Source organism: Xylophilus sp. Leaf220 (assembly GCF_001421705.1).
Taxonomy (GTDB): domain Bacteria; phylum Pseudomonadota; class Gammaproteobacteria; order Burkholderiales; family Burkholderiaceae_C; genus Xylophilus.
In genome coordinates this window covers 1-57,671 of sequence record NZ_LMKO01000027.1, presented here as the reverse complement: position 1 = coordinate 57,671, position 57,671 = coordinate 1, and the positions used below count along the sequence as shown (strand labels likewise).

Annotated in this window: 41 protein-coding genes (1 of these 41 running past the window's edge); 27 read left to right on the top strand and 14 right to left on the bottom strand. The window is 68.9% G+C overall.

The annotated features are described in order from the left end of the window. From ASE76_RS18800 to mdoH, 3 genes are all read left to right on the top strand, one after another. Positions 1-402, top strand: the 3' portion of a protein-coding gene (locus ASE76_RS18800; protein ID WP_082448736.1) for a hypothetical protein. It extends 324 nt beyond the left edge of the window; only the last 402 of its 726 coding nucleotides appear in the window; its start codon lies off the left edge, out of view; it ends in the stop codon at positions 400-402. 13 nt (positions 403-415) lie between these two features. Continuing rightward, positions 416-1,834, top strand: a complete 1,419-nt coding sequence (locus ASE76_RS18795; RefSeq protein ID WP_055843181.1) for a sigma 54-interacting transcriptional regulator — start codon at positions 416-418, stop codon at positions 1,832-1,834. A 276-nt stretch (positions 1,835-2,110) separates the two neighbouring features. Continuing rightward, positions 2,111-4,171 carry a glucans biosynthesis glucosyltransferase MdoH gene (gene mdoH / locus ASE76_RS18790; protein ID WP_055843178.1) on the top strand — a complete coding sequence of 687 codons (2,061 nt, stop codon included), beginning with the start codon at positions 2,111-2,113 and terminating at the stop codon, positions 4,169-4,171. A 136-nt stretch (positions 4,172-4,307) separates the two neighbouring features. Here mdoH and ffh read toward each other — a convergent pair whose 3' ends face one another. Then, positions 4,308-5,684: a signal recognition particle protein gene (gene ffh, locus ASE76_RS18785; RefSeq protein ID WP_055843175.1), complete on the bottom strand. Its 1,377-nt coding sequence runs from the start codon at positions 5,682-5,684 to the stop codon at positions 4,308-4,310. Positions 5,685-5,817: 133 nt separating this feature from the next. Here ffh and ASE76_RS18780 point away from each other — a divergent pair, with 133 nt between their 5' ends. The 8 genes from ASE76_RS18780 to ASE76_RS18745 all read left to right on the top strand — a co-directional run bounded on the left by ASE76_RS18780 (position 5,818) and on the right by ASE76_RS18745 (position 16,211). Then, a complete protein-coding gene (locus ASE76_RS18780) occupies positions 5,818-6,618 on the top strand; it encodes an inner membrane protein YpjD (RefSeq protein WP_055843173.1) in 801 nt (266 codons plus the stop codon). Continuing rightward, positions 6,615-6,854, top strand: coding sequence for a PP0621 family protein (locus ASE76_RS18775; RefSeq protein ID WP_055843172.1), 240 nt, complete (start codon positions 6,615-6,617; stop codon positions 6,852-6,854). Before ASE76_RS18780 ends, ASE76_RS18775 begins: the two co-directional genes overlap by 4 nt. Then, a complete protein-coding gene (locus tag ASE76_RS18770; protein WP_055843169.1) occupies positions 6,851-8,545 on the top strand; it encodes a PAS domain-containing sensor histidine kinase in 1,695 nt (564 codons plus the stop codon). The genes ASE76_RS18775 and ASE76_RS18770 overlap by 4 nt, the downstream gene beginning before the upstream one ends. After that, complete coding sequence (locus tag ASE76_RS18765; RefSeq protein WP_055843167.1) at positions 8,542-10,077, top strand: sigma-54 dependent transcriptional regulator; 1,536 nt, start codon at positions 8,542-8,544, stop codon at positions 10,075-10,077. Before ASE76_RS18770 ends, ASE76_RS18765 begins: the two co-directional genes overlap by 4 nt. Continuing rightward, a complete protein-coding gene (gene ampD, locus ASE76_RS18760; RefSeq protein WP_055843165.1) occupies positions 10,064-10,663 on the top strand; it encodes a 1,6-anhydro-N-acetylmuramyl-L-alanine amidase AmpD in 600 nt (199 codons plus the stop codon). The genes ASE76_RS18765 and ampD overlap by 14 nt, the downstream gene beginning before the upstream one ends. A 386-nt stretch (positions 10,664-11,049) precedes the next feature. Then, positions 11,050-13,983, top strand: a complete 2,934-nt coding sequence (locus ASE76_RS18755) for a ribonucleoside-diphosphate reductase subunit alpha (protein WP_055843163.1) — start codon at positions 11,050-11,052, stop codon at positions 13,981-13,983. Positions 13,984-14,148: 165 nt separating this feature from the next. Continuing rightward, on the top strand, positions 14,149-15,315 hold the full coding sequence (locus ASE76_RS18750) for a ribonucleotide-diphosphate reductase subunit beta (protein ID WP_055843161.1): 1,167 nt from the start codon (positions 14,149-14,151) through the stop codon (positions 15,313-15,315). 179 nt (positions 15,316-15,494) lie between these two features. Then, complete coding sequence (locus ASE76_RS18745) at positions 15,495-16,211, top strand: hypothetical protein (RefSeq protein WP_055843325.1); 717 nt, start codon at positions 15,495-15,497, stop codon at positions 16,209-16,211. A gap of 85 nt (positions 16,212-16,296) precedes the next feature. On the opposite strand, the gene ASE76_RS18740 is transcribed toward ASE76_RS18745, so the two are convergent. The 7 genes from ASE76_RS18740 to ASE76_RS18710 form a co-directional block, all read right to left on the bottom strand. Next, positions 16,297-17,181 carry a carbohydrate kinase family protein gene (locus ASE76_RS18740; RefSeq protein ID WP_055843159.1) on the bottom strand — a complete coding sequence of 295 codons (885 nt, stop codon included), beginning with the start codon at positions 17,179-17,181 and terminating at the stop codon, positions 16,297-16,299. A 47-nt stretch (positions 17,182-17,228) separates the two neighbouring features. Continuing rightward, positions 17,229-18,530 (bottom strand): zinc-ribbon and DUF3426 domain-containing protein, encoded by a 1,302-nt coding sequence (locus ASE76_RS18735; protein WP_055843157.1) that lies wholly within the window; start codon positions 18,528-18,530, stop codon positions 17,229-17,231. Positions 18,531-18,588: 58 nt separating this feature from the next. Beyond that, the gene (gene prmA / locus ASE76_RS18730; protein WP_055843155.1) at positions 18,589-19,479 is read right to left on the bottom strand and encodes a 50S ribosomal protein L11 methyltransferase; all 891 of its coding nucleotides are present in this window, start codon (positions 19,477-19,479) and stop codon (positions 18,589-18,591) included. A gap of 45 nt (positions 19,480-19,524) precedes the next feature. Next, positions 19,525-20,874: an acetyl-CoA carboxylase biotin carboxylase subunit gene (gene accC / locus ASE76_RS18725; protein WP_055843153.1), complete on the bottom strand. Its 1,350-nt coding sequence runs from the start codon at positions 20,872-20,874 to the stop codon at positions 19,525-19,527. Positions 20,875-20,889: 15 nt separating this feature from the next. Continuing rightward, on the bottom strand, positions 20,890-21,339 hold the full coding sequence (gene accB / locus ASE76_RS18720; RefSeq protein WP_055843151.1) for an acetyl-CoA carboxylase biotin carboxyl carrier protein: 450 nt from the start codon (positions 21,337-21,339) through the stop codon (positions 20,890-20,892). A gap of 154 nt (positions 21,340-21,493) precedes the next feature. Then, complete coding sequence (locus ASE76_RS18715; protein WP_055843149.1) at positions 21,494-22,087, bottom strand: TlpA disulfide reductase family protein; 594 nt, start codon at positions 22,085-22,087, stop codon at positions 21,494-21,496. A 70-nt stretch (positions 22,088-22,157) separates the two neighbouring features. Further along, a complete protein-coding gene (locus ASE76_RS18710) occupies positions 22,158-22,748 on the bottom strand; it encodes a hypothetical protein (RefSeq protein ID WP_156362919.1) in 591 nt (196 codons plus the stop codon). A gap of 173 nt (positions 22,749-22,921) precedes the next feature. Here ASE76_RS18710 and mpl point away from each other — a divergent pair, with 173 nt between their 5' ends. Continuing rightward, on the top strand, positions 22,922-24,445 hold the full coding sequence (gene mpl / locus ASE76_RS18705) for a UDP-N-acetylmuramate:L-alanyl-gamma-D-glutamyl-meso-diaminopimelate ligase (RefSeq protein WP_055843146.1): 1,524 nt from the start codon (positions 22,922-22,924) through the stop codon (positions 24,443-24,445). Positions 24,446-24,587: 142 nt separating this feature from the next. Here the strand turns inward: mpl and ASE76_RS18700 are convergent, their stop codons facing one another. Further along, a complete protein-coding gene (locus ASE76_RS18700) occupies positions 24,588-25,736 on the bottom strand; it encodes a 3-deoxy-7-phosphoheptulonate synthase (RefSeq protein WP_055843144.1) in 1,149 nt (382 codons plus the stop codon). A 351-nt stretch (positions 25,737-26,087) separates the two neighbouring features. Here ASE76_RS18700 and ASE76_RS18695 point away from each other — a divergent pair, with 351 nt between their 5' ends. Beyond that, on the top strand, positions 26,088-27,932 hold the full coding sequence (locus tag ASE76_RS18695) for a phosphatase PAP2 family protein (RefSeq protein WP_055843142.1): 1,845 nt from the start codon (positions 26,088-26,090) through the stop codon (positions 27,930-27,932). A gap of 34 nt (positions 27,933-27,966) precedes the next feature. Here the strand turns inward: ASE76_RS18695 and ASE76_RS18690 are convergent, their stop codons facing one another. Genes ASE76_RS18690 through ASE76_RS18670 form a run of 5 tightly spaced genes read right to left on the bottom strand, consistent with a single transcriptional unit; the run spans position 27,967 to position 35,336 of the window. Further along, the gene (locus ASE76_RS18690) at positions 27,967-29,763 is read right to left on the bottom strand and encodes a hypothetical protein (RefSeq protein ID WP_055843140.1); all 1,797 of its coding nucleotides are present in this window, start codon (positions 29,761-29,763) and stop codon (positions 27,967-27,969) included. A 31-nt stretch (positions 29,764-29,794) separates the two neighbouring features. Next, complete coding sequence (gene tldD, locus ASE76_RS18685) at positions 29,795-31,255, bottom strand: metalloprotease TldD (protein WP_055843138.1); 1,461 nt, start codon at positions 31,253-31,255, stop codon at positions 29,795-29,797. Between the two features lie 9 nt (positions 31,256-31,264). Further along, positions 31,265-32,515: an MFS transporter gene (locus ASE76_RS18680; RefSeq protein WP_055843136.1), complete on the bottom strand. Its 1,251-nt coding sequence runs from the start codon at positions 32,513-32,515 to the stop codon at positions 31,265-31,267. Then, positions 32,515-33,669, bottom strand: a complete 1,155-nt coding sequence (gene rodA / locus ASE76_RS18675) for a rod shape-determining protein RodA (protein ID WP_055843134.1) — start codon at positions 33,667-33,669, stop codon at positions 32,515-32,517. Before rodA ends, ASE76_RS18680 begins: the two co-directional genes overlap by 1 nt. A 38-nt stretch (positions 33,670-33,707) precedes the next feature. Next, positions 33,708-35,336, bottom strand: coding sequence for an HDOD domain-containing protein (locus ASE76_RS18670; protein ID WP_055843132.1), 1,629 nt, complete (start codon positions 35,334-35,336; stop codon positions 33,708-33,710). Between the two features lie 216 nt (positions 35,337-35,552). Here ASE76_RS18670 and ASE76_RS18665 point away from each other — a divergent pair, with 216 nt between their 5' ends. The 14 genes from ASE76_RS18665 (at position 35,553) to ASE76_RS20765 (ending at position 57,499) form a co-directional block, all read left to right on the top strand. Beyond that, on the top strand, positions 35,553-36,143 hold the full coding sequence (locus ASE76_RS18665) for a YqiA/YcfP family alpha/beta fold hydrolase (protein WP_055843131.1): 591 nt from the start codon (positions 35,553-35,555) through the stop codon (positions 36,141-36,143). A 31-nt stretch (positions 36,144-36,174) separates the two neighbouring features. Next, on the top strand, positions 36,175-38,250 hold the full coding sequence (locus ASE76_RS18660; protein ID WP_055843129.1) for a ribonuclease catalytic domain-containing protein: 2,076 nt from the start codon (positions 36,175-36,177) through the stop codon (positions 38,248-38,250). A gap of 63 nt (positions 38,251-38,313) precedes the next feature. Continuing rightward, entirely contained in the window at positions 38,314-39,177 is an 864-nt protein-coding gene (locus tag ASE76_RS18655) for an energy transducer TonB (RefSeq protein WP_055843127.1), read from the top strand. Then, positions 39,167-40,048, top strand: a complete 882-nt coding sequence (aroE, locus tag ASE76_RS18650; protein ID WP_055843125.1) for a shikimate dehydrogenase — start codon at positions 39,167-39,169, stop codon at positions 40,046-40,048. Before ASE76_RS18655 ends, aroE begins: the two co-directional genes overlap by 11 nt. Before the next feature lie 70 nt (positions 40,049-40,118). Then, entirely contained in the window at positions 40,119-40,850 is a 732-nt protein-coding gene (gene mtgA, locus ASE76_RS18645; protein WP_055843123.1) for a monofunctional biosynthetic peptidoglycan transglycosylase, read from the top strand. Positions 40,851-40,863: 13 nt separating this feature from the next. Next, positions 40,864-41,718, top strand: coding sequence for a tetratricopeptide repeat protein (locus tag ASE76_RS20255; RefSeq protein WP_082448735.1), 855 nt, complete (start codon positions 40,864-40,866; stop codon positions 41,716-41,718). Between the two features lie 44 nt (positions 41,719-41,762). Next, complete coding sequence (locus ASE76_RS18635; RefSeq protein WP_055843121.1) at positions 41,763-43,085, top strand: sulfatase; 1,323 nt, start codon at positions 41,763-41,765, stop codon at positions 43,083-43,085. Between the two features lie 48 nt (positions 43,086-43,133). After that, positions 43,134-43,895 (top strand): lysophospholipid acyltransferase family protein, encoded by a 762-nt coding sequence (locus ASE76_RS18630; protein ID WP_055843118.1) that lies wholly within the window; start codon positions 43,134-43,136, stop codon positions 43,893-43,895. Positions 43,896-43,977: 82 nt separating this feature from the next. Beyond that, a complete protein-coding gene (locus tag ASE76_RS18625; protein ID WP_055843117.1) occupies positions 43,978-44,979 on the top strand; it encodes a phosphatidate cytidylyltransferase in 1,002 nt (333 codons plus the stop codon). 57 nt (positions 44,980-45,036) lie between these two features. Further along, entirely contained in the window at positions 45,037-45,591 is a 555-nt protein-coding gene (gene ruvC, locus ASE76_RS18620) for a crossover junction endodeoxyribonuclease RuvC (protein WP_055843115.1), read from the top strand. A gap of 338 nt (positions 45,592-45,929) precedes the next feature. Then, the gene (locus ASE76_RS18615) at positions 45,930-47,000 is read left to right on the top strand and encodes a porin (protein ID WP_055843323.1); all 1,071 of its coding nucleotides are present in this window, start codon (positions 45,930-45,932) and stop codon (positions 46,998-47,000) included. Positions 47,001-47,376: 376 nt separating this feature from the next. After that, positions 47,377-53,301, top strand: coding sequence for a carboxypeptidase regulatory-like domain-containing protein (locus ASE76_RS18610; RefSeq protein ID WP_168389275.1), 5,925 nt, complete (start codon positions 47,377-47,379; stop codon positions 53,299-53,301). Between the two features lie 14 nt (positions 53,302-53,315). Then, entirely contained in the window at positions 53,316-57,059 is a 3,744-nt protein-coding gene (locus tag ASE76_RS18605) for a transglutaminase family protein (protein WP_082448732.1), read from the top strand. A gap of 2 nt (positions 57,060-57,061) precedes the next feature. Then, on the top strand, positions 57,062-57,499 hold the full coding sequence (locus tag ASE76_RS20765) for a hypothetical protein (RefSeq protein ID WP_156362917.1): 438 nt from the start codon (positions 57,062-57,064) through the stop codon (positions 57,497-57,499). Positions 57,500-57,671 lie beyond the last annotated feature (172 nt).

The window sequence follows — 57,671 nt, the reverse complement described above, 5'->3', positions numbered from 1 at the left end:
ATCGCGCGCCTGGGCGATACCTCCGGCGAGGCGCAGCGCACGCCGTTCCAGGACCTGCAGCTGGCGGTGGCCCTGGCGCAGACCCGCAATCCGCAGGACACGATGCGCGCCCAGACGCTGCTGCAGCGCCTGCTGAACAACCAGGGCGAAGCCGCGCGCCGGCTGCACCCGCTGGCCCGGCTGCTCACCTCGCGCTACGGCGACCAGCGCCGGCTGGAGGACATGGTCGAGCGCCAATCCCAGCAACTGCGCGACAACCAGCGCCGCATCGACCAGCTGAGCGAACGGCTGGAGGCGGTGCGCGCCATCGAGCGCAGCCTGACCCGCTCCGGCGCCAACGGCGCGGCCGCCGCGAGCCCGCCCGCAGCGCCCGCCGCTCCGGCGGCCAAGCCGAACCCCTAGGAAACCCGATCCGATGAGCGCCTCCGCCCCCTCCCTGTCCGCCCACGCCCCCAGCCTGCTGGTGGTGGACGACGATGCCGACATGCTGCGCCTTCTGTCGATGCGGCTCAACGCGGCGGGCTACCGGGTCACGGCGGTCAGCTCTGCCGAGTCGGCGCTCACCCAGCTCGACATCGCCCACCCGCAACTGGTGCTGTCCGACGTACGCCTGCCCGGCAAGGACGGCCTGGCGCTGTTCGACATCATCCGGGCGCGCCATCCCTCGCTGCCGGTGATCCTGCTCACCGCCCACGGCACGATCCCCGACGCGGTGGAAGCCACCGCCCGCGGCGTGTTCACCTACCTGACCAAGCCGTTCGACGGCAAGGAACTGCTCGACAAGATCTCGCAGGCGCTGGCCCTGAGCGCCCCCACCGTCAGCGAGACCCATGCCGACGAATCCTGGCGCTCGGAGATCGTCAGCCGCTCCAGCCGCATGGCCGAGGTGCTGGCCGAGGCGCGGATGATCGCGCAATCGGACGCGTCGGTGCTGCTGCGCGGCGACAGCGGTGCCGGCAAGGAAATGCTGGCCCGCGCCATCCACCGCGCCAGCCCGCGCGCCCGGAAACCCTTCGTTGCCGTCAATTGCGGCGCGATTCCCGAAGCGCTGCTGGAATCGGAGTTGTTCGGCCACGTCAAGGGCGCCTTCACCGACGCCAGCGCCAACCACAAGGGGCTCTTCCAGGCGGCCGAGGGCGGAACATTGCTGCTCGACGAGATCGGCGACATGCCGCCGGCCCTGCAGGTCAAGCTGCTGCGGGTGCTGCAGGAGCGCGCGGTGCGGCCGGTCGGCTCCAGCCAGTCGATCCCGGTCGACGTGCGGATCATCTCCGCCACCCATCGCGATCTCGATGCGGCCATGCAGACCAGCCAGTTCCGGGAAGACCTTTACTACCGGCTGAACGTGGTGACGCTCACCCTGCCCACGCTGGGCGACCGGCGGGAGGACATCCCGCTCCTGGCCAACCATTTCCTGCTGAAGCTGGCCGGCAAGTACGGCAAGCGTCTGTCGGGCTTCGCGCCCGAAGCCCTCAAAGCCCTCACCACCGCGGCCTGGCCGGGCAACGTGCGGCAGCTCTTCAACGTGGTGGAGCAGGTCTGTGCGCTTTCCACGACACCGCTGGTGCCGCTGGCCCTGGTGCAGCGCGCCCTGCGCACGCCCTCGATCGAGGTGCTCAACTACGCCGATGCCAAGCAGAAATTCGAGCGCGACTACCTGGTCGGCCTGCTCAAGCTCACCGACGGCAACGTGGCCGACGCGTCGCGCCTGGCCGACCGGAACCGGACCGAGTTCTACCGGCTGCTGCAGAAGCATGCGCTGACGCCCGGTCAGTTCAAAGGGGACGGTGTCGTGGTTTCCACGGATGGTGTCGCAGAAGGACGACAAGGCTAAGCCGTTGATTCATAAGGATTCGACCAGGGCAGGCCGCTGTCCTGTCGCCGGGCGGCGACAAAAACAGGGGTTTTGCGAGGGTTAACACCGAAATTCTTCATAATATTTCGAGAAATTACTCGCAAGTCTTTGATATGAAATAACTTATTCATGATGGCACGGGGATTGCAATGCATAGCGCATGTGCAGCCCCGCCGCCCCTCGTGTCTACCGTCCTGCCGACGGCGCCGGGTTCGCTGCTTCCTGATGTTTAGGGACCGACCAGTGAGTGACACCATGAATCCTCTTCGACCCGTCGCCAGCCAGCGCGTCGTCGCATTGCCCACCCCGGCAACCGCGGCCGCGAACCCTGTCGCGTCTTCCCGCAGCGAACTGCGCGAAGAGCGCCACCCCAACTCCGTGACCGCTCCCCCGGTCAACCGCGGCTCGATGCCCGCCAAGCCATGGCGCGGCTTCTGGAACAGCCTCGGCACTTCCACCCTGATGACGCTTACCGGCCGTTCGCACGAAGTGCAGACCCCGCTGGAAGCCGAGCAGATGGCCCCGGAAGCATGGCAGCGTGCCGCGTCGCGTCGCCGCGCCGTGTTCCTGCTGATCACGCTGATCACCACCGCCATCGCCACCACGCTGTTCGCCGGCATCCAGCCGGTGTACGACAGCGCGGTGCTGCAGTACGGCCAGATCGCGCTGTTCGCTCTGCTGTCGGCCTGGGTCGTCACCGGTTTCACCACCGCGCTGATGGGCTTCTGGGTCAGCCTGCGCGGCGACAAGCACACCATTTCCGCCAAGGAAGTGCGCGACCATGCGATGAACGCCGATGCCCGCACCGCGATCATCATGCCGATCTGCAACGAAGACGTGGCCACCGTGTTCGCCGGCCTGCGCGCCACCTGCGAATCGGTCGCCGCCACCGGCAACGCCAAGGTGTTCGACGTGTTCGTGCTGTCCGACAGCTACGATCCCGCCATCGCCAAGGCCGAACTCGCCGCCTGGGAAGACCTGCGCGCCGCCCTGGCCGCCAACCCGGACCAGCCGCAGATCGAGGTGTACTACCGCCTGCGCACCCGCCGCACCCATCGCAAGGCCGGCAACGTGGCCGACTTCTGCCGCCGCTGGGGCAAGGACTACCGCTACATGGTGGTCCTCGACGCCGACAGCGTGATGAGCGGCGACTGCCTCTCGACCATGGTCAAGCTGATGGAAGCCCACCCCAAGGCCGGCATCATCCAGACCGCCACGCAGTCGATCGGCCACGTGACCCTGCATGCCCGTTCGCAGCAGTTCGCTTCCCGCATGACCGGCCGCCTGTTCACCCTCGGCATGCAGTTCTGGCAGCTGGGCGAGTCGCACTACTGGGGCCACAACGCCATCATCCGCGTCGAGCCTTTCATGCAGCATTGCGCCCTCGCCCCGATCGAAGGCAAGGGCGGCATGTCCGGCGGCATCATGTCGCACGACTTCGTCGAGGCCGCGCTGATGCGCCGTGCCGGCTTCCAGGTGTGGCTGGTGTCCGATCTGGTCGGCAGCTACGAGCAGCAACCGCCCGACCTGCTGTCGGAGCTGCAGCGCGACCGCCGCTGGTGCCAGGGCAACCTGCAGAACGCACGCCTGATGGCGGAGCCCGGCCTGCACCGCGTGCACCGCGCCATGTTCGTGACCGGCGCCCTGTCCTATGTGTCGGCTCCGCTGTGGCTGGCCTTCATGACCCTGGGCACCGCCCTGTGGCTGTCGGGCAGCAAGATCGCCACGACCAACTGGGACGTGCTCCCTGCCGAACTGATGGGCCTCTGGGCCTTCACGATCAGCGTGCTGTTCCTGCCGCGCATTCTGGGCATCGTTGCCGTGCTGATGAAGGGCGAGCAACGCATGTTCGGCGGCGCTTTCGCGCTGCTGAAGAGCTCGGCTCTCGAAAGCGTGCTGGCCCTGCTGCAGTCGCCGGTCCGCATGTTGGCCCACTCGCTGTTCGTTCTGGTCGCCATCACCGGCATGAAGCTCGACTGGAAGTCGCCTCCCCGCGAAGCGCTGGCCCTGTCGTGGAAGGGTGCCGCCGCAACGCTCGCACCGATGTCCCTGGTGGTCGCCGTGCTGGCCGTCGGCATCGCGATGATCGATCCGAGCGCCCTGGTCTGGCTGGTGCCGGTCGGCCTGCCGCTGCTGCTGGCGATCCCCGTCAGCGTCTGGACCAGCCACATCGAACTGGGTACCGCGATGCGCAGCCGGGCCTTCCTGCTGATCCCCGAAGAGCGCTGGTCGCCTTCGGTGCTGCGCCGGGCCCGCCTGCATGCCAACCGCCTGTCGCGTCCACGGCTGGCGACGCCCCTGGCGGCTGCCGCCTGAGACCGAGCGATGCCCCTGCCGGGGCCGCACATAAAAAAAGCCGACCTGCGAGTCGGCTTTTTCTTTTGCTATCTATTCAGTAGCTAGAAGCCGGCGCCATTCGCCGGCTACAGGCCTTTTTCGTATGTGAAACGCATTAGAACGGCAGCTTGGGCATGCCGCCGCCCATGCCCTTCATGCCGCCCATGCGTTTCATCATCTTCATCAGGCCGCCGCCCTTCATCTTCTTCATCATGGTCTGCATCTGCTCGAACTCGTTGAGCAGACGGTTGACTTCCTGCACCTGCACGCCCGCGCCGGCGGCGATGCGGCGCTTGCGGGTGGCCTTGATCAGTTCGGGCTTGCGGCGCTCCAGCGTGGTCATGCTCTGGATGATGCCTTCCTTGCGGCGCACGTCGCGCTCGGCCTTGTCCATGTCGACCTGGCCGGCCTTGGCCGACAGCTGGGCCGGCAGCTTGTCCATCAGGCTGGAGAGTCCGCCCATCTGCTTCATCTGCTGCAGCTGGCCGAGGAAGTCGTTGAGGTCGAAGCCCTCGCCGCTCTTCACCTTGGCGGCCAGCTTCTGCGCGGCTTCCACGTCGACACCGGCCGTGACCTGCTCCACCAGGGCCACGATGTCGCCCATGCCCAGGATGCGGCCGGCATGGCGTTCGGCGTCGAACACCTCCAGCCCGTCGATCTTCTCGGACACGCCGGCGAACTTGATCGGCGCGCCGGTGATCTGCCGCACCGACAGCGCCGCGCCGCCGCGCGAATCGCCGTCGAGCTTGGTCAGCACGATGCCGGTCAGCGGCAGCGCCTCCTTGAAGGCCTTGGCGGTGTTGATCGCGTCCTGGCCCTGCATCGCGTCCACCACGAACAGCGTCTCGGTGGGCTTGAGGAAGGCGTGCAGTTCGCGGATCTCGTTCATCAGCGCTTCGTCGATCGCCAGCCGGCCGGCGGTGTCGACCAGCAGCACGTCGAAGTAGTGGCGCTTGGCATGGTCGAGCGCGGCCTGCGCGATCGCCAGCGGCTTCTGGTCGGGCGTGCTGGGAAACCACTCGGCGCCGGCCTGCTTGGTCACCGTCTTCAACTGCTCGATGGCGGCGGGGCGGTACACGTCGCCGGAGACGGTCAGCACCTTCTTCTTGCGCTTCTCGATCAGGTGCTTGGCCAGCTTGGCGGTGGTGGTGGTCTTGCCCGCGCCCTGCAGGCCGGCCATCAGGATCACCACCGGCGGCTGGGCCGCCAGGTTGATGTCGGCGATGCCCTGGCCCATGGTGGCGGCCAGCTCGCGGTTGACGATGCCGACCAGCGCCTGGCCGGGCTTGAGCGAACCCAGCACTTCCTGGCCGAGCGCCTTTTCTTTCACCCGGGCGATGAAGTCGCGCACCACCGGCAGGGCCACGTCGGCCTCCAGCAGCGCCATGCGCACCTCGCGCAGCATGTCCTGCACATTGGATTCGGTGATGCGGGCCTGGCCGCGCATCTCCTTGACGAGCTTCGTGAGTTTGTCGGTAAGTGCGGATGCCATGGTGGGAATGGAGGAGAGATGAAGAGGCCGGAGCGGCGCCGGACGGCAGGCGGCCGCGGGGTGCGAAGAAAGCGCCCCGCGGTGTGCGCCGGCGGCGCGGGCAGCGGGCGGGAACGCCACTAAACTCGTCGGCATGATTTTACCCAGCGCGTCCCCGGCCAGCCTCGTGCTGGGTCTTGCTGCCGCCCTCGCCTACGCGCTGCCCGCCCTGTTCGCGGCGCGCCTCGCCCCGGGCGTGAGCCGCGCCGCACTGGCCGCCGCCTGGGTGCTGCACGGCGCGGCGCTCGTCTGGTCGCTGGCCTTCACGCCGCCGCACTTCGGCTTCGCGCCGGCGCTCTCGATCACCGCCTGGTTCGTGCTGACCGTCTACGCGGTGGAGAGCCGGCTCTACCCGCGGCTGCGGGCGCGCTGGGCGCTGTGCGGCCTGGGCGCGGTGGCGGTGCTGCTGGCGCTGGCCTTCCCCGGCACCGCGCTGCATGCGCAGAACTCGCCCTGGCTGCCGCTGCACCTCGCGCTGGGCGTCGCTTCCTACGGGCTCTTCGCCGCGGCGCTGGTCCACGCCTGGCTGATGACCCGGGCCGAGAAGCAGATGCGCCTGGCGGCCGACCCGCAGAGCGGCATGCCCCTGCTGATGCTGGAGCGGCTGACGTTCCGCTTCGTCAACGCCGGCTTCGTGCTGCTGACCGCCACCCTCGCGGCCGGCCTGCTGTTCGGCGAGACCCTCTACGGACGCGCCTGGCGCTGGGACCACAAGGCGGTGTTCTCGGTGCTGTCGTGGCTCACCTTCCTGGTACTGCTGCTGGGCCGTGCGCGCTTCGGCTGGCGCGGGCGCACCGCGCTGCGCTGGCTCTACATCGGCTCGGCCCTGCTGCTGCTGGCCTACGTGGGATCGCGCTTCGTGCTCGAGGTGGTCCTGCACCGGGCGCCGGCATGAAGCTGCTCGTCGTCCTGGCCGCGGTCGCCCTGTTCGTCTGGCTGTGGCGCAGCGGCCGCCGCACGCCGCCGGCCGCCCCGCCGCCCGCGTCCCGCCCGGCCCTGCCCGAGGCCATGGTGCGGTGCGAGCACTGCGGCCTGCACCTGCCGCGCGGCGATGCGCTGGTGTCGCGCGACGGCAGCTTCTGCAGCCCAGCCCACCAGCGGCTGGGCCGCAACCCCGACGCTGCGCCATGACGATGCGGCTCGGCTTCACCGACCGGCGGCGCCCGGCGCCGCCCGCCGGGCTGCTGCGCATCTGGAACGGCTTCGCCACCGCGCGGGTGGTGGTGGCGGTCGCCCTGCTGCTGCTGCAGGCGGTGATCCAGGCGCTGGGGCAACAACACAGCGCGGTGTTCCTGGCCGTCTGCCTGGCCTACCTCGCCGGCACCCTGGTTGCGCGCATCTACCTGCAGCCGCGCCGCAACGATGCCACGCTGGGATCCCTGTGGCTGCCCACCATCGGCGCGGACCTGCTCGCCTATTCGGCGATGCAGGTGCTGCAGTCGGGCGGCATGAACTACATGCCGCTGCTCGGCCTGCCGGTGCTGATGGCCTCGGTGCTGGGCAACCGGCGCATGGCGCTGGGCACCGCCGCCGGGGTGACGCTGCTGCTGCTGGCCGATGCCACCCTGCTCTGGCCGGATGCCACCGGCTTCTCGACGCCGCGGCTGCTGCAGGCGGGCCTGACCGGGCTGGGCTACTTCGTGATCGCGGTGCTGGTGCAGCCGCTGGCCACCCGGCTGGCCCGCGAGGAAGCCATCGCCCGCAGCAGCCAGCGCGCGGCGACCTTGCAGGCGCAGGTGAACGAGCTGGTGATCGAGACGCTGACCGACGGCGTCCTGGTGGTCGACGCGGCCGGCATGGTGCGCGCGACCAACCCCGCGGCGCGGGTCCTGCTGGACGCCGGCGCCTACACCCCGCCGTTCTCGCTGTCGGAGCAGCCCGTGTGGGAGCCGCTGGCCGAGCTGGCCCGCCGCACCGTCGCCGACGGTGGCCGCCAGATGGTCGACCTGGCCCTGGTGCACCCCGGCCACGGCCCGCGGCGCCTGCATGTGCGCACCCGGCTCACGCCGCTGCGCGAGCGCCCGTCGGAGACGCTCTGCGTGATGTTCCTGCAGGACCTGCGCGAGACCGAGGCCCGGCTGCGCACCGAGAAGCTGGCCGCGATGGGCCGCATGTCGGCCGCGGTGGCCCACGAGATCCGCAACCCGCTGGCGGCCATCGTGCAGGCCAACGCGCTGCTCGACGAGGACCTGCACGACCCGGCCCAGCGGCAACTCTCGGCCCTGGTGCGGCAGAACGCGCAGCGCCTGGCCAAGATCGCCGAGGAGGTGCTGGACGTCTCGCGCGCCCAGCGCCAGCTCGATTTCGACGGCACGCCGACGATCCCGCTCGACGAGACCGTCGGCGCGGTCTGCTCCGACTGGCATGGCCATGCCGGCCAGGGCTGCGGCCTGCAGGTCGCGACCGAGGCCGGCGCCGGCGTGCGGGTGGACTTCGACCCCGACCACCTGCGCCGGGTGCTGGTCAACCTGCTGGACAACGCGCTGCGCTACATCGGCCCCGACCGCGACGCGCTGCAGGTGCGCACCTGGGCGGCAGCCGGCGGCCAGGCGCTGCTGGAGGTCTGGAGCGACGGCGCGCCGCTGGAGCAGATGGTCGAGCAGCGGCTGTTCGAGCCCTTCTTCTCGTCGGAGAGCCGCTCCAGCGGCCTGGGCCTCTACATCTGCCGGGAGCTGTGCGAGCGGCACGGCGCGGGCATCGGCTACCGCCGGGTGGAGCGGGCCACAGCGCTCGGGCCGGTGGATGGCAATGCCTTCACCGTGGCCTTTCGACCCCCGCACGACGTGGCCGCCGACTCGCCCTTTGACACAATAGTCGTGTGAGCACCTCTTCCCGCACCTCCGCTCCAGACGGCGCCATCCTCGTCATCGACGACGAGCCCGATCTGCGAACCCTCTACGAGCTGACGCTCCTGCGGGAGGGCTACCGGGTCGAGGCTGCCGGCAGCGTGCTCCAGGCACGCGAGCAGCTCCAGGCGCGCCGGTTCGACGCGATCATCTGCGACATGCGCCTGCCCGACGGCTCGGGCCTCGAGGTGCTGCACCTGCTGCGCTCGCTGCAGCGGCCCGAGCGCTGCATCGTCATCACCGCCTACGGCTCGGCCGAGAACGCGGTCGAGGCGCTGAAGGCCGGCGCCTTCGACTACCTCACCAAGCCGGTCGACCTGAAGCAGTTCCGCGCCGCGGTCGCCGCCGCGCTGCAGGCCACGCGCGGCAGCCGCAACGACCCGGCACTGCTGCCCGCCGCCGCCGGTGCCGCGCCGGCAGCCCGCGAAGGCGCGTCCGATGCGGCCGGCTCTGCCGCGGCGCTGGCCCGGCTGGTGGGCAGTTCGCCGGCCATGGCGGGCGTCAAGCAACGGGTGGTGAAGGTGGCCCGCAGCATGGCGCCGGTGCTGGTGCGCGGCGAATCGGGCACCGGCAAGGAGCTGATCTCGCAGGCGCTGCATGCCTGCAGCCACCGGGCCGACGGACCGTTCGTCGCGGTCAACTGCGGCGCGATTCCCGAGAACCTGCTCGAGGCCGAATTCTTCGGCGCCCGCAAGGGCTCCTACACCGGCTCGCTGCAGGACCGCGACGGCTACTTCCAGGCGGCCCACGGCGGCACCCTGTTCCTCGACGAGATCGGCGACCTGCCGCTCGCGATGCAATCGAAGCTGCTGCGCGCGATCCAGGAGCGCAGCGTGCGTCCCATCGGCGCGACGCAGGAGGAACCGGTCGACGTGCGCATCGTCAGCGCCACCCACCGCGACCTGTCGGCCGACGTGCGCGAGGGCCGCTTCCGCCAGGACCTGTTCTACCGCCTCAACGTGATCGAGATCGCCATCCCGCCGCTGCGCGAGCGGCGCGAGGACCTGCCCGCCCTCTGCGCCGCCCTGCTGGCCCGCATCGCCCACGAGTCCGGCCTGCCGGTGCCCGCGCTGTCGCCGGCCGCGCTGGCCCAGCTGGAGCGCCATCCGCTGGCCGGCAACGTGCGCGAGCTGGAGAACCTGCTGCACCGCGCGGTGGCGCTCAGCGACGGCGACACGCTGCAGATCGACGCGGAATACGGCGCACCCGGCATGCCGCAGCCCCATGCCGCGCCCGCGCCGCAGCCGCCGGTGGTCGTGTCCGACGACAACCCCGCCGAGCCGCCCCCGCTGCCGCACGACCTGCAGGGCTACCTGGACGCCCGCGAGCGCGAGATCCTGGTCCGCGCCCTGCACCAGACCGGCTTCAACCGCACCGCCACCGCCGCCAACCTGGGCATCAGCCTGCGCCAGATCCGCTACCGGATCGCCCGGCTCAACATCGCGACGCCGCAGGGTAGCCACGAGCCCGCCGACGAGGACGCCGGCCCGGACGATGCCGCCCGCTGAGGCGGGTACCGGCGCGGCCGGTTCCTGGGACGGCGGCTGGTACCGGCCCGCCCTCAGATTCCCATCACCCAACTTCGGCCCCCGACCCGCGGGCGCGGCGGTCGATCTGGTCGTGGTGCACTCGATCAGCCTGCCGCCGGGCGTCTACGGCGGCGACGAGGTCTTCGCCCTGTTCGGCAACACGCTCGACTGCGACGCCCATCCGTACTTCGACCGGCTGCGCGGCGTCGAGGTCTCCGCCCACTTCTATATCCGCCGCGACGGCGCGCTGTGGCAGTTCGTCGACTGCGATGCCCGGGCCTGGCACGCGGGCCGCTCGGCATGGCGGGGGCGCGACAACTGCAACGACGACTCGGTCGGCGTCGAGCTGGAGGGCCTCGAGGGCGACCGGTTCGAGCCGGCGCAGTACCTGACCCTGGCGGCCCTCTGCACCGGGCTGCTGGAGCGCTATCCGGTCCGCCATGTCGCAGGCCACTCCGACATCGCGCCGGGCCGCAAGAACGATCCCGGACCCGGGTTCGACTGGCCGCGTTTCGGTGCACTGCTGCCGGCCGGCGCCTTCGCCCTGCCCCCGCCCGGCGGCTGACCGAAAAAAGATCCGGGAACCGCAGGCCGGCTTCCGGCGCGGCTTCCAGGGCCAAATGCGGCTGCAGTCCGCACCAGTGCTGGACTTCTTCCGGCCCGCCCCGGTGCTTCGGGGCTTTGCCGCGAATCGCCCCTGGAAAAACCCGGCCGGACAGGCTGTTTCCACTTGTAAAGGCCTTGTGGCCGGTGCCCGATCGCCTAAACTCAGAACACCGATTTACGCTACAGGTAGTGCCCAGCACTGCAGCCCGACACTAGATGTGGGGTTTGGCGCCGCAATCGGCGTCCCGCGATCCAGCCGCTCTTTCCACCGTTTTCGATTCGCACGCCGAGCCACGCCTCGTGCGTGTCCGTCTTCTGCCCTGCACCGCATCAAGAGGAATTTCCATGCAGTCTGCCACCCTGAACGCTCCGCTCGCGCCCGCCGCCGTGCGCCACCCCCTGGCCGCCGATGCGCCGGTCGCGGCCACCGTCGCGCCCGCCGTGCTCGGCAATTACCAGATCATCCGCCGCAACGGCGCGGTGGTGCCGTTCACCCCGCAGAAGATCGCGGTGGCGCTGATGAAGGCGTTCCTGGCCGTCAAGGGCACCCAGGGCGCGGCCTCGGCCAGCGTGCGCGAGACGGTCGACGAACTGACCCAGGCGGTGGCCCGCGCGCTGGTGCGCTCGCGGCCGGGCGGCGGCACCTTCCACATCGAAGACGTGCAGGACCAGGTCGAGCTGGGCCTGATGCGCGGCGGCCACCACGAAGTGGCACGCGCCTACGTGCTCTACCGCGAACGCCATGCGCAGGAGCGCGCACGCCAGCAGGAAGAAGCCGCGCCCAGCGCCCCGTCCCTGCACGTCACCGACGGCGACCAGCGCTTCGTCCTCGACACGGCCCGGCTGCGCAGCCTGATCGGTGCCGCCTGCGAGAACCTGGGCGCCGACGTGAAGGCCGACCCGATCCTGGCCGAGACGATGCGCAACCTCTACGACGGCGTGCCGGTCGACGAGGTCTACAAGGCCTCGATCCTCGCTGCGCGGACCCTGATCGAGAAGGACCCCGACTACACCTACGCGACCGCCCGCCTGCTGCTGCACACGATCGCCAAGGAAGTCCTGGGCAAGGACGTCACCCAGTCGGAGATGGCCGCGGCCTATGTCGACTACTTCCCCGGCTTCGTGCAGAAGGGCGTCGACAACGAGCTGCTCGACCCGGCGCTGCTGACCTACGACCTGCCGCGCCTGGCCGCCGCGCTGAAGGCCGAGCGCGACCTGCGCTTCGACTACCTCGGCCTGCAGACCCTGTTCGACCGCTACTTCCTACACGTGCGCAAGACCCGCATCGAACTGCCGCAGGCCTTCTTCATGCGCGTCGCGATGGGCCTGGCGCTCAAGGAAAAAGACCGCGAAGCCCGCGCGATCGAGTTCTACGAAGTGCTCTCGTCGTTCGACTTCATGTCGTCCACCCCCACCCTGTTCAACAGCGGCACGCTGCGCTCGCAGCTGTCGTCCTGCTACCTGACGACGGTGCCCGACGACCTGGGCGGCATCTACGAATCGATCAAGGAGAACGCGCTGCTGTCGAAATTCGCCGGCGGCCTGGGCAACGACTGGACCCGGGTGCGCTCGCTCGGCTCCCACATCAAGGGCACCAACGGCGAATCGCAGGGCGTCGTGCCCTTCCTGAAGGTGGTCAACGACACCGCCGTGGCGGTGAACCAGGGCGGCAAGAGGAAGGGCGCGGTCTGCACCTACCTGGAGTCCTGGCACCTCGACATGGAGGAGTTCCTGGAGCTGCGCAAGAACACCGGCGACGACCGCCGGCGCACCCACGACATGAACACCGCCAACTGGATCCCCGACCTGTTCATGCGCCGGGTGATGGAGAAGGGCAGCTGGACGCTGTTCTCGCCGTCGAACGTGCCCGACCTGCACGACAAGTTCGGCGCCGACTTCGAGAAGGCCTACGTCGCCTACGAGGCCCAGGCCGCCGCCGGCCAGCTGAAGCCGTCGAAGACCCTGCCCGCGACCGACCTGTGGCGCAAGATGCTCTCGATGCTGTTCGAGACCGGCCATCCCTGGATCACCTTCAAGGACGCCTGCAACGTGCGCTCGCCGCAGCAGCACGTCGGCGTGGTGCATTCGTCCAACCTCTGCACCGAGATCACGCTCAACACCAGCGACGAAGAGACGGCCGTCTGCAACCTCGGCTCGATCAACCTGCTGCAGCATCTGAAGGACGGCGGCGTCGACCACGAGAAGCTCAAGAAGACGATCAAGACGGCGATGCGCATGCTCGACAACGTGATCGACATCAACTACTACGCGGTCGAGAAGGCGCGCGTCTCCAACATGCGCCACCGCCCGGTGGGCATGGGCCTGATGGCCTTCCAGGACAGCCTGTACGAGCTGCGCATCCCCTACGCCTCGCAGGCCGCGGTCGAGTTCGCCGACCAGTCGATGGAAGCCATCTGCTACTACGCCTACTGGGCCTCGTCGGAGCTGGCACGCGAACGCGGCCAGTACGAGAGCTACAAGGGCTCGCTGTGGGACCGCGGCATCCTTCCGTTCGACACCATCGACATGCTGGAGAAGGCCCGCGGCGGCTACGTGGAAGTGGACCGCTCCTCGACCCTCGACTGGGACGCGCTGCGCAAGAAGATCGCCACCGACGGCATGCGCAACTCCAACTGCGTGGCCATCGCGCCGACGGCCACCATCTCCAACATCGTGGGCGTCGACGCCTCGATCGAGCCGTGCTTCGGCAACCTCTCGGTCAAGTCGAACCTGTCGGGCGAATTCACCGTCATCAACGGCTACCTGGTGCGCGACCTGAAACGCCTGGGCCTGTGGGACGACGTGATGGTGATGGACCTGAAGCACTTCGACGGTTCGTTGCGCCCGATCGACCGGGTGCCGCAGGACATCAAGGCGCTCTACGGCACCGCGTTCGAGGTCGAGACCACCTGGCTGGTCGAGGCCGCGGCCCGGCGCCAGAAGTGGATCGACCAGGCGCAGTCGCTCAACATCTACATGGCCGGCGCATCGGGCAAGAAGCTCGACGACACCTACAAGCTGGCCTGGCTGCGCGGCCTGAAGACGACCTACTACCTGCGCACCCAGAGCGCCACGCACGCCGAGAAATCGACGGTGCAGTCGGACCGCCTGAACGCGGTGTCGTCGGGCGATCCGCACGTGGCGCAGGCCAACGCGGTGGCCGCCTCCCACGTGCTCGAAGCCGCCGCGGCACAGGCCCGCGCGCAGGCCGATGCGCTGCCCGCCACCGACGTGAAGTTCTGCGCGATCGACGACCCGACCTGCGAGGCGTGCCAGTAAAAAGCCGCGGCAAGACGGCCCTCAGAAAACGCGCGGGCATCGCGGCGGAAACCCTCTCCGCGCGATGCCCGGCAGCAACATCGAGGCATGTGGAAATGCATGGACCTGTGACAGGTCCTTTTCATTTCGCATGCCTGCTTTCATAATCCGACCACTGGAAAACCTATGCTGACCTGGGACGAAGAAGTCAAGCCCTCGACGCCGACACCGCAGCCCGACACCACGGCCGGTTCGCGCGACACGACGGCCTCTGCGGACACCGCTGCGACGCCGTCGGATGCCGCACCCGCAAGCGCCACCGCAGCGCCGGTGCACCGCCGCGTCAATGCGGCCGACAAGCGCATCATCAACGCCAAGACCGACGTCAACCAGCTCGTACCCTTCAAGTACAAATGGGCCTGGGAGAAGTACCTGGCCACCTGCGCCAACCACTGGATGCCGCAGGAAGTGAACATGACGCGCGACATCGCGCTGTGGAAAGACCCGAACGGCCTGACCGAAGACGAGCGCCGCATCGTCAAGCGCAACCTCGGCTTCTTCACCACCGCCGATTCGCTGGCCGCCAACAACATCGTGCTGGGCACCTACCGCCACATCACCGCGCCCGAATGCCGCCAGTTCCTGCTGCGCCAGGCGTTCGAGGAAGCGATCCACACGCACGCCTACCAGTACATCGTCGAGTCGCTCGGCCTCGACGAGAGCGAGATCTTCAACGCCTACCTCGAGATCCCGTCGATCCGCGACAAGGACGAGTTCCTGATCCCCTACATCGAGGCGATCATGGACCCGAACTTCCATACCGGGACCTTCGAGACCGACCAGACCTTGCTGAAGTCGCTGATCGTCTTCGCCTGCCTGATGGAAGGCCTGTTCTTCTACGTCGGCTTCACCCAGATCCTCGCGCTGGGCCGGCAGAACAAGATGACCGGCGCGGCCGAGCAGTACCAGTACATACTGCGCGACGAGTCGATGCACTGCAACTTCGGCATCGACCTGATCAACCAGCTGAAGCTCGAGAACCCGCAGCTGTGGACGTCCGAATTCAAGGGCGAGATCAAGGACCTGTTCCTGAAGGCGGTGGAGCTCGAATACAAGTACGCCGAGGACACCATGCCGCGCGGCGTGCTGGGCATGAACGCGTCGATGTTCAAGGGCTACCTGCGCTACATCGCCAACCGCCGCGCCACGCAGATCGGCCTGGAGCCGCTGTTCCCGAACGAAGAAAATCCGTTTCCCTGGATGAGCGAGATGATCGACCTGAAGAAGGAGCGCAACTTCTTCGAGACGCGCGTCATCGAGTACCAATCCGGCGGAGCGCTGTCCTGGGACTGAGCGCCCTCGCTCGTCACATGCATTCAGATACACGCCCGTCCTTGGACACACCGATAAGAGTGTGCAAGGCGGGCGTTCCCGCATTCATGGCACTGGAGCAGAAGCTCCATCGCCATGAATCGCTTCGTGCGGCGCGCTGCGCATGAAGTGCTCTTTGTAATATGACCAAGGAGAAAGTCATGGCAACTGCGAAAAAACCGGCTACCAAGAAAGCCGCCACCACGAAGAAGGCGACCACCGCACCCAAGGCTGCGGCAACGACCACGAAGAAGCCCGTAGCGGCGAAGAAGGCCGCGACGACCACCAAGGCCGCAACGGCCGCGAAGGGCACGGCGTCGAAGGCCTCGACCACCAAGAAGGTCGCCGCCAAGACCACCACCGCGACCAAGGCATCGCCTGCCAAGAAGGCCGCCGTGAGCAAGACGGCTGCGACCACCAAGAAGACCGCGACCACGAAGGCGAGCACTTCCAAGGCCGCATCCGGCAAGGCAGCACCGGCCAAGAAGGCATCCACCTCCAAGGCCACTCCGGCCAAGAAGGTCGTCGCCAAGAAGGCTGCGGCACCTGCGAAGAAGGCCGCCGCCAAGGCAGCACCGGCCAAGAAGGCCGCTGCGAAGAAGGCCGTGCCGGCCAAGAAGGCTGCTCCGGCCGCCAAGAAGGCAGCGCCTGCGCCAGCCCCGGCACCTGCGAAGAAGCCCGCTGCCAAGAAGGCCGCCGCACCGGCACCGAAGGCTGCCGCCAAGCCTGCAGCGACGAAGACCGCCACCAGCAGCAAGCCTGCCGCACCGAAGAAGGCCAAGGCCGCCACCGGCGCGACGGCCACCGCAGCACCTGCGGCCCAGACCACGCTGAACCCGCAAGCCGCATGGCCCTTTCCGACGGGAAGCAAGCCCTAAGCTTCGGCAGGCCCCGCGCAACCCGGCATCCGCAAGGTGCCGGGTTTTTTCGTTTCCGAACGCCGCACCGCCGCGGCGTGGTGCTTCAGTCGAGCGTGTAGTTCTGCGGGCCGCGCTGGGCGATCTTGCGCGAACCGATGCGGTTGCCCAACTCGGCGCAGCGCACCAGGTCCCAGCCCTGCTCCAGCCCGTGCAGCAGGGCGCCGCGCCAGGCATCGCCGCAGCCGGTCGGGTCGACCACCGCTTCGGCCGGCACGCCCGCGACGCGCACGGCCGCTCCGTCGACCCAGACATCGCAGCCTTCGCCGGCTAGCGTCACGACCAGGCCGCGCACCTTGCGCGAGATGTCGGCCAGGCTCCAGCCGGTACGCTCGGTGAGCATGCGGCCTTCGTAGTCGTTGACGGTGACCCAGTCGGCCTGCTCCACGAAGCGGCGCAGCGCCTCGCCGTCGAACATCGGCAGGCCCTGGCCCGGATCGAAGACGAAGGGAATGCCGGCCGCCACGAACTGTTCGGCATGCTGGAGCATCGCGTCGCGGCCATCCGGCGAAACGATGCCCAGGGCGACATCGGGGCGTGCCTCGATCCGGTTGCGGTGTGCTTGCATCATCGCGCCGGGGTGGAACGCGGTGATCTGGTTGTTGTCGGTGTCGGTGGTGATCATGCACTGGGCGGTGTGCAGGTCGTCCAGCGTCAGGACCAGCTCGGTGCTGATGCCCAGGTCGCGCAGCCGCTGCAGGTAGCCGGCGCCGTCGGTGCCGACCGCCGCCATCGGCAGCGGCGTACCGCCGAGCAGCTTGAGTGCGTAGGCGATGTTGCCGGCGCAGCCGCCGAAATCACGGCGCAGCGACGGCACCAGGAAAGACACGTTGAGGATGTGGATCTGGTCGGGCAGGATCTGCTCGGCGAACCGTCCCTCGAAATTCATGATGGTGTCGAACGCGAGAGAACCGCAGATGATGGCTGCCATGGGTGTGGAGGTGAAGGTTAGAGAAAAAAGATGGCGGCCGTGCGCCGTCAGGGATAGAACGCCAGCAGGCCGTAGCCCGCTATGCGCGAGGCCATGGCCGGGTCCTGCATCCGCATCGGCAGCGTGCCGCTCCAGGCGCCCTGCGGCTGCAGCAGCTGCGGCGCCCGCAGGTCGGTCGGCTCGAGCACCCGGCGCACCAGCGTCTGGCCGTCGGCATCGGTCAAGGTCAGTTCGAGCGCGGGCATGGCGAGCGGCGTGGTGGCGCTGTTGCGCAGGTCGATGCTCAGCTGGTAGAGGTTGCCACGGGTCTTGTTGAAGGCCGAGCCTTCGATGGCGATCGCCTCGATCTGCCGGCGCGGCCCCACCTGGCACGAAAGCGGCACGCAGAGCGCGGCCAGCACCGGCCGCAGCGCCGGCACCGTGGCGGCGAGCCGGTCGCGCTCCCGCAGGGCGGCCTGGCCGGCCAGCGCCAGGGCCAGCAGCACGCAGACCAGCGCAGACGCGGCGACGATCGCCGGCCGCCGCCAGAAGGCCTTGCGTTCGGCGATGCGCACGAAGTCGAGCTCCAGCAGCTTGGCATCCTCGTCGGGGTCGGCTTCCACCTCGGCCTCGGCGGTGCCGCCCATCGGCGACTCGTGCACCGCGAAGACCGAGTCGTAGAGCGGGCTCTGGACGACGTCGCTGTCGGCCGTCTGCAGCAGCAGGGCCGACGGCACGTCTTCGGTGAGGATCGGCACCGCCAGCGGGCCTTCGGTGGGCACCGGCCGGCCCGATGCCGACGGCGCGCGGGACGATGGGGCCGGCGGGTGCGCGGGATCGGTGTCGTCGAAAGGGTTGGCGGGCGTAGGCGCGAGGCCCGCATACGGCTCCTGCCGCGTTTCCTGCCAGGCGGTGCTGTGGCCGCTGCGGGGGTGGAACAGGTCTTCGTCCTCGTCCTGCCCGTCCGCCGGCGCCGGGGCGTCGCCCCGGTGCAGCAGCGCGCTGGCACCGGAGCGGCGCAGCCAGACCGACGGTGCGTCGGTCGGCGCTGCAGCGCCGGCGGGCACCGGCGGCGGCGGCGAGACGACCACCGGATCGTCCGACAGCGGCGGAAAGTCGAGCGCCGGCGTGGAGGGGGGCGATGCAGCCGCGGCGGCCGCCGCCGCGACCGGTGCGCTCGCCGGTCCGGGTGTCGGATCGCCCGCGCCCTCGGCGACCCGCGCCACCTCGTCGTGCGACTGCAGGTGCCGCGACGCATCGAAGATGTCGGAACAATGCCCGCACCGCACCCAGCCTTCCGAGATGCGAAGCTGGTCGGGCACGATCTTGAACATCGTGCTGCAGTTGGGGCAGCGGGTGATGAGGCTCATGGCAGCCCCGATTCTAGGCAGCGGCCGGGGCGTGTCCGGCCCCGGGTCCGCGCCGCATTCACGCCGATGCGCGTTGCGCGGTCATCAGGATCCAGCCGTCTTCGGTGTCGGCCACCGACAGCGCCAGGTACGGCGCATAGGCGGCTTTCAGCTCGTCGGCCTGGCGCTCCAGGATGCCGGCCAGCACCAGCGATCCGCCCGGTGCCACATGGGCGCAGAGCAGCGGCGCCAACACCTTGAGCGGCGTGGCCAGGATGTTGGCCAGCACCGTGCCGTAGACGCCCTGCGCCTGGGTCGGCAGGCCGGCCTGCAGCGCGGCGGCGTTGGCGGTCGCGTTCTGCAGGGTCGACTGCACCGCCGCCTCGTCGATGTCGACCGCGTCGATCTCCGAGGCGCCGTAGCGCGACGCCCCGATCGCCAGGATGCCGGAGCCGCAACCGTAGTCGAGCACCCGGCCCAGCGGCGCGGCCTGGCGGGCGATCCAGCGCAGGCACATGCGGGTGGTCGGATGGGTGCCGGTGCCGAAGGCCAGGCCCGGGTCGAGCCGGATCACGTGGCGCGCGGCGGCCGGCGGCTCGTGCCAGGTGGGCACGATCCAGAAATCGGGCGTGATCTCGACCGGCGCGAACTGCGACTGGGTGAGGCGCACCCAGTCCTGCTCGGCCACTTCGGAGATCTCCAGCACCTGGCAGTCGGCGAAGAAATCCTGGGCCGACAGCAGCGTGGCCGCTTCCCGGGCGTCGGATTCCTGGGCGAACAGCGCGATCACACGTGAGCGCTGCCAGCCGTCTTTCGGCGGCGGCATGCCGGGCTCGCCGAACAGGGCCTGCTCGGCGTCGGTCTGCGCATCGGCATCCTCGACGCTGACGGACAGCGCGTCGAGCGCCTCCAGGGCGTCGCTGACCGGCTCTACACGGTCCTCGGGAACGAGCAGCCGAATCTCAAACATGCAATGCTTTCATCGGAGCCACCGCGCTTCGGGGCGTAGACGTGCTCATCGCTTGTGCTGTGCCAGCCACTCTTCCAGGTAGTGGATGTTGGTGCCACCCTCCTGGAAGCGCGCGTCGAGCAGCAGTTCGCGGTGCAGCGGGATGTTGGTGCTGATGCCTTCGATCACCGTCTCCAGCAGCGCGGTACGCATGCGGGCCAGGGCCTGCTCGCGGGTGTCGCCGTGGGTGATGATCTTGCCGATCATCGAGTCGTAGTTCGGCGGCACGAAGTAGTTGCTGTAGGCGTGCGAATCGACCCGCACGCCCGGGCCGCCCGGCGCGTGCCAGGTGGTGATGCGACCGGGCGACGGGGTGAACTTGTATGGATCCTCGGCATTGACCCGGCATTCGATCGCGTGGCCGCGCAGCTCGATCTGGCGCTGGGTGAACGGCAGCTTCTCGCCGGCGGCCACCATGATCTGCGTCTTCACGATGTCGATGCCGGTGATCAGTTCGGTCACCGGATGCTCCACCTGCACGCGGGTGTTCATCTCGATGAAATAGAACTCGCCGTTCTCGTAGAGGAACTCGAAGGTGCCGGCGCCGCGGTAGCCGATCTTCTTGCAGGCGGCCACGCAGCGCTCGCCGATGCGCTCGATCAGCTTGCGCGGGATGCCCGGCGCCGGCGCTTCCTCGATCACCTTCTGGTGGCGGCGCTGCATGGAGCAATCGCGCTCGCCAAGGTACACCGCGTTGCGGTGCTTGTCGGCCAGGATCTGGATCTCGATGTGGCGCGGGTTCTGGAGGAACTTCTCCATGTACACCGCCGGGTTGTTGAACGCGGCGCCGGCCTCGGCCTTGGTCATCTGCACCGCGTTGATCAGCGCGGCCTCGGTGTGCACCACCCGCATGCCGCGGCCACCGCCGCCACCGGCGGCCTTGATGATGACCGGGTAGCCGATCGACTTGGCGATCCGCTTGATCACCACCGGATCGTCGGGCAGTTCGCCCTCGGAGCCGGGCACGCAGGGCACGCCGGCCTTGAGCATCGACTGCTTGGCCGACACCTTGTCGCCCATGATGCGGATCGACTCGGGCGTGGGGCCGATGAACTGGAAGCCGCTCTTCTCCACCCGCTCGGCGAAGTTGGCGTTCTCGCTCAGGAAGCCGTAGCCGGGGTGGATCGCCTCGGCATCGGTCACCTCGGCCGCCGAGATGATCGCCGGCATGTTGAGGTAGGAGTTGGACGAAGCGGCGGGGCCGATGCAGACCGCCTCTTCGGCCAGCTTGACGTACTTGGCGTCCTTGTCGGCTTCCGAATAGACCATCACCGCGGTGACGCCCATTTCCCGACAGGCACGCTGGACCCGCAAGGCGATCTCGCCGCGGTTGGCAACCAGGATCTTTTTAAACATCTACGCGCATCCGGCTCAGGCGATCACGAACAAAGGCTGGCCGTACTCGACGGCCTGGCCGTTCTCGCCCAGGATCTGGGTCACGGTGCCCGACTTGTCGGCTTCGATCTCGTTCAGGATCTTCATCGCCTCGATGATGCAGATCGTCTCGCCTTCCTTGATCTGGCTGCCCACCTCGACGAACGACTTCGCGCCCGGGCTGGCGGCGTGGTAGAGCGTGCCCACCATCGGCGACTTCACGACGTGGCCGGCCGGCAATTCCGGCTCGACAGCCACCGGGGCCGGTGCCACCGGTGCGGCGCCGACCGCGGGTGCCGCCACCGGCGCAGGCATGGCAAACTGCTGGACGACCGCGCCGCCGCCCTTGACGATGCGGACCTTGCCTTCCGCTTCGGTGATTTCGAGTTCGGAAACGTTCGATTCGGAGACCAGGTCGATCAGGGTCTTCAGTTTGCGCAAATCCATGAATGCTCCAGCCGGCAGATGTAAGCTGCCTGTAAAAAATAGAGCGCGAATTTACTCCAATTTGGAGGTACCGCGCGCTTTGCCCCTCAATTTCTCGTAAAGCTGTAGAGATTTGCGGCTGCAGGAGCCGCTTTCGGAGGGGTGCCGACCGGCCCTATGCTGCGGACCAGCGCTGCAGGTCGGACTCGCTGAGCTGGCCCATTTTACGGTGGAGCACACGTCCCCCCTTGTCGAGGGCCACGGTGAAGGGCAGGCCGGCCGCGTCGTTGCCGAGCGTTTTGGCCAGGTCGGTGCCCTGCATGCCGGCCATCGCCACCGGGAACTGCACCGGCGTCTTCTGCAGGAAACGCCGCACGGCCGAGGGCTGGTCGATCGCCACGCCGAGCACCTGCCAGCCGTTGCCGGCCGCTTGCTGGCGATGGAAGCGGTCGAGCATCGGCAGTTCTTCGACGCACGGCGGGCACCAGGTGGCCCAGAAGTTGACCAGCAGCGGCCGGTTGCGCAGCGCCGCCATGTCGAGAGGCGCGCCGGCCGGCGTTTCGAACGACTGCTGCCACAGCACCGCCGCATCGTCGGCGCCGCCCGCGGCCTCGCCCGGCATCCAGTGCCGCCACGACACCGCAGCCCCCGCCAGGGCCGCCACGCCGCCCGCAGCCACCACGAGCAGGCCGCGGCGCCTGCCTGCCGGAGCCGCGCGTGCGGCGGCAGGAGATTCGGCGGGCGTCGGGCGGTCGGCGGGGTCGGTCATGCGGGAAACGATAAAAGAAGAGGAAAGGATGTCGACGACCGGCGGAGTTCCGCGGTGGATCGTCCGAGGATCATCCGGCCTGGGCCAGCAGCGCCCGCACCGCGGCGACGTCACCGCGCGGCGAGCGGCCCTTGGCATCGGGCCGCAGCGCGCCGCGCATGTCGTCCAGGTCGTAGACCAGCAGGTGCACGCCCACCACCGTCTGCAGTTCGGTGCAGCGGGCGGCCAGCGTCAGCGCCTCCACCGGCTCGCCGTGCAGGCCGGTGACGGTCTGGGGCTCGTAGTCGACACGGTGGTCGATCAGCGCGATCTCGGCCGACTTGCAGTCGTCGCAGAACAGCTGGATATAGACGTCGGAATGCCGGGTGGCCGTGCCGTGCCAGACGGCGCCGGCCAGATACGGCCGGAACTGCGCCATCCGGTCCATCCAGACGACGGCCACCGCGCGCAAGGCCCGCAATTCGGCCGGCTGGGTATCGGCGCAGAACAGGTCGATGTACTCGCGCACCGCGTCCTCGACCTGGTCGTTGTCGGGCAGGGCGGAGCGGCCGGGCAGGCCCAGTTGCTTGACTGCACGGCGCTTGGCGGCGCCGTACTCCAGCCCCTCCTCCACCACCAGCCGGGCTGCGGTGGCGGCAATCTCGGCTTTCAGCGTGTCCATGACGATCCTCGGTGGGCGGGCCTGCATTCTCGCGCGAAGCGGCCGCCGCACCGCATCCCCGCCGCCACGCCCGGCCACGGCACAAGGACAAACGCTACCTTATTCATAGCATGCAGTCGAAGCGGGACGCCGGCTGGCGGCCCGTCGGACCCTCGCCTTTAGAATCGCGCGCCATGGATATTCACATTCTCGGCATCTGCGGCACCTTCATGGGCGGCCTGGCCGCCCTGGCCCGCGAGGCCGGCCACCGGGTGACCGGCTGCGACGCCGGCGTCTACCCGCCGATGAGCGACCAGCTGCGCGCCCTCGGCATCGACCTGATCGAAGGCTTCGGCGCCGACCAGCTGGCGCTGGCGCCCGACGTGTTCGTGGTCGGCAACGTCGTCAGCCGTGCACGGCTGGCCGACGGCACGCCGAAATTCCCGCTGATGGAGGCGATCCTCGACACCGGCGCCCGCTACACCAGCGGCCCCCAGTGGCTCGCGGAGAACGTGCTCCAGGGCCGCCACGTCCTGGCCGTGGCCGGCACCCACGGCAAGACCACCACCACCTCGATGCTCGCCTGGATCCTGGAGCACGCAGGCCTCGCCCCCGGCTTCCTGATCGGCGGCGTCCCCCAGAACTTCGGCGTATCCGCAAGACTGGGCAACCCGCCCAGCCTGCCCAACCCGACAGAAAAATCCAGCGGTATATCCGCGTCCGAGCCACGCCAGGGTCCCCCTGGCGACGGCGGGGCCTCCCCCTCGGGGGGTGGCGAATTACAGGCGCGGCAGCGCCTGAAAAGCCGGGGGGCCTTTGTTTTAGAGGCAGACGAGTACGACACCGCCTTCTTCGACAAGCGCAGCAAGTTCATCCACTACCGGCCCCGCACCGCGGTGCTGAACAACCTCGAGTTCGACCACGCCGACATCTTCGAGGACCTGACGGCGATCCAGCGCCAGTTCCACCACCTGGTGCGCACCGTGCCGGCCAGCGGTCGGCTGGTCGTCAACGGGCAGGAGCCGGCCCTGGCCGCCGTGCTGGACCAGGGCTGCTGGAGCGAGGTACGCCGCTTCGGAGCACCGGGCGACGACTTCACCGCCGCCGGAGAGCCGCATGCGTTCGACGTGCTGCAGGGCGGCCGGCGGGTGGCCCACGTCGCCTGGGATCTGACCGGCGTGCACAACCAGCAGAACGCCCTGGCGGCGATCGCGGCGGCCGAGCATGTCGGCATCGCGCCGGCGGAATCCGCCGCCGCGCTGGCCGGGTTCCGCAATGTCAAGCGCCGGATGGAGGTGCGCGGCACGGCCGGCGGCGTGACGGTGTACGACGACTTCGCCCACCACCCCACTGCCATCCGCACCACGCTCGACGGCCTGCGCCGCCGCCAGGGTCCGGGCGGGGCGTCGCGCATCCTGGCGGTGTTCGAGCCGCGCAGCAACACGATGAAGCTCGGCCACATGGCGGCACAGCTGCCCTGGAGCCTGGAAGACGCCGACCTGTCGTTCTGCCACACCGCCGGTCTGGACTGGGACGCGGCCGCCGCCCTGGTGCCGCTGGGCGACCGGGCGCACACCGCCGGCAGCATCGACGCCCTGGTGGCCCAGGTGGTGGCCGCCGCCAGGCCGGGCGACCAGATCGTCTGCATGAGCAACGGCGGCTTCGGCGGCATCCATGCGCGGCTGCTGGCGGCCCTGGAGGCGAAGGCGCCGGCCTGAGGGAGGCCGCGCGGCCCGCGGCGACCCGCTGCGACAGGCACCGCGGCCGGCGCGGCCCGACCGCATCCCAGTGCTATTCAATTCATAGCTAGAGGCCGGCGTCCGACGCCGGCTGCGGCCCTTTTCTTCTTGAAATCGACGCTCAGGCCGCCAGGGCGACCGGGCCGCGGCGGGCCTGCACCGCGACCGACAGCACCTGCAGCGTCTGCAGCGATGCCTCCCAGCCCAGGCAGGCGTCGGTGATGCTCTTGCCGTATTCCAGGAAGCCCGCGTCGTCCTTGCCGGGCGTGAACTTCTGGGCGCCGGCCTGCAGGTGGCTCTCGACCATCACGCCGAACACGCCGCGCGAGCCGCCGGCGATCTGCGCGGCGATGTCCTCGGCCACCACCTGCTGGCGCTCGTGCTGCTTGCTGCTGTTGGCATGGCTGCAATCGACCATCAGCGACGGCACCAGGCCGGCCTTCTCCAGGTCGGCGCAGGCGGCCTGCACGCTGGCGACGTCGTAGTTGGGCGCCTTTCCGCCGCGCAGGATCACGTGGCAGTCGGGGTTGCCGTCGGTCTGCACCACCGCGACCTGCCCGTTCTTGTGCACCGACAGGAAATGGTGGCCGCGGGCCGCCGCCTGGATCGCGTCGGTGGCGATGCGGATGTTGCCGTCGGTGCCGTTCTTGAAACCGATCGGCGCCGAGATGCCCGAGGCCAGTTCGCGGTGCACCTGGCTCTCGGTGGTGCGCGCGCCGATCGCGCCCCAGCTGATCAGGTCGCCGATGTACTGGGGCGAGATCACGTCGAGGAATTCGCTGCCGGCCGGCAGGCCCAGGCGGTTGATGTCGATCAGCAGCTGGCGGGCGATGCGCAGGCCTTCGTCGATGCGGTAGCTCTCGTCGAGGTACGGGTCGTTGATCAGGCCCTTCCAGCCGACGGTGGTGCGGGGCTTCTCGAAGTAGACGCGCATCACGATCTCGAGCGTGCCGGCGTACTTCTCGCGCTCGGCCTTCAGGCGGCGGGCGTATTCCATCGCGGCGGCCGGATCGTGGATCGAGCAGGGGCCGATCACCACCAGCAGCCGGTCGTCGGTGCCGGCCATGATGTCGTGGATGTTCTGGCGGGTGTCGGCGATCAGCGATTCGACCGGGGTGCCGCGGATCGGGAAGAAGCGGATCAGATGTTCTGGGGGCGGGAGCACGGTGATGTCCTTGATGCGTTCGTCGTCGGTGGTGCTGGTTTTGTCGACGTGCGCATACCAAGGCTCGCTGGAAAGCGCGGCGGCTTGGGTCGGGACTGCATTCATGGTGGTGTGCTCCTGGGAATCGTGGGAAAGATCGGCTTTGGACAACTCGGTACCCGAAAACGAAAAAACCGCCGGGCTTTTCAGCTTCGGCGGTTTCTGGAGGGGTTCTGTGTGCTTTACGCGCGCGCCTCTGATCCGCCGGGTGAACGGAACCAAAAATAAAACGAGGCGTGGCGGCGGGCTTGCATGGCGGCCAATGTAGCACAGCACCCGCCCCGCGCAAGTGGCGCCGGGCCCACGCGCATTTCACGCCGTTGTCACACGGCCACCGTAGATTGCGCCGGCCGCGCCGCCCGGGCGTGTCGCCACCTCCCGGCAGAGCCCCTGCCCTCCCCCTTCATCGCTCCTCCCATGCCTGCCTTCCATTTCGCCCGCCATCCTCTCGCCCTGGCCCTGTCGGCCGCCTTCGCCCTGACCGCCTGCGGCGGGGGCGGCGACGGTCCCGCGGCACCTGCCGCCCCGGTCGGACTGGGCACGGTCGACACCGCGCCGGTCCCGTCGGCGACCGCGTTCGTCGACACCTACCAGACCAACGTCGCCGCCAACACCACCGTCGCGACCAACGCCAGCCTGCGCCTTCTGTCGGATTTCTCGACTTTGTGGACAGCCGGCAGCAGCTTCAACAACGGCACGCCCACCGCCATCGGCGCGCCGATCCTGGCGGCCAACATCCAGCAGAACCGCACCATCGCCGCCAGCCGCACCCAGGCCGAGCAGGACGCGGCCTACCTCGACGACCGCCGCAGCCAGAACTACAGCGTGCTGAGCGGCCTGGGCCCGCTGCAGCCCGCCTTCGTCGCCGGCTCGGGCGCCACCACCACCATCGCGGGCGTGGCGGCGGACGCCACCACCGTCAAGTACGACGACGCGGGCAACGGCGCCGGCACCACCACCTCGCAGCTCGGCAGCGTGGTGAGCCTGATCGCCACCCTGCGCGGCAACTTCTCCTCGACCAACCCGGCCAAGGGCTTCTACCAGTACCAGCGGCCGTTCCGCTGGCTCAACGACACCGGCATCGTGATCCCCACGCTGCGCCCCGCCATCAGCACCACGCCGGCCACCGACGGCGGCTTCCCGAGCGGCCACACGAACGCCGCCTACCTGGCCTCCTACGCCATGGCCTATGCGGTGCCGCAGCGCTACCAGGAACTGCTGACCCGCGCGTCGCAGCTCGGCCAGAACCGCATCGTCGCCGGCATGCATTCGCAGACCGACGTGATCGGCGGCCGCATCATGGGCACCGCCCTGGCCGCGGCGATCCTGAACGACAGCGCCAATGCGGCGATCAAGAACGCCGCCTACGCCCAGGCGCAGAGCTACCTGCAGGCCCGCACCGGCACCGACGCCAACAGCCTCTACACCTTCGCCCATAGCGCGACCACCGCCACCGATGCGCAGGCCGACGCCGCCGCTAACCGCGCGGCCTTCCTGCAGCGGATGAGCTACGGCTTCCCGGCGATCGCGGCCACCACCACGGTCGCCACCGTGCCGAAGGGTGCCGAAGTGCTGCTGGAAACCCGGCTGCCCTACCTGGACGCGGCGCAGCGCCGCATCGCCCTCAAGACCACCGCGGTGGCCTCGGGCTACCCGCTACTGGGCGACGCCGAAGGCTGGGGACGGCTGAACCTGGCCGCGGCGGCCGACGGCTACGGCGCCCTCAACGGCGACGCCACGGTGGCGATGGACGCGTCCAAGGGCGGTTTCAACGCAGCCGACACCTGGCGCAACGACATCGCCGGCGCCGGCAAGCTGACCAAGCAGGGCACGGGCACGCTGACCCTGGCCGGCACCAACGGCTACACCGGCGGCACCGAACTGCAGGGCGGCACGCTGGTCGCAGGCGCGGCCAGCGCGCTGGGCAAGGGCGACGTGTACCTGTCGGGCGGCAGCCTGAAGACCTCGCCGAACGCGGTGCTGGCACTGGGCGGCCGCTTCACCCAGCGCGCCGGCAGCACGCTCAACCTGGTGCTGGGCAGCAACGGCGGCGGCACGATCACCGGCGCCAGCACGGCCACGCTCGACGGCACGCTGCAGATCGGATTCGCCAGCGGCTTCCAGCCCACCGCCGGCCAGAGCATCACCGTGCTGGGCGCCGGCCTGCGCAACGGCACGTTCTCGTCGGTCCAGGTCGGCGGCACCGTGCCGGCCAGCGTGACCTACACCGACACCGGCGTGCTGCTGCGCTTCGGCAGCTGATCCCCACCGCCGCAGGGCGCTGCGGCTCGGGCCCTCAAGGCGTCTGCGCCTCGGCCGGCGGCAACGGAACGGCGCAGTCGCGTTCGTAGTGGAAGGCCGCGGGTACCAGCCCCGCGGCCACGACCCGGCGCCACGAGGGAAAGCGCAGCTGCGCCTCGCCGTCGCCGGCCGGCAGCAGCGCCTGCAGCCGCGGGTCGCTGCAGGTGCGGCGCAGCGGCACCTGCACCCAGCCGGACGCGTCGACCATGCGCACCCGCATCTCCATGCCGGGCGCCAGGAACACCGGCAGCGTCGTCCAGTCGGCCTCGGCGCAACGGATGTGCCAGCTGCGGGTGCGCTGCTCGGCAGCCGGCAGCGCGGTGGGCATCGCGTCGCAGGCCGCGGGGTCGTACCGGCCCATGATCACCTTCATCTCGCCCCACGGGGCCGTCAGGTCGTCCGAACGCGTGGCGCCGTGCATCCGCGGCAGGAATTCGCCGAAGGCCGCGTAGTCGTCCGAGCCGCGCTCGGCCTCCAGGATCTCGGCCGAGAGCCAGTCGTAGGCCAGCCAGTCGCTGCCGAGCTTGGGTGCCGCCGTCGCCACCACCATCGCCAGCGCGGCGCCGCCCGCGGCCGCCGACCAGCCCCGGCCGGCCACGCCGCCCCGCCCGGCCATCCAGAGCAGCGCCATGCAGGCGCAGACGACCGCCACCACCGTCAGGTAGGCCAGCAACCGCCAGCTGAACTGCAGGAACTGCGCGCCGGGCAACTCCTCGTACACCCGGTGCGCCCAGGCGGTCTGCAGCCAGAACATCGCGGCCAGCGTGCCGACCAGGAACAGCGCCGCCATCGGCGAACCGGTGCCTTCGGCGCGGCCGGGTGCGCGCCGCCACGCCGACACCACGACCAGCACGCCGTAGGCCACCGCCAGCAGCAGCGGCACCGTGTCGAGCTGGATCGTCGCGCCCATCCAGGTCGCGCCCCAGGTCCAGCCCGGGTCCCACAGCAGCAGGTCGGCCGGCAGGTGGTTGTTGCGCGGCACGAAGCCCGGCACCAGCAGCCGGTCGACCCGGGCGAAGGCGCCCATCGCCATCATCGGCAGCACCCAGGGCAGCAGCAGCACGGTGCAGATGCCGATGCTCTGCAGCCCCGGCCACACCCAGTGGCGCGCCGCCATGCGCCAGCGCGCCAGCGCCAGGCCGGCGGCCAGCACCAGCGGCAGGAGCGCGAAATAGGCCAGCCCCGCATGGCTGAGCGCCAGCAGCGCCAGCAACGGGCCGATCCAGCGCGACCACCGGCCGGTCTCGATCAGCCGCAGGCACCAGGCCACCAGCCAGGGCAGCAGCATCATCGCGGCCAGTTCGGCGAAGGCGCCGCGCACCAGCCAGTCGGTCGTCGCGTAGTTGGAGGCCAGCAGGGCCGCGCCACCGGCCCAGCCGACCCAAGAGTGCCGGCCGCCGGCCCACTGCCGCACGCACAGACAGATGCCGGCGAAACCCAGCACCAGGAAGCCCAGCACCGGCACCACCAGCGCCGCCTTGACGCTGCCGGTCAGCCCCAGCACCGCGGCCGAGGCCACCATCGAGGTCTTGTGGTAGAGCGCCGGAAGGGGCGATCCGTAGCCGCCCTGCAGGTGAGTCGACCACACCGGGATCGCATGGCCCAGGCGCCACTGGTCGAGCACCGCCGCCATGCGGGCGACCTGCGCGGTGCCGTCGTGGTTGGCCGGCCAGCCACTGTGCACCAGCACCGGCAGCATCAGCAGCAGCGACCACGCCAGGCCCAGCGCCAGGGTGAGCGCCCAGTAGCGCAGCGGCGTCGGCCGCGGGAAATGGGATGGAACGGACGGCATCGGGCAAACGCCGTCCACGTTCCGGCGATGGCTAGGCGGTGCCGCCGACCGTCAGGCCTTCGATCCGCAGCGTCGGCTGGCCGACGCCCACCGGGACGCTCTGGCCTTCCTTGCCGCAGGTGCCCACGCCCGGGTCGAGCGCCATGTCGTTGCCGACCAAAGTGACCTTCTTGAGCGACTCGGGGCCGCTGCCGACGATGGTGGCGCCCTTGACCGGGTACTGGATCTTGCCGTTCTCGACCCAGTAGGCCTCGCTCGCCGAGAAGACGAACTTGCCGCTGGTGATGTCGACCTGGCCACCGCCGAAGTTGGTGGCGTACAGGCCCTTCTCGATGCTGGCGACGATCTCCTGCGGGTCCTTGTCGCCGCCCAGCATGTAGGTGTTGGTCATGCGCGGCATCGGCACGTGGGCGTAGCTCTCGCGGCGGCCGTTGCCGGTGGGCTTGACGCCCATCAGGCGCGCGTTCATCGAATCCTGGATGTAGCCGCGCAGGATGCCGTCCTCGATCAGCACGTTGCGCTGGCTGGCGTTGCCCTCGTCGTCGACGTTGAGCGAGCCGCGGCGGTCGGCGATGGTGCCGTCGTCGAGCACCGTCACGCCCTTGGCCGCCACCCGCTTGCCGATCTTGCCGGTGAAGGCGCTCGAACCCTTGCGGTTGAAGTCGCCCTCCAGCCCGTGGCCGATGGCCTCGTGCAGCAGGATGCCGGGCCAGCCCGATCCCAGCACCACCGTCATCTCCCCGGCCGGGGCCGGGCGCGATTCGAGGTTGACCAGCGCCTGGCGCACCGCGTCGTCCACGTACTGGCCGATCAGCGCGTCGTCGAAATACGCCAGCCCGAAGCGGCCGCCGCCACCGGCGGAGCCCACCTCGCGGCGACCGTTCTGCTCGGCGATGACCGTCACCGACAGCCGCACCAGCGGCCGCACGTCGGCCGCCAGGGTGCCGTCGGCGCGGGCCACCAGCACCACGTCGTACTCGGCCGCCAGGCCCGCCATGACCTGCGCCACGCGCGGGTCCTTGGCCCGGGCCCGGGCCTCCACCTGGCCCAGCAGCGCCACCTTGGCGTTGCTGTCGAGCGAGGCGATCGGGTCCAGCTCGGGGTAGAGCGAGCGGCTCTTTGCTATCTTTTTAGGAGCTACCCGGACGCGCCCGGTGCCGGCTACCCCCGAAATCGACCGCACGGTGCGCGCCGCATCCAGCAGCGACGCCTCGGAGATGTCGTCGGAATAGGCGAAGGCCGTCTTCTCGCCGCTGACGGCCCGCACGCCCACGCCCTGGTCGATGCTGAACGACCCGGTCTTCACGATGCCCTCCTCCAGGCTCCAGCCCTCGCTGCGGGTGTACTGGAAATACAGGTCCGCGTCGTCGACCTTGTGCGCCTTGATCTCGTTCAGGGCGCGGGTCAGGTGGGATTCGTCCAGACCGAAGGGCTCCAGCAGCAGGTGCTGGGCGATGGCGAGGCGTTCGAGGGTGGGTTCGCGGGAAATCATGGTGGGATTTTAGGCAGTAGGGCCGGCGCCTGCCGGCGTCGGGGGCGATGGCCGTGCCGGACTGAAGGCGTACGGCAACGCGCCGCAGACCAGCAGCAACGCGGCCGCGCCGAAGATCCAGCCGAAGGTGGTGGCCGGCGGCAGGCCCCGGCGCTGCCCGGCCTCGGCGATCCAGCCGAAGCCGGCCGAAGCCAGGGCCGAGCCCAGGAACACGAAGGTGTTCAGGATGCCCAGCCCGCGGCCGCGCATCGAGGGCGGCAGCATGCCGCGGCCATGGGCCATCACGATCGGGTGCAGCATGCCGACGGTGCACATCAGCGCCAGCAGCGCCAGGTCGACCGGCAGCGCGAACCCCGGCGCTGCGGCCAGCAGCAGCGCCATCGCCAGCGACATCAGCGTCCAGCCCTGCACCGTGCGCTTCTGCGAGCCGCGGCGCACCAGCACCGGCAGCAGGAAGGCGGTGCCGATCGCCACCACGCTGATGAGGGTGATGGCCCAGCCGCGGGCCACCGTGTCCAGGCCGAACACGCCGGCCAGGTACGGCCCGCCCCAGGCATTGCGAAAGCTGGTGCCGGCGGCCAGCGCCAGGCAGAGCGGGATCAGCGTCCAGAGCGGCCGGATGCGCAGCAGCGCCAGCGATGCGCCCACCATGCGGGCGGGCGATTCGGCCCGCGCGTCGGCATGGCCCTGGTCCTGCACATGGCGGTGCACCGCCCAGCAGGCCATCGCCATGCAACCGGCCGCCACCACCATCGCCGGTCGCCAGCCGAAGGTATGCGCCGCCCAGCCGAGCGGCGCCGCGGCGAACAGCGCGCCCACCATGCCGATGGCGTTGGCGATGCCCACCACCCGTACGAAGCGCGTCTCGCCCAGGTGCTCCGACGCATAGTGGATCAGCCCCATGAACACCGGCGCGCAGGCCACGCCCAGCGCCGCCTGCGCCAGCATCGCGGTGGGGCCGTTGGGCGCGGCGGCGAACGCCAGGCCGCCCACCACACCCACCGCCAGCAGCACGGTGCTGGGCCGGCCCACGCCCCAGCGGTCGAAGGCCAGCCCCACCGGCAATTGCGCGGCGGCGAAGGCGATGAAGAAGGACGACGACAGCACGCCGAAGGTGGCGGGCGTCAGCCCCAGGTCGTGCGACAGCTCGGGCGCGATCACCGCCAGGCAGCTGCGGAAGAACTGGCTCAGCGCCAGCGCGCCGGTGAGCGCGGCGACGGCCGCGGCGGTGGAGGCCGCGGTGGTGGAGGCCCGCCCCATCAGGTCTGGATCAGGCGCCGGGCCCGCGCGATCGACATCAGGATGCCCAGGCCCATGCCCAGCGTCACCATCGCGGTGCCGCCGTAGCTGATGAAGGGCAGCGGCACGCCCACCACCGGCAGGATGCCGCTCACCATGCCCATGTTCACGAAGGCGTAGGTGAAGAAGATCATCGTCATCGCGCCGGCCAGCAGCCGCGCGAACAGGGTCGGCGCCTGGGCGGCGATCACCAGCCCGCGGAAGATCAGGAACACGAAGCCGGCCATCAGCAGGCCGTTGCCGAGCAGGCCGAACTCTTCCGAGAAGGCCGCGAAGATGAAGTCGGTGGTGCGCTCGGGAATGAACTCCAGGTGGGTCTGGGTGCCAGCCATGAAGCCCTTGCCCCAGACGCCGCCCGAGCCGATCGCGATCATCCCCTGGATGATGTGGAAGCCCTTGCCCAGCGGGTCCTTGGTCGGGTCGAGCAGGGTGCAGATGCGCTGCTGCTGGTAGTCGTGCAGCACCGACCAGCGCACGCCCTGGGCGCAGAGCTGCGGCTCGTACCAGACGATCAGCAGGATGCCCACCGCCGCCACCAGCACCGGCGGCAGGATCAGCTTCCACGACAGCCCGGCGAAGAAGATCACCGAGAGGCCCGCCGCCAGCACCAGCAGCGAGGTGCCCAGGTCGGGCTGCTTCATGATCAGGCCGATCGGCACCGCCAGCAGCAGGCCGGCCGCCAGGAAGTCGAGCGGCCGCAGCTGGCCTTCGCGCTTCTGGAACCACCAGGCCAGCATCAGCGGCATGGCGATCTTCAGGATCTCGCTCGGCTGGATCACGATGCCCAGGTTGATCCAGCGGGTGGCGCCCTTCTTGGTGATGCCGAACATCGCCACCGCCACCAGCAGCGCTACGCCCAGCGCGTAGAGCGGCAGCGCCACCGACATCAGGCGCTGCGGCGAGACCTGCGCCACCACGAACATGATCCCGCCGGCCAGCAGCATGTTGCGGCCGTGGTCGAGGAAGCGGGTGCCGTGGTCGAAGCCCGACGAATACATCGTCACCAGCCCGGCGCCGCAGAGCAGCGCCACCGCCAGCGCCAGCCACCAGTCGAAGCCCTGGAACAGCGGAAGCAGGCGTTTGCCCCAGGAGGGCTTATCGAAGACAGCGGACATCCGGCGATTATCCCGCCCGCCGATCGGCACCGCGGCCATCAGCCGGCCTGCCGGAACGCCATCACCGCCTGGTTGCGCAGGGTGCGCAGCAGCGCGAAGCCCCTGTCGTCCAGCACGATGCCGCCTGGCTGCGCATGGTCGGCGTACAGCAGGGCGAAAGGCTTGTCGTTGCGCATCAGCGGCAGCAGCACGAAGGCGCCGGCGTCGAAGTGCTGGCGGTACCAGGCCGGCAGGCGCTGCAGTTCGCGCGGCGAGGTGGTGTCGGCCACCAGCAGGTCGCCGCCGCGCAGGCAGACGGCCGAGAACAGGTCGCCCTGGGTGCCCAGCGGCACCCGCAGCGCCCGCACCGCCGCCGCCTGGCCCTCGCCCAGGCCGAAGCGGCCCTGCAGCACGTTGGCCTGGTTGTCGCGCAGGCAGAAGACCACGCAGCGAAAGCCCAGGCCGCGCAGCATGGTCGACATCACCATCCGGACGATGTCGTCGAGCCGCATGCCGCTGCCGGCCATCGCGTCGACGATCTCCTGCACGCCTGCGGACAGCATCTCGGCGGACGAGGGGCCGGGCGGTGGCGCCGGGGGCTGCGCTGCGGCCGGCGCGGCGCCGGCGGCGCGCTCGGCACGGGCCTGGGCGTAGCTGCCGCGCAGCTGCTCCACGGTGAGCGGCTCGGCCGGCGCCGGCACGTCCTCGGCCGGCGGCTCGGGCTGCAGCCAGATCGCGGTGGCCGAACCCGCTTCCAGGCGCAGATCCATCGCCCGGGTCAGCTCGGAGGTGCGGCGCCGCGCCTCGGCCGCCGCGCGGGCCAGCGCCTCGGCGCCGCCCTTGGCCAGACCCGCATGGCGCCGGGCCACCTCGCGCAGGCTGTCGGGCAGGGTGGCAGGGTCGGCGGCCACCGCCACCGCGGCCACGTCGCCGGCCAGGGCCGCGGTCCAGCGCAGCCGCTCGGCCGGGTCTTCCAGCGCGCGGGCCGGCATCTGGCCGGTGGGGCGGCGCATGCCGCGCTGCAGGGTGTCGGGCAAGGCCCAGGCCCTGGCGACGCCCACGGCCAAGTCTTCGTAGCCCAGGCCCAGCACTTGGGCCGAGACGGCCTGCTCGGCCTCTTCGCCGGTGGGCGCGTCGGGAATCGACAGCAGCCGCCCGATCTCCTCGGCCTCTTCCTGGAAATAGAAGCAGACCAGCATCCGGCCCAGGCGCTGGAACACGGCGCAGAGAAAGGCGGCCTCGCTCTCGCGCGGGTCGGGCGATATCTCGCTGGCCACCGCGCCGGCCACCAGCGCCCGCACGAACTCTTCCTTCATCTGCTGGGCGTGCGTCTTGTCCTCCATCTGGTCGAGCAGCACCAGGCTGAGGGCCAGGTTGCGGACCGTGTTGAAGCCGACCAGGCTCACCGCCCGCGAGATGGTGCCGATCGTGCCCTGCCCCGACCGGGCGAACTGCACGCTGTTGACCAGGCGCAGCAGCTTCTGGGTGAGGGCGACGTCCTTCAGGATCTCCTGGGTCAGGTCGGCCAGGCTCTCGCGGTCGGAATCGGCCGTCTTGAGGATGCGCACCACCGATTCGGACAGGGCGGGGAAGTCGCTGCGGTGCCGCATGCGCCGCAGCAAGAACTCGAGCGCTGCGTCGCCGTAGGGGACCGGCGCGGCGGGGGCCGAAGGGGCAGTGTCTGGCAAGGGGATCGCCGCCGGTGGCGGCCCGAAAGGAGCGAAACGGGTGTGAGCAGGGGCAGAATCTTGCCGTGGCCGGCGCCGATCCTAGCCGCAGCCGGTATCCCCTGTACGCCGGCGGGCGGCCGGCGGATGCGATTGGCATCGCCGCAACGCGTGCATCCCCGGCTTGACGGGCTGCCGACCCTGCCCTACCGCGGGCCCACCGATGTCTTGTGTCCCATGCCCACCACCCACCTGCTCTACCTGCACGGCTTCCGCTCCTCCCCCCGGTCGGCCAAGGCGCGGATGATGGCCGCGTGCATCGCCGGGCGGCATCCGGCGGTGCGCTGGTGGTGCCCGCAGCTGCCGCCCTCCCCCGCCGACGCGATGCGGATGGTGGCCGAGGGCGTGCACGGCTGGCCGGCCGACACGATGGCGGTGGTGGGTTCTTCGCTCGGCGGCTTCTATGCCGGCTGGGTGCAGGCGCACACCGGCTGCGCCCGGGCGGTGTTCCTCAACCCGGCGGTCGACCCGGCGCGCGACCTGGCCCGCTACATCGGGGAGCAGACGGCCTGGCACGCGCCGGAAGAGAACTTCTACTTCGCTCCGGGCTATGTGGACGAGCTGCGGGCCCTGCAGGTGCCGCCGCTGGACGACCCGGCCCGCCAGTTCGCGCTGATCGCCCAGGGCGACGAGGTGCTGGACTGGCGGGAGATGGCCGCCCGCTACGCCGGCGCCACCTGCACCGTGCTGCCCGGCGGCGACCATGCGCTCTCGGATTTCGACCGGCACATCGACGCCGTCTGCGCGTTCCTCGACCCGGCCCGATGACCGGGCGCCAGGGATGGGAGAATCCCGCCCCATGTATGCATTGTTCGAAGAAGCCGGCAAGTTCCTCGCCGGGCGTGTGCTCTCCGAGGCCGAGTCCTCGGCGCAGGTGGAGCTCGATTCCGGCAAGCGGGTCAAGGTCAAGGCCGCCCATATCCTGCTGAAGTTCGAGAAACCCCAGCCGGCCGTGCTGCTGGCCGAGGCCCAGGCGCTGGCGCCCGAGATCGAACTGGAGCTGGCCTGGGAGTTCGCCTCCGAGGAGGAGTTCGGCTTCGCCGACCTGGCGCGCGACTACTACAGCGCCAACGCCACCCTGGTCCAGCAGGTGGCGATGCTGTTGCGGCTTTTCGATGCGCCGCACTACTTCCGCCGCGCGGGCAAGGGCCGCTTCAAGCGGGCGCCGGCCGAGATCCTGCAGCAGGCCCTGGCCGCGATCGAGAAGAAGAAGCTGGTCGCCCAGCAGATCGACGACTGGGCCGCCGCCCTCGGCCGCGGCGAATGCCCGCAGCCGATCCGCGACCAGCTCTACAGGATCCTGTTCAAGCCCGACAAGAACACGCCCGAGTACAAGGCCGTCGTCGAGGCCTCCCGCGCCACCCAGACCGCGCCGCTGGACCTGCTGCAGAAGGCCGGCGCGATCGCCTCGGCCTACGAGTTCCACTGGAAGCGCTTCCTCTTCGACAACTTCCCCAAGGGCACCGGCTTCCCGCCGCTGCAGGCGCCGGAGATCGCCGACGACGAACTGCCGCTGGCCGCGGGTGTCGAGGCCTTCTCGATCGACGATTCGCAGACCACCGAGATCGACGACGCGCTGTCGGTCCAGGGCCTGGGCTCGGGCACGGTGACGGTGGGCATCCACATCGCCGCGCCCGGCCTGGTGCTGGCGCCGGGCGACGCGATCGACCAGGTGGCCCGCCACCGGCTCTCGACCGTCTACATGCCCGGCCACAAGATCACGATGCTGCCCGACGAGGTGGTGCAGCGCTACACCCTGGGCGCCGGCCAGGCCCGGCCGGCCGTGTCGCTCTACGTGGCGATGGACGAAGCGACGCTGGAGATCACCGGCACCGAGACGAAGATCGAGCGGGTGCCGGTGGTCGCCAACCTGCGCCACGACCAGCTCGACGACGTGATCACCGAGCAGTGGCTCACCGATGCCGATTTCAGGCACCGAAACCCCTTGGAGCCGTTGCCTGGCGCCGGCGACGCGCTATCGTTTTTATTCCGCCTGGCCCAGACCCTGAAGGCGCGGCGCGAGGTGGTGCGCGGCAAGCCCGAGAACTTCAACCGGCCCGACTACAACTTCCGCCTGCAGGACCACGACGGCAGCGAACCCACCGGCTCCGAGCAGGTGCAGATCACCACCCGCCGCCGCGGCGCGCCGCTGGACCTGATCGTCGCCGAGGCGATGATCCTGGCCAACAGCACCTGGGGCAACTGGCTGGGCGAGCTGGGCGTGCCCGGCATCTACCGCAGCCAGGCCAGCATGCTGCCGGGCGTGAAGGTGCGCATGGGTACCAAGGCCTTGCCGCATGCGGGCATCGGCGTGCCGAGCTATGCCTGGAGCACCTCGCCGCTGCGCCGCTACGTCGACCTAGTCAACCAGTGGCAGATCATCGCCGCCGCCCGCCACGGCCGCACCGCCGCGCTGGCCGCGCCGTTCAAGCCCAAGGGCGCCGAGCTGTTCTCGATCATCTCGGGATTCGACGCGGCCTACAGCGCCTACAACGCGCACCAGGGCGGCATGGAGCGCTTCTGGACGCTGAAGTACCTGCAGCAGAACGGCATCACCGAGCTGGACTGCGCCGTCTTCAAGGACAACCTGCCCGGCGGCGGCGTGCTGGTGCGCGCCGATGCGCTGCCGCTGGTGCTGCCGGTGTTCGGCAGCCAGCAGCTGCCGCGCGGCGCCCGGGTGCGGGTGCGGCTGGGCGAGATAGACGAGATCGCGCTCGACGTGCACGGCACCGTGGTCGAGCGGCTCGATGCCGAGGCGGCACCGGCCGAGGAAGAGGACGAGTCGGGCGAAGAGGAAGCCGTGGCCGGCCCGATCGCGATCGCCCTGGACGTGAACGAGGCCGAGGCGCCCGCGCCGGCCGACGCCACGCCCTGAAGGCCCCATCGCCCCGCCCTCCTGTCTCGACCCATACCCCGCCGCCCCTCCCCCGGAGCCCCCGTGTCGCTGCGCACCTTTCTCGCCTCCCTCTCGCCGCTGAAGATCGCGCTGGGCGTGTCGCTCGCGGCGCACGCGGTGCTGCTCACCGTGCGCTTCGTCGACCCCGAGGCGTTCCGCCGGGTGCTGCAGGACACGCCGCTCGACGTGATCCTGGTCAACGCCCGCACCAACGAACCGCCGCCCGAGAAGGCCCAGGCGATCGCGCAGGCTTCGCTGGCCGGCGGCGGCGAGGCGGCCTCCGGCCGCGCCACCTCGCCCCTGCCCTACTCGGCATTGACCAGCATCGGCGAGAGCTTCGAGGAAACGCAGCGCCAGGTCGACGCGATGCAGGAGCAGCAGATGCAGCTGCTGGCGCAGATCCGCCAGCAGATCGCCTCGATGCCGCTGCCCGATCCGCGCAAGCCCGCCGAATCGGCCGAGAAGCAGGCCCAGGAAGAAAAGCGCCGCCAGCTGGTCAAGCTGCTGGCCGAGATCGAGCGCCGCATCAACGAAGAGAACGCCCGGCCCCGCAAGCGCTACGTGAGCCCCGCCACGCGCGAGGCGGTCTATGCCGTGTACTACGACGCGCTGCGCCACAAGGTGGAAGACCGCGGCACCGTCCATTTTCCCGAGGCCGCCGGCAAGAAGCTCTACGGCGAGCTGACGATGATCATCACGGTGAATTTCGATGGCAGCGTGCTGGCCACCGAGATCGTGCAGACCTCCGGCAACGCGGTGCTCGACCGCCGCGCCGAAGCCATCGCGCGGAGCGCGGCGCCGTTCGGCCCGTTCGATGCCGCGATGCGCGCCAAGGCCGACCAGATCGCGGTCGTCTCGCGCTTCAAGTTCACCCGCGACGCCACACTGGAAACCAATGTCCGCTGACGTAATCCCTTCGGAATCCCGCGCCGTGACGGCGGGCAGCACGCCCGACCGCTACTGCGTGGTCGGCAACCCGGTGGCGCACAGCCGCTCGCCGTGGATCCACGCCGCCTTCGCGCGCCTGACCGGCGAGTCGATCGAGTACGACCGGCTGCTGGTGCCGCTCGACGGCTTCGTCGACGGCCTGCGCACCTTCGCGGCCAGCGGCGGCAAGGGCTGCAACGTGACGGTGCCCTTCAAGTTCGAGGCCGCCGGCTTCGCCCACCGGCTCACCGACCGGGCCCTGCTGGCCGGCGCCGCCAACACCCTGCGCTTCGAGACCGACGGCATCCATGCCGACAACACCGACGGCGCCGGCCTGGTGGCCGACATCGAGCGCAATGCTGTGGTGCCGCTGGCCGGCAGCACCCTACTGCTGGTGGGTGCGGGCGGCGCCTCGGCCGGGGCGCTGGGGCCGCTGGTGGCGGCAGCGCCGGCACGGCTGGTGGTGGTCAACCGCACGCCGGCCCGGGCCGAGGCGCTGGTCGCGCGCCACGCCGCCTGGGCCCGAGCCAGCGGCACGGTGCTCGAGGCGGTGCCGATCGCCGAACTGAACGAATCCTTCGACATCGTCGTCAACGCCACCTCCAGCAGCCTGGAAGGCGGCGGCATTCCGGTGCCGCCGCTGGTTTTGCGGCCCGGCACCCTGGCGCTGGACATGATGTACGGCCCCGCGTCGCGGCCCTTCCTGTCGTGGGCGCAGCGCTACGGCGCGGCGCCGCGCGACGGCCTGGGAATGCTGGTGGAGCAGGCGGCCGAGGCGTTCCGCTTCTGGCGGGGCGTGCAGCCGCCGACCCAGGACGTGCTGGCCGCCCTGCGCGCCGAGATGGCCTAGCCCGGTTGCGCCCCATGCCTCCCACCCGCCACCGGAGCCGGCCCGCCTCGCCCCTGCAGGGCGCTGCGCGATGAAGGCCGCCCTGCGCTGGATGGGGCTGGTGCTGCTGGCCGGGCTGGGGCTGCAGCTCTATTTCGTCGGCCGGGTGGCGGCGATGGCGGTGGTCGATCCGCAATCGACCGCGTTCCAGCGCTCCGAGGCCTTCCGGCTGGCACGGGGCGATGCACCGGTGCAGTGGCGCCAGGCCTGGGTGCCGTACGACCGGATCGCCGACAGCCTGAAGCGGGCGGTGATCGCCTCGGAAGACGCCTCCTTCGCCGAGCACCGCGGGGTGGAGTGGAGCGCGATCGAAGGCGCCTGGCAGAAGAACGCCATCGCCGCCGAGCGCGCCGCGCGGCGGGCCCGGCGCGCGGGCGGCACCGCGCCGGCGCCGAAGGTCTACGGCGGCTCCACCATCACCCAGCAGCTGGCCAAGAACCTGTTCCTCTCGGGGGAGCGCACCCTGCTGCGCAAGGGCCAGGAGCTGGTGCTGGCGCTGCTGCTGGACGCGCTGCTCTCCAAGCAGCGGATCCTGGAGCTGTACCTCAACAGCGTGGAATGGGGCAGCGGCGTCTTCGGCGCCGAGGCCGCCGCCCAGCGCTACTACGGCAAACCCGCCGCCCGGCTGAGCCCGGCCGAAGCGGCGCGGCTGGCGGTGATGCTGCCCCGGCCCAAATTCTTCGAACGCGCGCCGCAATCGGCCTACCTCGGCCAGCGCGCGGCCACGATCGTCGGCCGCATGGGCGCGGTGCAGGCGCCCTGAACACCGGAACACCATGACCCGATCCACTCTTTCTGCCGCCCGCCTGCTGCCGGTGATGGCATTGCTCTGCGTACTCTGCATCGCCCCCGCCCGCGCCGCCGAGGCCGACGACGCCGAGGCCCTGCTGCGCAACGGCCGCAATGCCGAAGCCCTGGCGAAGGCCGACGCTTTCCTGCAGAACCGCCCGCGCGATGCGCAGATGCGGTTCGTCAAGGCGCGTGCCCAGTCGGCCCTGGGCCGCCGCGCCGCCGCGCTGGCCACGCTGCGCGACCTGACGCAGGACTACCCCACCCTGCCCGAGCCGCTCAACAACCTGGCCGCGTTGCAGGCGGCCGGCGGCGAATGGGATGCGGCGCTGCTGTCGCTGGAGGCCGCGCTGCGCCTGAAGCCCGACTACGCCATCGCGTACGAGAACCTGGGCGACGTCTACATGGCGCTGGCGAAGAAATCGTATGCCCGCACGCTGGCGCTGGACCCGGGCAACGGCAGCCTGCGCGCGCGCCTGGCCCGCATCACCCCCGCGCCGCCGCCGGCTGCAGCGGCGCCGGTGGCGGCGCCTGCCGTCGTGCCGGATGCCGCCGGCGCCCAGAACGCACGTCCCGCGGCGACAGGCACGCCGACGCCGGCCGCATCTTCGTTGCCCGGCGACACCACCGGCACGGAGCCGGCGGCCACCACCGACCCGCTCCGACCCGCCTCTGCGGCCACCCCGGAGTCGGCCACCGCGATGCCCGAGACCGATCCGTCCGAATCGGGCGCCGAGCCGCCGCAGAACGGCGCCGAAACCACGCCGGTGTCGCCCACGTCGGTCGCGCCGGCGTCGCTGCTGCCCGGGCTGACCGAGTCGACCACGCTGCCCCTGCGCTGACACGCACGCCGCTTCCGCCGCCCTTCATCCACGACGCATCCGCCATGCCACGTCCCAACCTGATCTTCATCCTGGCCGACGACATTGGCTATGCCGACCTGGGCTGCTGCGGTGCGCGCGATGCGCAGAACCGCCCGGCCGACGTGTCGCCCCGGCTCGACCGGATGGCGGCCGAGGGCCTGCGCTTCACCCGCGGCTACGCCAACTCGGCCGTCTGCTCGCCGACCCGCTTCGCGCTGATCACCGGCCGCTGGCAGTACCGGCTGCGCGGCGCGGCCGAGGAGCCGCTGGCCAGCGCCCACGGCGACAAGGTGCTGGGCCTGCCGCCCGCCCATCCCACCCTGCCCTCGCTGCTGCGGGATGCGGGCTACGCCACCGCGCTGGTCGGCAAGTGGCACCTGGGCTATCCGCCGCATTTCGGGCCCCGCATGTCGGGCTACGAATCGTTCTACGGCTTCCATGCGGGCGGCGCCGACTACTTCGCCCACTGCGACCCGCGCGGCCGGCCCGACTTCTGGGAGAACGAGACCGCGATCGAGGAGGACGGCTACCTCACCGACCTGCTGAGCCGGCGCGCGGTGCGGTTCATCGAGCAGCAATCGGCCGACCGGCCCTTCCTGCTCAGCCTGCACTACAGCGCGCCGCACTGGCCCTGGCTGACCCGCGACGACCGCGCCGAATCGCAGCGCATCGGCGGCTTCGGCAAGCACACCGACGGCGGTTCGCTGGAGACTTACCAGCGGATGATCCACCACATGGACGAGGGCATCGGCTGGGTGCTGGACGCGCTGGAGCGGCAGGGCCTGGCCGACGACACCTTGGTGGTCTTCACCAGCGACAACGGCGGCGAACGCTTCTCCAACAACTGGCCCTTCGTCGGCCAGAAGATGGACCTGCTGGAGGGCGGCATCCGGGTGCCGCTGGTGGCCCGCTGGCCGGCGCGCATCGCGCCCGGCGGCGTCACCGACACGCCGAACCTCACGATGGACTGGACGGCCAGCTTCCTGGATGCGGCCGGCGTGGCCGCCGACCCCGACCATCCGCTGGACGGCCGCAGCCTGCTGCCGCTGTTCGACGACCCGCAGTGGAACCCCGCGCGCGACCTGTGCTGGCGGATGAAGCACCGCGAGCAGCGTGCGCTGGTGCGCGGCCGCTGGAAGTACCTGCAGGTCGAGGGCATCGAATACCTCTTCGACGTGGTGGCCGACCCCCGCGAGCGGGCCAACCTGCGCGACCGCGAACCCGGCCGGCTGGCCGAACTGCGCAGCGCCTGGCAGGCCTGGGACGCCGGCCTGCCGCCGGTGCCGCCCGAGGCCAAGGTGTCGCTGGTGTTCAGCCGGCAGGACCTGCCGCAGGCGAGCTACTGAGCCGGACCGGCCCACCTGCCCTCTTTGCCGCTGCGTATCATTCGCCCGATGCTTGCCAAGTTGACCGGTTTCTTCTTCCTGGGCCTGATCCGTCTGCTGACGGGCGCCCAGGCCCGCTGGTACGGCTGTCCGCCCAAGGCCGAGCAGCGCATCTACTTCGCCAACCACCAGAGCCATGCCGACCTGGTGATGATCTGGGCGGCGCTGCCGCAGGAGCTGCGCGGCATCACCCGGCCGATCGCGGCGAAGGACTACTGGACCAAGACGCCGCTGCGCGAGTGGATCACCACCGCGGTCTTCAACGCGGTGTACGTCGACCGCCAAAGCGGCACCCGTGCCCCTGCAGCCGTAGTGCGTCCGGCGGCGCATCCTTCGGCCCTGCCGCCGGACGCACGGCCCGGCACGCAGCAACAGCCGCTTCCCTTTCCGGAGGTCGCGCCGGCCGCGGCAGCCCAACCGGCGCAACCGGCGCCCGCCACGCCCGAGGCCGATCCGCTCGCCCCGCTGGCCGAGGCGCTGGAGCGCGGCGATTCGATCATCATCTTCCCCGAGGGCACACGCGGATTCGCCGACGAGCCGCAGCCCTTCAAGTCCGGTCTCTACACCCTGGCGCGGCGCTTCCCGCAGGTGGTGCTGGTGCCCGCGTGGATCCAGAACATCCAGCGGGTGATGCCCAAGGGCGAGGTGGTGCCGGTGCCGATCCTGTGCTCGGTGACCTTCGGCGCGCCGGTGGTGCTGGGAGCCGACGAGGAACGCCGGCCGTTCCTCGACCGGGCCCGGGACGCGGTGATCGCGCTGCGCGACATATGAACGCCGCGCACAGCCCTGCAGTCCTCGCCGCCCTCGCCGCACCTTTCGTCGCCCACGCCGCCCGGCCCACACCGCTCCTGCCATGAACAGTTTCCTGCGCAACCTCAGCGCCACGCAGCAGGTCGGCGCGCTCTTCATCGTGATGTTCGGGCTGCTGGCGGGCGTCAGCGTCTGGGCTTTCCTGCGCTCGCTGCGGGCGCCGACCAACCATTCGGCGCTGGACGACGCGCTGGCGCTCGAGGAGCGGCGGTTCCGCAGCCTGCTGAAGGCGTCGTGGGTGATGGCCTCGGTCTTCTGGATCGGCTGGGTGCTGGGCGACACCGTCGCCACCGTGCTGTTCGCGCTGCTGGCGTTCTTCGCGCTGCGCGAGTTCATCACCCTCTCGCCCACCCGGCGCGGCGACCACCGCAGCCTGGTGCTGGCCTTCTTCGTGGTGCTGCCGCTGCAGTTCTGGCTCGTGGCCAGCCGGCACTTCGACCTGTTCACCGTGTTCGTGCCGGTCTACGTCTTCCTGGCGCTGCCGGCGGTGAGCGCGCTGGCCGACGATCCGCACCGGTTCCTGGAGCGCAGCGCCAAGCTGCAGTGGGGGATCATGGTCTGCGTCTACGGCCTGTCGCATGTGCCAGCGCTGATGCTGCTCGACTTTCCGCAGTTCCCGGGCTATGCCGGCAAGGGCGCGTTCCTGGTCTTCTTCCTGGTGTTCGTGGTCCAGACCGGGGTGATGGCGCAGCACCTGGCCGGCTGGCGGTTTCCGCGCAAGCCCTTCGCGCCGCATGTGAGCCAGAGCTTTCACTGGACGGGCTGGGCCATCGGCACCGCCACCGCAGGGCTGGCGGGCGGGCTGCTGTCGTTCATCACCCCGTTCAAGCCGGGGCAGGCGCTGGCCCTGGCGCTGGTCGCCAGCGTGGCGGGCAGCATGGGCCATCTGGTGATGAAGGCCCTGAAGCGCGACCGCGGCGTGACCAGCTGGGGCATGCACGGCCTGTCGGCCACCGGCGCGGGCGGCCTGCTCGACCGGATCGACGCGCTCTGTTTCGCCGCACCGATCTTCTTCCACGCGGTGCGCTGGTACTACGATCTTTAAGCAAAAAATGGCTGTAGCCGGCGATTGGCGCCGGCTACCAGCTATCGAAAACATAGCATGCGCATTCTTGGCATAGACCCGGGCCTGCAGACCACCGGCTTCGGCGTGGTGGATGCCGAGGGCCATGCCCTGGCCTACGTGGCCAGCGGCACGATCCGCACCACCCACCTGCCGCTGGGCGACCTGCCCGGCCGGATCAAGGTGCTGTACGAGGGCGTGCGCGAGGTGGTCGAGCGCTACGGGCCCGCGGTCGCCACGGTCGAGATCGTCTTCGTCAACGTCAACCCGCAGTCCACGCTGCTGCTGGGCCAGGCACGCGGGGCCTGCATCGCCGCGCTGGTGGCCCGCGAGGAGCCGCTGCTGGTGACCGAATACACCGCGCTGCAGATGAAGAAGGCGATCGTCGGCCACGGCCGCGCGGCCAAGAACCAGGTGCAGGAAATGGTAAAGCGCCTGCTGCAGCTGCCCGGCCTGCCGGGGCCGGACGCGGCCGACGCGCTGGGCCTGGCGATCACCCAGGCCCATGCCGGGCACGCGATGGCCAAGCTGGCCGCGGTGTCGCCGCTGCAGCGGCGCCAGCATGCGATGTACAAGGATGGCCGGAGCTATTAGCTGACCCCCAGGCTTCGCACTTCGTGTCTTCGCCTACCCCCTTGCAGGGGGCACTACCGGTGGGCCGGCGGAGCCGGACCCACGGTCGTTCTGGAATCGGGTCGTTTTTGATCGTGGGTGGGCTACCCATCGGCAGGTGGGCCGCTCCGTCCTCGTGTCGTGTGCGCCCCGATTTGCCGATTTTCGGCCGGTCGCAAATGCGACAGCTTTCGGGAAATCGAGCATGTGCACCCTGTATTCGCCGCGTCGGCGCTGGCCTACATTGGCCCTTCCCTATAACGATACGGAGAAGACAAGCCATGCAGAAGAAGACATCCCTCCTGGCCTTGGGCGGCCTGATGGGGGTTGCGGCGCTGAACGCGCAGGCCCAGTCGACGGTGCAGATCTACGGCATCGTCGATGCCGCGGTGCGGCATACCAACAACCAGGGACCGGCGGGATCGCCCAACGGCAAGCTGACCGAGCTGATCGGCGGCGGCATGTCGCAGAGCCGCTGGGGCATCAACGTCACCGAGGACATCGGCGGCGGCCTGAAGGCGATCGCCAATCTGGAGAACCGGTTTGCGACCGACACCGGCGGCGTCTCTACCCCGTTCTTCCAGCAGTCGTGGGTCGGCCTGCAGAGCAGCAGCTACGGCCGCATCACCATGGGCCGCCAGTACAACGTGCTGTTCGACCTGGTGACCAGCACCTACGCGTCGTACCCGTATTCGCCCTACTTCGAGGCCTACAAGCCCGAGATCGGTTTCGCCCTGGGCGCGCGGGCCGACAACATGGTCAAGTACATGGCCGAGTTCGGCTCGTTCCGCGGCGCGGTGCAGGTCTCGGCCGGCGAGAAGGCCGCCACCGGCGGCAAGACCGCCGGCGGCTACCTGCGCTGGGCCCAGGGCGGCCTGGCCGCCGGCGTCGGCTACCAGAACTACGAGTTCGGCTCCGGCCGCAAGATCGAAGCCTGGACCCTCGGCGGCTCCTACCGCGTCGGCCCGTGGTACTTCAACACCGGCTACGGCCAGAACAAGGTCGACAGCGGCCTGACCCAGATCGACCGTGCGGTGCTCGCCGCCTTCTGGGGCGGCGGCGCCAACGGCGGTTTCGGCGGCCCGGCCTTCCTGGCGGCCGACAAGCGCGACATCGTCAAGCTGGGCGTCGGCTACCAGATCACCCCGCAGCTCAACCTGGGCGCCCACCTCTTCCACGCCAAGCAGTCGGGCACCACCGCCGCGGCGGACGCCAAGTCCAACTTCGTCACCGCCGCGGCCGACTACGCGTTCTCGAAGCGCACCGATGCGTATGTGGAAGTGGACGCGACGCGGCTGAAGGGCAACGTGAGCCTGAACGGCGTGAGCGGCACAGCCAACGGCGCGCGCAGCCGCAACGGGTTCACGATCGGGCTGCGGCACCGGTTCTGAGGTGCGCGATCCATAAAGCCTCCGGTAGGAGGCTTCCAACGGCCGCTGAGGCTGTGCATTAGACGGAGACTCGACACCCTCAAAAAGGCGAACGGATGCGATCCGTTCGCCTTTTTTGCGTTTCCGGAACGGGCGACCGCCGGAAGAGCCCACTTCGACAGGCGAAGCGTGCCGTTGAAGCCTGACCATGCAGGGCAGCGCACGCAAAACACCACGTCAAAATGCTACCCATTGATCATTTAGGTAATCAAATGTTACTCTCGCGCGATACGTAATCAAATGTAGCACCGCGCTTGTGGACGCGAAGTGTTGCGCGTCTGAAGGGTTGGGCATGCTGGGGATGAGGAACGGGCGTCTACGAAACGCCGTCTGGGTGGTGCTGGGACTGCTCTGGTCGATGGCACTGCCGGTGTGGGCCGACGGCGCCGACGTGGCCCGCGGTGTTACCTGGTTGCAGGGCCAGGTCCGGCCCGACGGCCGACTGTCGACGCCTTCCAGGCTGGCCCTCCCGTACCAGGCCCAGTGCGAAACCGCGCAGACGCTGCTGCGGCTAGCCGGCAACAGCGCCCAGGTATCCGCCCTCGTGGCGGCGATTCCGTCGAGCGGCGCAGACACCGCCACCGAGACCCTGGCCTGCGGGCAGTTCATGCGCCAGCAACAGGGCCAGAGCGCCGGCGCCGGACTGGCCAGCCGCAGGGTCGACATGTCCGGCTACGCGGCTTTCGACGGCATGCGGGTGGCCTCTCCCCTCGACACCGCCTGGGCCATGGCAGCCGTGTCCTCCACCGCGTCCGCAGCCGACAAGCAAGGCGTTCACGCCTGGCTGCTGTCCGTTCAGCAGGCGGACGGCTCGTTCAAGGCCCATGCCCATTCCAACGTCTACACGACCGGCATTGTTTTACGAGGGCTGAAGGACGAGGCCGCCAGGAGCTCCCAGGCACTGCAAGCCGCGCGTGCCGCCGCGGCTTACCTGCTGTCCAAGAAATCCGCCGCCGGCCACTGGGGCAACGACGACGCCTTGACGTCACTCGTATTCGAAGCGGTACACCCCTACAGCGGCCAGGACGCGACCCTGGCGCCTGCGGTGGAAACCTATCTTCTGGCCAAGCAGCGGCCTGACGGATCATGGGCCGGCGATCCCTACACCACCGCTTTGGCGCTGCGGGCCCTGGCGCTCACTGCCATCGCGCCGCAAAACCCCGGGCAGTCCGTCACCACCGGAACCCTCCGCGGCACGGCGAAAGACCCGAGCGGCCAACCGCTCGCCGACGTGGCCGTAGCCGCCATGCCGTCGACCGGCGGCACGGCCAAAGTTGCGGTCACCAACGCCCAGGGCGTCTACGCCATCACGGACCTGCCGGCCGGCCCGGTAAGCCTCTCGGCCGCCAAGAACGGCTACAGCCAGGTCGGCACCCGCGGCACCATCGAGGCAGGCGGCGTACTGGTCTTTTCACCCGTCCTCACACCGGCGGTGGCCGTCACCCTGCCGGCGTCCCAGCCACCCGCAGGTAGCAGCACTGTCTCCGTCGGCGGCACGGTCAAGGACGGTGCCGGCCATGCGCTGGAGGGCGTAGCGGTCACCGTCACGCCGTCGGGCGGCGCACCGCTCGTTGCGACCACCACCGCACAAGGCAGTTACTCCATCGCCAACATCCCTGCAGGCACGCTCATGTTGAGCGCGGCCAAAACCGGCTACGTGACGGCCAGTGCCAGCGTGACTTTGCCGGCGGGAAGCACAGGCGTCTTCTCGCCCACGCTCCAGTCGAGCAACGACCCGGGTACACGCCAGGTCACGATCAGCGGCCAGGTGGTTGCCGCCGACACCCGGGCGGGCCTCGCGGGCGTCGGGGTGACCGTCGAGACCTCTGGCGGGCCTACGGTGAACACGGCCACCGACGCCAACGGCAGGTTCAGCACCACGGCCACGGCGGGTGCTTTGAAACTCACCTATGCCAGGAACGGCTACGGCACAGTATCGCAACAGGCCACCGCCAGCGGCGGTACTGCCCTGGATGCGGGCGTCGTCCCGTTGCCGGTCGCCCGGCAGACCAGTTCGTTGCGCGGCATCGTCACGGACACGCAAGGCGTAGCCGTCGCCGGCGCCGTAGTCGACGTAGCCGCCAAGACGGCCACGACCAACGGGGCGGGCGCCTACCTCGTCACCGACCTCCCCGGCACCGCATTCACCGTCAAGCTCGGCGCCGCCGGCTTCCAGAGCCGCACCTACCAGCTGACGGTGGCCGCACCCGGCGACATCGCACAGGACTTCGTGCTGCCCAGGACCAGCGGCGACGTGTACCTCGAACTCAAGGACCTGAAGGCGTCGCCCCCGTCCGCAGGACTCAACCAGGACGTGACGGTCAGCGTCACCGCGAGCAATCCTTCGACGGCGTCGGCCAGCAGCGCCGTCATGCTCGAAGTGCAAGGACACGACGGCAAGGTCGTGACCCAGTTGTCCGGCCTGGACGTCGGCGGGCTGCCCATCGGGGTGCTGACCCTGGCGCCCGGGGCGCAATCGGCCGTGAAGTTCCTGTGGAACGCGGCCAGCGTTCCCGCAGGCAACTACGCCCTCCTGGCCAAGCTGTACCTGCCGGGTAGCCGCAGCACCCGCAACCCCAGCGGCACGGTCACCGGCAACCTGCGTGGGTCGCTGGCGGTGGCGGCATCGCCGCATTTCGCCGGTTCGGCCGCCGCAGATCCACCGGTCGTGCAGGCCGGAGCCAACATGCCGGTCAAGCTCTCCGCCCTGTTGCGCAACGATGGCAATGTGGCGTTGCCCGGTGCGACCTATCTGCTGTCGGTGACGGATGCCAAGGGCGGTGCCAAGGTCTACCAGACCAGTGCGACCGGCCCAGCGATCCCGCTCTCGGCCATCGCGACGGTCGATTTCGGTCAATGGACACCCTCCGTCAGCGGCAGCTACCGCCTGGAGGTCACATCGGCCGCCGCCCCCGGCAGCACCATCGTCGCGCCGTTGTACGTCGGCGATATGGCCAAGGCCAGTTTCACGGTGGACAAGACGGTGGTGCCGCCCGGCACGCAGCAGGTCACGGGCAACATCCACGTCACCGGCATCGACATGGCCAGCGGCACCAGCGTCGATCCGCTGGCGGGCGTGATCCGGGAGGCGGTGGGCAAGGCCGTCAACTACGGGGACAACTTCGCCTTCAACCACTACGTCGGCGATCTGCGCTGCTTCGCCTGCCATGTGCAGACGCAAGCGGTGGTGGGGGGAGAGCGCAATCTGCGGTTCGCCAAGCCGCTCGATCCGAACAAACGCGTAACGCTCCTCAACGGAATCGTGCAGAACGTCGCCGGGGACGGCTCGGTCTCGGGCGCGGGATATCCACGCAGCCAGACGAGCCTGTCGATGTGGGCCACTACCGCCTGGCACGATCAAAGCGCGGTTCACAACGCCAATCGGCAGTTGGCGACGTTCCTGACGTCGACCCAGCAACCCGATGGCAGTTGGTACCAAGACCACAACTCGTCCTGGTACGACTCCTCGGCATCTGCCGCAGGACTGAACCTGAGCAGCCTCGTCGAATACAGCCAGCAACTCAAGCTGCAAGCCGGTGCCGGCACACAGCCCGTGGTATCGCCGCTCGCCATCAGGAACCTCGCCGGCGGCGACATGCGCCTGAGCACCGGCAGCGACGGCACGCTCTACATCGCGCATATGGGTGCCGGCGCTGTCTATCGCGTGCTGCCCGGAACGGACGTCGCTCAGCTCGTCGTCTCCGGCATTCCTGTCACCGGCGCACGGCCGGTCGACGGTGATCGCCTGCTGGTCTCGGCACGCAACGGCATTTACCTGGGGGACCTGGGCAAGCCGAACCTGCAGGTGTCGGACTTCAAGCAACTCAGCACCATGGACACCTTCGATGTTCAGGCGTATGCCAAAGGCGGCTATCTCGTCAGTCCGTACGGCGGCAGGTCCCTCTACCGCCTGAGCGAAACCGGCGCCCTGACGCGGCTGGTCGACAGCGACTTGCTGCAATCGTCCTCGGGCACTACGCAAGTCCAGTCGGACGGTTCCATCCTGGTCCACGCGAACGCGGCACAACGCATGCTGCGATTCACGCCCGACGGCAGCTACCAGGACACGCCGCTGCCCCTCACGAACGGCGGCCCGCTCGACTCGACCCCCTACCGAGACGGCTATCTGCTCGGAACGGATTCGGGGCTGTACTACTACAACAAGGACTGGGTGGCAGAGCGCCTGCTCTTCCAGCGCACTTACGGCCAGGCGCTACTGCCCGATGGCCGCATCGTGGTCAACACGAACGGTGCGCTGTACGCCATCACGATGGAAGCCGTGTCCGCCCAAACCGTGGGTGGGCAGGTCGACACATCGATTGGAAAGGCGGCCGATTGGCTCGCGGCAGGAAGCGGCATAGATCCAAATCACAATGTTCAGCAAGCCTTCCGCCTCATGGGATTGGCCAAAGCCAAGAGTCACTACCAGGGCACCTCGCGGTACAAAGCATTCGACCGGCTGATGGCCCAGATCGGCCAGACGCTCTGGTCGCGACAGCGGGCGGATGGCGGCTGGGAACGCACGGTTTCCTACGGTCAGAGCGACCCTGTCGTCACTGCGATCGTCGGTGTCGCCCTCGACACATTGCAACCGTCGAAAGACGATCCACGGCTACGCCAGGCGATCCAGTACGTCCTGAATACTCAGAACGGCGACGGCAGCTGGTCGAGCACCAACGGGCTGGGCGGCAAGCTGCTCTCTTCCACCTGGATCGAAATCTGGCTGCCCGCCATGCTGGACCGGTTGGGCGCGATCGACGCAGACCTGCAGGTGACCTTCCCACCCGGGGTGGCCGTGGGCAATCCCGAGCCGCCCGCCAGCCGAACGGCGACCCAGCCCGACGGTTCGGTGGAATACGTCTGGAACCTGACCGGCGTGACCGGAAGCGGGCGGGACGTCGACCTCGACCTGACGCTGAAGGACATGGGCGAGCAGGAGGTGCGGCATGTGGCAGCCCAGGCCAGCCTGGTGTTCAGGAACAGCTTCACCAGCGGCGAAGTCGTCAGCCCGGTCGTCGTGCCGCGGGTCGCGTCCAACGCCCGCATCGACCTGCAGGTCAGCACCGACCAGCCGAGCTACTGGAGCACCGACACCGCGCGCTTCACCGCCCTGGTGCGCAATGGCGGCGTGGCCATGCGCGATGTGCAGGTGCGCTTCAGCGTGCTGGACGCCGGCGGCAAGACCGTCGCGGTGCTGCCGCTGCCGGCCATCGTGTCGGTCGACAAGGCCGCGGCGAACAATACCGCTGCCAGCTGGAACGTCGCAGGCGTGTTGGCGGGCCCCTACCAGGTGTTGGCCGAGCTGGTAGCCACCGACGGCACGGTCTACGGCAGCGCAAAGGCACCGTTCGCCGTCAAGGGCAGCCAGGGACCGGCGAACGCCACGCGCATCAGCACCGACAAGGCCCAGTACACCGCGGCGCAACCGGTGCAGTTGCAATCGGTCGCGAGCAATGTCTCGGTCAACTTCCTGCAGGAAGCGCTTACCGTGGAGACCGTGGTGACGGACGCCCAGGGCCGAGAGGTGTTGCGCAAGACGGAGCCGATCGTGCAGCTGCCGCCCACCGCACGACGCCAGTACGTCTATGCACTGGCCACGGCCAACCTGCCCCCGGGCATCTACCAGGCACGTCTGCGGCTGATGGGCGACCCTGCCTACAAGAACAGCCGTGGCACGGCCGCACGCGATCTCCGCACGATGAACGGCGCCAGCGTGCTGCTATCCGAAAGCACCACCAGCTTCCAGATCGTGGCGGCCGCGGTATGTGCGCCCGGCGCTTTCGGCACCTTGCGCGCACAGCCTTCTCCGGCAGCGCCCGGCCAGGCCGTGGCCCTCGCCCTGCAGTTGGACAACCCCGCCGCCCGGCCGATCCAGAACGCCACCGTGCGCATGCGGATCGTCGATGCCGCCAGCGGCAACCTGGTCGAAGAGCAAAGCGTCGCCGGAGTGGATATCCCACCGTCCGGCCAGTGGAAAACGGCACGCAGCTGGCAGGCCACCGGTGCGCTCGGCCAGAGCTACCTGGCCATCGCCTCGCTGGAGACCGCGGGCTGCGCCGATGTGGTCGCCCACGCCAGCCTGGCGCTGGCCCAGGTGGCGGCACCCGGCAACGGCGGGCAACGGATCGAGACCGTCCCGCTGCATCTGCACACGCCGCTGCTGGTGCTACTGCCCCTGCTGGCCTGGGGCGCACTGCGCCGCAGGCGCACGCATCCTGCTGCCGCAACGAACGGCCGCAACTCCTCGCATCCAGAACAGTGACCCCGGCCAAGACCATGACCGCCTCGATCCCCGCGACCTCCTCCCCGTCCTGCGCCCTGCCGGGCCTGCAACCCTTCCTGCGGCCCATCGGCAAGTTCGTCATCGCCGCGCACCTGGCCTTGGCGCTGCAGCCCCTGAGCGCCATCGCCCAGCCCAAGGGCCAGATCGCATCCAACCCGGTGGCAGAAGCCCAGATGTGGCGCTACCAGGCACTGAGCCACAAGGTGAACCAGGCGCAGGCCGACAAACAACGCGCAGAAGCCAGCCCGCTCGACGTGCCGCCCGAGCGGCTGGAGCGCGCCGTCCAAATCACCAAGAGCCTGCGCGCCCGCGCAGACGACGTCGGCACCTCCGGCCTGACCCGGCTTTCGGCAAACGCCCAGCCCGACGTCGGCCTGCAACTGGAGTGGAGCGAACTGCAGTCCACCCTCCAGTCGCTCCACGCTGCCAACACGCTGGTGCTGGCCGAGATGAGTACCACAGGACAGCAGCTTCGCCAGAAGAACGCCGCGGCCGTCATCCTGGAGCGCCACGCCGCGGCCGAGCGCACGCTGCAAGACCGCATCGCCCGATTCGAGGCCATCACCGCGCCGCTCTCGGGCACCGGCAACCTGACCACCCTCAGCGAAGGCAAGGGCGGCGGCACCGCCAACGCGCTGCGCCAAGGCAGCCGCAGCATCGGGCGCGCAGACGTCCAGGCGAGCGCACCCGCGCTGGCCGACCTAGAACGCTTCCTGGCGCAGAACAACATGCAGCGCACGCCCACGCCCCTCGACCCCAAGAAGCTGCCGTGGAGCACGCCGCCCGCCACGCCGCGCATGCCCGCCGAGACAACCGACCAATGGGCGCAGAAGCTGAAGGCGGGTGTACCTGCACAAGCCCCATCCAAAACCCAGGCCGTGCCGCTCAAGCTTGCAAAGGCATCGGCCACCACCCGGCAAAACCTGAGAACACAGACCGCCACCACCATCGCCGGCCTGCAGTTCACAGACCCGCCCACGGCCGAAGAAGCCCCCACCGACGCCGACCTGGCCGAGACGGCAGAGACCACGCTCACCCCCGCCATCCGAGCCAAGGCCCAGGAGCTGGACCGCAACCCGGTCGCGATCCACAACTGGGTGCGCAACCACATCGACTACGTACCCACCTGGGGCGCCATCCAGAGCGCCCAGGACACCTTGGACAAGAGCCGCGGCAACGCCCACGACATCGCCAGCCTCACCATCGCCCTGCTGCGCGCCAGCGGCATCCCCGCGCGCTACCAGTGGGGCACCATCGAGCTGCCCGCCGACCAGGCGATGAACTGGGTCGGCGGCGTCACCAAGCCCGAGGCCGCGCTCAACCTGATGTACCAGGGCGGCATCGCCGCGCGGGGCTATGCCAGCGGCGGCACCATCACCGCCATCCGCATGGAGCACGTCTGGGTGAACGCCTACGTCAACTACGCCCCCGGCCGCGGCGCGGTGGCCGGCGACCCGGCCAGCGGCCAGCACGTCAACCCCAACGCCGCGCTCAATGCCTGGGTGCCGCTCGACGGCGCCTTCAAGCAGTTCACCTTCGCCCCCGGCATGGACCTGCAGACCGCCGTGCCGCTCGACGCCGACGCCCTGCTGGCCGCTGCCCGCCAGGGTGCGACCGTCAACGAAGCCGAAGGCTGGGTCCAGAACCTGAACCAGGCGGCCATCCAGAACCAGCTCGCCGCCTACCAGGCCCGGCTCAAGACCTACATCGACCGCCAGCCCAGCGGTGCGAACACCACCGTGGGCGACGTGATCGGCAAGAAGATCATCCCCGAGCGCATGCCCGCCATGCTGGCGGGCACCACCGCCTACCAAGTGGTGCTGCAAGGCGCCCAGGCCGCCTCCGTTCCCGACGCGCTACAGCACAAGTTCACCTACCGGCTGTATGCGAGCGATGCCGACCGCTCGGACGACAACCCGCTGCTGAGCTTCACCGAGAAGACCTCCCACCTGGTCGGCAAACGGGTGACGCTCACCTACGCCCCGGCCACGCAGGCCGATGCCGACCTGATCGCCAGCTACTTGCCCAAGCCCAACGCGGACGGCAGCCCAATCCGCCCAGATCAACTACCGACGAGCCTGCCGGGGTACCTGATTCGGCTGACGCCGCAAATCAACTTGGACGGGCAGGTCGTGGCAAAGACCAGAGACGCCATGACCATGGGGACGGATCTGTACAGCCAGGGGGGATTCACGCAGTTGAGCGATCCGACGCAGTGGGATTTGAGTCCCGACGATAGCAATGTGGTCGGACAGACTACGGCCATCGGAATAAGTGCTTCCGGAATCAGTCGAAAACACCTTCAAACTTCGAAGCTGAATTTCGAAGATATAAAAGATCAAATAAGAATAAAAGACTTTGATCGCCTCAACGGCGAAAAAGTACTTGGTGAACTGCTCAGTACTACTGTTTTGACTTGGTTTCTAGAAGAAGAAAATCACAACTTAAAAACACAGAACCAAGCCGGCGTGGTAGAAAATCCCGGCTTATCATATGGTTTATTTCACATCGTAGCCAAACCTGTCTTCAGCTGGGGAGTCTTAAGGAAAGTCTTGTTTCCGGGATTAAATATGGACATTGGACATGTTCGCAACTTGACTTGGGCCAAAGACAACGATCAAAATAAATGGGCCGCATACAATATTTTGCGCGGCCACCACATGAGTTCTCTCGAGCATGCCGTACCTGAACGCTTTTTTAATGATTCGACACTATGCCATTCATCGGGAAGCGCTCTATCTGGATCGGGACTTCCCGATTGCCCGCAGGGAATAAGTGCAATAAAAGCGATTGGATTAGCGACAGTACAAGGGCAAAAGATATACACAATTACGCAGAAGGTCTATCGAAACAATCCTGCCATCGTCCAAACGGCACTCGCCGCACAGAGCCCCTCCACCCAGAATAGAGTACAAGCCTCATTGGATGCCGGACGCGATGTAACAATCCACCAAAGTCCCATCGCGATTGACGGATGGTCCGGAGCGGGATTTATTGCCACCGACGCCAGCACAGGGAGTGGCGCTTACACCATCGAAGGTGGCGCCAATGGCGGATACCAAGAAAATCTAACGAGCTCAGTCGGGGTGCGGCTTCTATCGATGTTCGGCGTAAGCACCGGGCCATCTAGCTACTGGGCACCAGATTTGGTTGGAACCGTTGATACCGCCACACTCGCGATATATTCCGCCGTGAATACAGTGACCGGACTATGGGACTGCTACCATGAGCAAATCGGAAACGCAGTATTGACAATATTGCTCGGAATTGCCACAGCATTTATCATTGCCGCACTTCTAGGCAGCGGAGGGCTTGCAGGGGGGATCGCCGTTGCTTTGGTAACGCTCTTCGGAACATCAACCGCATCGGCTGCATCAGCAGGACGAAATTCTTGCGATCCGCCCAAAATACGGGTGCAGTTCCAGCAAAGTCCGCGGCCTTCAGGCACCCAAACCTTTAACACAGAAGCTCAAGTAATCGAGGGGAAAATTGGCGTTGGAGTAACCACAAGGCAAGTCCGCGACATGATGGCGGCGATGTATGCTACGAGACCAACTTGGCTTCCCGCAGACGTTGCTTTGAGAACTATGATCATAGAAATCAGCGAATTTATTAAAAAGTTCCCTCCCTTTGGAGTGTCTGGAAGAATAGGAATAATCAGCAGGCAAGTAGAATATAAAAAACTTTTTTATAGGATAGATGTGGAAAACATGGATGGGACGAATCTTAAGGAGTAACCGTGGATTTAATAACCACTTTCGAATCTGCATTCAGAAATGAAATTGCAGGCAAAACATCTGAATTTACAATGCTTCTGGAAGGCGTTATCAATAGGGAATTTGCTGAACAAGACCTTGCCGGGCTTGCAAAGCATATAGAAACCAACTTTTTTAAATTCGATGTAACGCAGAGAAGTTCAGCTTTTTTTCTGTTGATGAAGGCAGACAGGCAACGCGCTTATCTAGTTGCAAAAAAAGCACTGCAGGAAACATACGAAACAACGCGAACAATGGCTGGTCATCTGCACTCGCTATTAGTTTCGATTGACGATTTTGAGCATTTCTTACGTGCTTCAAGCTGCTTAGAAGTAGAAAAAAATTTGCGGATTGCATATGCATTAATAAATGACATCGAAATAATTGATGGTGATTTCAATCCATCTGCACGTAAAAACTAGACGTTGCCCAAAAAGAATCAGTCCGCCCTGAACAATTCCGTTCTCAGCCGCAGGCCGATCGGTTCTCGACCGGAGCGGCGAGCAGCGCTGCAATAACCGCCTGCATCGACAGCCCGAAGCGGGCGCAATAAAGAACCGCCTGCATCGACAGCCCGAAGCGGGCGCAATAAAG

Bases quoted from the DNA above. Each gene is read 5' to 3' on its own strand.
- ASE76_RS18795 (WP_055843181.1), top strand. From the start codon at position 416: ATGAGCGCCTCCGCCCCCTCCCTGTCCGCCCACGCCCCCAGCCTGCTG.
- mdoH (WP_055843178.1), top strand. From the start codon at position 2,111: ATGAATCCTCTTCGACCCGTCGCCAGCCAGCGCGTCGTCGCATTGCCC.
- ffh (WP_055843175.1), bottom strand. From the start codon at position 5,684: ATGGCATCCGCACTTACCGACAAACTCACGAAGCTCGTCAAGGAGATG.
- ASE76_RS18780 (WP_055843173.1), top strand. From the start codon at position 5,818: ATGATTTTACCCAGCGCGTCCCCGGCCAGCCTCGTGCTGGGTCTTGCT.
- ASE76_RS18775 (WP_055843172.1), top strand. From the start codon at position 6,615: ATGAAGCTGCTCGTCGTCCTGGCCGCGGTCGCCCTGTTCGTCTGGCTG.
- ASE76_RS18770 (WP_055843169.1), top strand. From the start codon at position 6,851: ATGACGATGCGGCTCGGCTTCACCGACCGGCGGCGCCCGGCGCCGCCC.
- ampD (WP_055843165.1), top strand. From the start codon at position 10,064: ATGCCGCCCGCTGAGGCGGGTACCGGCGCGGCCGGTTCCTGGGACGGC.
- ASE76_RS18755 (WP_055843163.1), top strand. From the start codon at position 11,050: ATGCAGTCTGCCACCCTGAACGCTCCGCTCGCGCCCGCCGCCGTGCGC.
- ASE76_RS18750 (WP_055843161.1), top strand. From the start codon at position 14,149: ATGCTGACCTGGGACGAAGAAGTCAAGCCCTCGACGCCGACACCGCAG.
- ASE76_RS18745 (WP_055843325.1), top strand. From the start codon at position 15,495: ATGGCAACTGCGAAAAAACCGGCTACCAAGAAAGCCGCCACCACGAAG.
- ASE76_RS18740 (WP_055843159.1), bottom strand. From the start codon at position 17,181: ATGGCAGCCATCATCTGCGGTTCTCTCGCGTTCGACACCATCATGAAT.
- ASE76_RS18735 (WP_055843157.1), bottom strand. From the start codon at position 18,530: ATGAGCCTCATCACCCGCTGCCCCAACTGCAGCACGATGTTCAAGATC.
- prmA (WP_055843155.1), bottom strand. From the start codon at position 19,479: ATGTTTGAGATTCGGCTGCTCGTTCCCGAGGACCGTGTAGAGCCGGTC.
- accC (WP_055843153.1), bottom strand. From the start codon at position 20,874: ATGTTTAAAAAGATCCTGGTTGCCAACCGCGGCGAGATCGCCTTGCGG.
- accB (WP_055843151.1), bottom strand. From the start codon at position 21,339: ATGGATTTGCGCAAACTGAAGACCCTGATCGACCTGGTCTCCGAATCG.
- ASE76_RS18715 (WP_055843149.1), bottom strand. From the start codon at position 22,087: ATGACCGACCCCGCCGACCGCCCGACGCCCGCCGAATCTCCTGCCGCC.
- ASE76_RS18710 (WP_156362919.1), bottom strand. From the start codon at position 22,748: ATGGACACGCTGAAAGCCGAGATTGCCGCCACCGCAGCCCGGCTGGTG.
- mpl (WP_055843146.1), top strand. From the start codon at position 22,922: ATGGATATTCACATTCTCGGCATCTGCGGCACCTTCATGGGCGGCCTG.
- ASE76_RS18700 (WP_055843144.1), bottom strand. From the start codon at position 25,736: ATGAATGCAGTCCCGACCCAAGCCGCCGCGCTTTCCAGCGAGCCTTGG.
- ASE76_RS18695 (WP_055843142.1), top strand. From the start codon at position 26,088: ATGCCTGCCTTCCATTTCGCCCGCCATCCTCTCGCCCTGGCCCTGTCG.
- ASE76_RS18690 (WP_055843140.1), bottom strand. From the start codon at position 29,763: ATGCCGTCCGTTCCATCCCATTTCCCGCGGCCGACGCCGCTGCGCTAC.
- tldD (WP_055843138.1), bottom strand. From the start codon at position 31,255: ATGATTTCCCGCGAACCCACCCTCGAACGCCTCGCCATCGCCCAGCAC.
- ASE76_RS18680 (WP_055843136.1), bottom strand. From the start codon at position 32,515: ATGGGGCGGGCCTCCACCACCGCGGCCTCCACCGCCGCGGCCGTCGCC.
- rodA (WP_055843134.1), bottom strand. From the start codon at position 33,669: ATGTCCGCTGTCTTCGATAAGCCCTCCTGGGGCAAACGCCTGCTTCCG.
- ASE76_RS18665 (WP_055843131.1), top strand. From the start codon at position 35,553: ATGCCCACCACCCACCTGCTCTACCTGCACGGCTTCCGCTCCTCCCCC.
- ASE76_RS18660 (WP_055843129.1), top strand. From the start codon at position 36,175: ATGTATGCATTGTTCGAAGAAGCCGGCAAGTTCCTCGCCGGGCGTGTG.
- aroE (WP_055843125.1), top strand. From the start codon at position 39,167: ATGTCCGCTGACGTAATCCCTTCGGAATCCCGCGCCGTGACGGCGGGC.
- mtgA (WP_055843123.1), top strand. From the start codon at position 40,119: ATGAAGGCCGCCCTGCGCTGGATGGGGCTGGTGCTGCTGGCCGGGCTG.
- ASE76_RS20255 (WP_082448735.1), top strand. From the start codon at position 40,864: ATGACCCGATCCACTCTTTCTGCCGCCCGCCTGCTGCCGGTGATGGCA.
- ASE76_RS18635 (WP_055843121.1), top strand. From the start codon at position 41,763: ATGCCACGTCCCAACCTGATCTTCATCCTGGCCGACGACATTGGCTAT.
- ASE76_RS18630 (WP_055843118.1), top strand. From the start codon at position 43,134: ATGCTTGCCAAGTTGACCGGTTTCTTCTTCCTGGGCCTGATCCGTCTG.
- ASE76_RS18625 (WP_055843117.1), top strand. From the start codon at position 43,978: ATGAACAGTTTCCTGCGCAACCTCAGCGCCACGCAGCAGGTCGGCGCG.
- ruvC (WP_055843115.1), top strand. From the start codon at position 45,037: ATGCGCATTCTTGGCATAGACCCGGGCCTGCAGACCACCGGCTTCGGC.
- ASE76_RS18615 (WP_055843323.1), top strand. From the start codon at position 45,930: ATGGGGGTTGCGGCGCTGAACGCGCAGGCCCAGTCGACGGTGCAGATC.
- ASE76_RS18605 (WP_082448732.1), top strand. From the start codon at position 53,316: ATGACCGCCTCGATCCCCGCGACCTCCTCCCCGTCCTGCGCCCTGCCG.